Below are 57671 nucleotides of genomic sequence, written 5' to 3'. Positions count from 1 at the left end.
CAAGGCTAGTTTTTTCTCATTCAAGGCTTGGACATTTACTTCTTCCTTAGCAGCAGCCTCTTCTAGCTCAGTCAAAATGGTCGGACTAACCTGACTCATTTGCAGGTCATACTGGGCTGATAGCTGAGCCAGTCTATTTTCTGCCTGTTCCTGATGAATCCTTGCGCTCTGCTGGTTCAATCTAGCTTCTTCCCCCTCCGCCTTAATCGTTTCCAAGGCTTCTCTGGTCTGGTCTAAGCTAGTTTTCTTAGCTGCAACCAAGCTTTCTTGCTCCTGCAACTGGCTAGACAGCTCTGCTATTTCTCCTAAAAGAGCATCTAGTTCTGGTTTGATAAAGGTCGTGCTGTTATTTCGATTGCTACCACCAGCAAAGGCTCCACCAGGACGGATTTCCGCTCCATCCATGGTCACCATACGCACTTGAAACTTGGTTGCCCGCGCCGCCTGATTGGCATGGTCAATGGTATCAAAAATCGCGATAGTGCCTAGCAAATTTTGGAAAATCGCATCTAAATTTGGCTGATAAGTCACCAAATCACTCGCTAAACCCAAAAATCCATCGGAAGATTCTAGCAAAGAGATTTGCTGTCCAGAAAGCTGACGTGGCTTGATAGTTGTTAGAGGTAAGAAGGTTGCCCGTCCTTGCCGTTTTTCTTTCAAAAATGCGATAGCTCGTTTAGCAGTCGCTTCATCTTCAACGATGACGTTTTGACTAGCACCGCCAAGAGCAATTTCCAAAGCCGTTTGGTAACGAGTATCAAAGGTCAATTGTTCACTGACTGCTCCAATAATTCCTCCTAAGCTTGGTGCCGCCTGTAAGACAGCCTTAACCCCCGCGTAGAAATTGGAATGATTTTTTAAAATAGCTTCTAAACTAGACTGGCGAGCCTGCTTGCCTTTCAACTGATCCAGCAAATCAAACAAGTGACCTTGCTCAGCCTGATAAGCAGTCTGGACTTGATCCAATTCTGTTTTTTTGATCTGATAGCTCTCAAGCAACTGGCGTAACACGTGATCAGCTTCTTCTAAACTTTTCCGACTCTTATCAAGTACTTCTTGAGCTGTTTGTTTTTCCGTCTGCAAGCGTGCCAAGTCTTCAGATTTACTCTCAGAAAGACTGATTTGATTGGCAATATCCTGCTGAATCTTGGTCAGACGGTTTGAAGCTTCTGCCTCTTCCTGCATCAGAGCAACATACTGTTCACGCAGATGATCTAAAACCTGATCAGGATCTTCTGAAAAGTAGGAAATTTCTTTGTCTACCGCAGCAATATCGTCTTTCAAGCTAGATAAGGAACTATCTAATTGCGTAAGCATTTCTTGCTTTTGCTCAATCTGTTCTGCCAACTGCTCTCGTCTAGTCAACAAGTTTTCCAAACGCGCCAGCGCTTCTTGACGACTTGATTCGTTTTGACTAGATTCCAGTTTATGAACCTCAATTTTTCGCTCCAAATCACTGATTAACTTGGTCAAATCCAACAGAACTGCCTGTTCACGCTCCAATTGTTCTGAAAGGCGGTGGCGCTTCTCTTTCAAGTTCTGATTTTCTTGCTCCAGCTCAGAACGCTGTTTGTAGTAGCTAGTCAATTCCGTTTTGACAGACTCTAGTTCGGCTTCTTTTTCCGATAACTTTTCCTTACCAAGCGACAACTGAGCCACCAAAACATCTAAGTATAATTCCTTACGTTGACCATCTAATTCTAGAAATTTCTTAGCAGTTTGTGCCTGTTTCTCCAATGGTTTGACCTGATTATCCAATTCATAGATAATATCATCCAAGCGGTCCAAGTTGCCTTGAGCCTGAGCCAGCTTACTTTCTGTTTCTTTTTTACGCGTCTTGTATTTTAAGACCCCTGCCGCCTCTTCAAAAATAGCACGGCGTTCCTCAGGCTTGGAATTGAAAATTGCTTCAACCCGCCCTTGTGAAATGATAGAGAAAGAATCACGTCCCAAGCCCGTATCCATGAAAAGATCATGAATATCCCGTAGACGAACCTTTTGCCCATCAATCAAGTACTCACTATCACCAGATCGATAAATGTGGCGTTCTACCTTGATTTCTTTCTGTTTATTGGCGATAAAACCTGTGCTATTATCCAAGGTCACGACAACCGAGGCATAGTTAAGAGCCTTACGGCTTTCTGTTCCCGCAAAGATGACGTCTGGCATCTTGCCTCCACGTAGGCTCTTGGCAGAAGATTCCCCCAAGGCCCAACGTAGACTTTCTGTAATATTGGACTTGCCAGAACCATTCGGCCCTACAACGGCTGTCACTCCACGATCAAAGACTACCTTAGTCTTATCCGCAAAGGACTTGAAGCCCTGCATTTCAATCGATTTAAGATACATACCTATCCTCTAGCCTCCACAGCATTTTTGGCGGCGGCTTGTTCAGCTAATTTCTTAGAGCGACCACGACCACGACCAATCACACGCTGATCAGCAGATACCTCCACTTCAAAGGTCTTATCATGGGCAGGTCCAGACTCAGCTATTACTTGATACGAAATAGCAATCTCACCATTGACCTGCAAAATTTCCTGCAAAGCAGTCTTATAGTCGGTCACGCGCTCAAAATTCCCTTTTTCTAAACGAGGAATCATGACCTTATGGATAAATTCCTCCACGGTCTTTTCCCCCTTGTCCAATAGCAGAGCTCCTAAGAACGCCTCGAAAGCATCTCCTAAAATAGTATCGCGATTTCGCCCTCCAGACTTCTCTTCCCCCTTACCAAGACGAAGAAACCGATCAAAACCACAAGCACGTGAAAAACCAGCCAAAGACTCCTCACGTACAAAGGTCGAACGCAACTTGGACATCTCACCTTCCGGTCTATCAGGATATTTTTTATAGAGGTACTTGGAAATCATCAATTGGAGAACAGCGTCTCCTAAAAATTCCAAGCGTTCATTATGTGAAATTTTTAGAAGGCGATGCTCATTGGCATAAGAAGTATGGGTAAAAGCCGTTTCTAATAAATTCAAATCCGAAAAATCAATCCCAAAATCAGCCAATAATTTTGCACGTAAATCTTTCATCTATATGCTCCTTTCTAACTTAAACGAAATAGATGGTTTACATTTACTCCGTCCTAACATTATACCATATTTTCCACTGGACTTCTCTTGTCAACTAAGTTTCAGCCAGCACCTCTCCACATCTTTTTGCAAACATTTACATATTCATCAGATTTCGATAAAATAGAAGAAAAAAAGAAAAACGTTAGCATGCAAAATAAGACAAAACCACTCAATACATCACTACTCTCCCTCATCCAGTTCATCGGAGCCATTCTCGTTATCGCCCTCCATTGCCGCAGGTTATTTGAAGCAGACCAGCTCCACTTCATCCAAAAATCAATCTTTAGCCGCATGGTCGTCCCCTACTTCATGGTCACCGCCAGCTTCTTCCTCCGACATAACTACTCTAGTCTCTCCAAACAATACCTCATCCGCTACAGCAAACAATACTTGACCTGGTCCGCCCTCTACCTGCCCTTCTACCTCATCTACCTAACACTCCAAGAAATCCCCTTCCCCTACTATCCCCTCGCACTCCTAGTCGGCCTGACCTACACCGGCACCAGCTACCAACTCTGGTACATGCCCGCCTTCTTGCTAGGACTTGTCCTCGTCCATTTTTCCTTGGAGAAATGGGGCTGGCGCATCACAGCTTGTCTAGCCTGCCTTCTCTATCTCCTAGGCTCAGTCGAAACCTACTCCTCCTACCTGGCAGAATCGATTTTCCTGACCGCATTTGACAGCTACAAAACCTTCTTTTTCACCAGCCGCAACGGCCTCTTCTACGCACCGATTTTTGTCCTGACAGGCTTTTATCTAGCCGACAAACTCAATCACCCCATTTTCCAATACCGACAAAAAAACAAACTACTTGTCTGCTCAGCCCTTTTAGCTTTTGAAGCCACTGTCATCTATCTCAAACAGGGCTACGACAAGAACTTTCTATTTAGCCTGATTCCATTCACAGCCTATCTAGTCGCCTGGACCCTAACCACAGATCTCTTCCGCCAGAAAAAATTCCAATTTCTCAAAGGATACGCCAGCTATTATTATTTTATCCATGTTATCCCAGTGGAAATCAGCTTTTTCTTCCTAGAAACTAGTTCCCTGACCAAAATACAGCAAGGTTGGCTGGTTTTCTTTATCACCATCATCACTTGCCAACTGCTCAGCTGGTTAATCATTAATACTCAAAGAAAATCAAAAACAGACTAGCTCCAACAGTCTGGGAATAGACTGTTGGAGGTCGGAAATTAGACGAACTTGGTTCGTGACCGTAAGATGCGGATAGAACACTGTTCCTTATTATATTTCAAGGGAACAGGCTGAAAAGATCCACTGGACCTTTTCACTCATCAAATCAAGTCAACAACGTCTGATTTTGATTTTCGAAGAGTATAAGCACAAAAGAACCTTGTAAGACTTAACTTACAAGGCTTTTTTACAAATCAAAATCTTCTTTCAACTTATCAATCACCTGTTGGAGTAAATCCCGATTGACACTGTATTTGACATTCTTGTCTTTAGCATTAAAGAGAAGCAGGTCGCCGTTAATCAGCTTTTGGGTGTGGAAGGATACAGCTGCTCCTGTGATATTGAGTCGCTCTGCGATGTCCTTGCTCTTGGCATGAGGCTTGGTCAGTTCCACCAAGACCTGATAGCGCGTGCTATCGCTGATGACTTTAAGAGCCGTTGTCAAATCATCCAGATCCAGCTCGTCATTTGACAGCATAATCTGATCAATTCGACAGGACGCTAAAAGAGCGACTTTCATATAGTCAAATTGTTCATTGCCATAATAAGCAAACCAATAATTCCACGGACTGAGAACGAAGAATTGAGCATTTTCAACACTCAAAGCATCCAAGCTAGTCATGGATAACCGCTTGGACTCTTGATAGAGTTTTTCAATGTCAAATTCACGAGCAAAGGTTTCCCTCTCTGTCCTTGCCTGCTCAAAATAGGGCTGATAGATTGGCAGCATCTTATCCAAGAGATGGACAGACCGCTGAACTGTTTCCAGGGGATTGCGAATAGCCAGTGACCAGTACCACTTATCTGTCGGCTTTTTATCCGTTTTTTCCAAAAGTTCCATGAGGCTAAGGGTCTTCTCACGATGTCCGTCATTTTCAGACGCCAACATGGTTCGCATGGCATCTTCTACTTCTTCTTGAGACAGCTTTAAAATCAATTGACAAGCTTCCTCGACTGTCTTAGGATCCTGTCCTTGATCCAAGAGGTAGAAATACAAGGTGTGCAGGATTGTAAAGATATGTCCCCAGACAAAGACTTGATTGACTTCCTGACGAAAATCTGCCAACTTTTCTTCCATCTCATCACGAATGTCCAAGGCATCTTTGAGAATGTCTTTTTCTTTCTGTGAAAAATCCGCCTCAATCGGTTCCTCACGTTCCGTAACAATTAAAGGAATAAAAAATTTTTCGACAATTTCGCTTCTATAATCTCGGTAATCTAATTTCATACGCATACTTTCTAAGCTTTAACAACTACTTCATTTTTAGGCCTACGCCCCACAAGAATAGTATAGCTTACTAGTCCCACAGAAAGCAAGAGGAAGATGAGGGAAATACTTGTAACAGATAAGATTGTTATCATAAGGGCGACCAAGGCTTGGCCTGCAAGCATCCCAATATTAAATATAGTCCCCATTCCTGCATTGATAGTCGCCAATTTATCTTCGGGTAGTTCATTCATTATCAGGGCATACAATTTTGGATTGATAATGCCAGTCGTCATGGTAGTGACTAAGATAGTCGCCATCACAATATAAATATTATGAAGGTAGAAGCCAACAAACAGGATGACCGACAAAACTGTACAACACTTGAGCAGGTTAGACAAGCTGATATGTTTGAAGAAAGCCATACCTAGACTAGAGCCAAGGATGTAACCAACAGAAAATAGATTGAATACCAAGGCAAGAGTTATACCAGAATTGACAATCACGAAGTCTGAAAATTCCTTCATAGACAGGATAACCATGGGAGATACGGCACTAACAACCGTATTGATACCCGAAATGGTCAGAATAGAAGCTTTTAGTACAGGGATGTTTTGAATGGCTTGATAAGATTCTTTAAGGCTCTGACCAATTCCCTTGACAAGTCCTGCTTCTGTTTCAGTTTGTTCAACCTCTTGGATAGGATTTTCTTTCAACAACTTGGCAAAAGCTGGACGCAGACCTACCATAATCGCAAGGCTGACCAAGAAGGTCCCAGCATTGAAAAAGGCAAGATTCTGGTAAGACATGAAACCGATGAGAATGGCACCGCTGGATCGAAAGACAATCATCAAGATGCCGCCCACGGTATTCTTAAAAGCCATGGCTGTTTCACGGTCTTCTGCCTCCAAGACCCGCAGGCTAAGTGGCATATAAAGCCCGTTTTCATACTGACCAGCCAAGTCAGATAGGAAATTGACCACACAAACTACCGCTACAATCCACAGGGCTGGTGTAAATCCCATCAGTAAGCCAACGAGGGCATAAAGAACAAAACGAATCACCAGAGTAGCCAAAATCGTATCCAATTTATTTTTTGTCCGATCAGCCCAGATTCCCATAAAAAGTCCCGACAAGATTGGCAGAGTTTCAGAAACCGTAATCATGGCCAAGGCAAACTTGGTATCTGGTAAAAACAAGACATAGTTCATCAAAGCCAGATAGTAAAGCGTATCGCCAAAGTTGGAAATCACATCTGCTAGGTAGCTTGATAAGAACAATTTATTGTTGAGTATCTTTTTCAAAGTAATTTTCCTTCTAGTAGTCAAATTTTTCTATCTATGCACTAGCTACAATCTTTTCAGTATTTTTTCCTGTAAAAATGCTATAACCCAAGAGTCCCACAGAAAGCAAGAGGAAGATGAGAGAAATACTTGTCGCAGAAAGCACCGTCACCATAAGAGCAACCAAGGCTTGACCAGCTACCATACCAATCTGGCAGAAAGCATCAATCCCACCACCGACAGTTGCCAATTTATCCTCTGGCAGTTCATTCATAACCAGAGCACTCATTTTCGGGTTGAAAATTCCCAGTGTCACTGCCGTTACGAAGATCACTGCCAATACTACATAGATGTTGTGAAGAAAGAAACCTGAGAAAAGTAAAACAGGCATAAGAGTAGAGAACTTGAGGAGGTTGACCAAGCTAACATTTTTGAACAAAGCCATACCGATACTTGACCCCAAGATACTACCAACTGAGAAGAGAATGGAAATCAGAGCCACCGTTGTCCCCGCATTGACAATCACAAAGTCTGAAAACTCCTTCATATTAAGAATTGCTAATGGTGAGAGGGCAGTAAAAATCGCATTCAAGCTTGCAATGGTAATGATTGACGCTTTAAGAACAGGAATATTCTGCACGGCTTGGTAGGAATCTTTGATACTCTGACCAATCCCCTTGATAATGCCTGCTTCTGTTTCTGTTTGCTCAGCTTCTTGGATAGGATTCTCTTTCAACAACTTGGCAAAAGCTGGACGCAAACCTGCCATAATCGCAAGGCTGACCAAGAAGGTCCCAGCGTTGAAGAAGGCTAGGTTTTGATAAGACATAAATCCGATCAGGATGGCACCACTGGCTTGAAAGGCGATCTGCAAGAGATTTTTAACAGTCATTTTAAAAGCCATAGCTGTTTCACGGTCTTCAGCAGCCACAACCCGCAAGCTGACTGGCATATAGAGACCGTTTTCGTATTGACCAGCAAGGTCAGACAGGAAATTGATGACACATACGACTGCTACAATCCACAGGGCTGGGGAAAATCCCATCAAGAAGCCAACCAAGGTATACAAACCAACACGAACCAGTAGGGTCGCTAGGATGGTATCCAATTTGTTTTTGGTCTTGTCTGCCCAAATCCCGATAAAGAGACCAGCCAAAATCGGCAAGGTTTCAGATGCGGTAATCATGGCCAGAGCAAATTTGGTATCTGGTAGAAGCAATACATAGTTCATCAGGGCCAGATAGTAAAGCGTATCTCCAAAGTTAGAAATCAAGTCTGCTACAAAGCTGGACAGGAACAATTTATTGTTGACTAATTTTTTCATAAGAAACTCCTTTTAATAAAATTAAATATTTGTTTAATATAATTTTACACTTTATTTTGATAAAGTCAATACTTAATTTTATAAAAATTAAATATTTTTTAAACACTTGTTTAATTTTTCTTCTATCTGACTTTTTCTTGACAAGATTAGCACAGTTTGTTATAGTATTGTTCGGGCACCTCTTTTGAGAGGTCGGAGAAAAGGCTCCCTAGTTTTAGGGAGCTATTTTTTGTTTTCCCAGAGAATAATACACATTTGGAGGACATATTTATGAAAAAAATCGCATTTGATTCAACTAAATATTTGAATTTGCAACGTGACCATATTTTAGAACGAATTGCTCAGTTTGAAGGCAAGCTCTATATGGAATTTGGCGGAAAAATGCTGGAAGATTTCCACGCAGCCCGTGTTTTACCTGGCTATGAACCAGATAATAAAATCAAACTCCTCCAAGAATTAAAAGACCAAGTAGAAATTGTCATCACCATCAATGCCAGCAATATCGAGCATTCTAAGGCACGCGGCGACCTAGGCATTTCTTACGACCAAGAAGTCTTCCGCTTGATTGATACATTTAATGATATTGATATTTATGTTGGTTCTGTGGTCATTACCCAGTACCGCAATCAACCAGCCGCAGACGCCTTCCGCAAACAGTTGGAAAAACACGGTATCAAGTCCTATCTCCACTACCCAATCAAGGGCTATCCTTCTGATATTGACCACATCATCTCACCAGAAGGTATGGGCAAAAATGACTACATTGAAACTAGTCGCAATCTCGTAGTTGTCACCGCACCTGGACCTGGTTCAGGTAAATTGGCGACCTGTATCTCCCAACTTTACCACGACCAACTGCATGGCGTAACATCAGGCTATGCCAAGTTTGAAACCTTCCCAGTTTGGAACTTACCACTCCACCATCCCGTTAACTTGGCCTATGAAGCAGCAACTGCCGACCTAGACGACCTCAACATGATCGACCCCTTCCACCTGCAAACTTACGGCAAAACTGCGGTCAACTACAACCGTGACATCGAGGTCTTCCCTGTCCTCAACCGTACCTTTGAACGTATTTTGAACAAATCACCTTACGCCTCACCGACAGATATGGGCGTTAACATGGTGGGCTACTCCATCGTTGATGAAGAAGCTGCTATTGAGGCTTCCAAGCAAGAAATCATCCGCCGCTACTACCAGACCTTGGTTGATTTCAAAGCAGAGCGGGTGAGCGAGCAAGCAGTTAAAAAGATTGAACTCCTCATGAATGAAGTCGGCGTGACACCAGCAGATCGTAAGGTTGTTATCGCTGCGCGCGAAAAAGCAGAGCTGACAACTAGCCCTGCCCTTGCTATTCAGTTACCAACTGGAGAGATTGTAACAGGTAAGACATCCGACCTCCTTAAACCAACTGCAACTGTCCTCCTGAATGCTATCAAGCAAATTGCTAACATCGATGATGAAACACTTCTCATCGAACCAAACTACATCCGTCCAATTCAAGAATTGAAGGCAGATTATCTGGATAAGACCAATACACGACTCGATGCAAGTGAGATTCTTAACGCCCTTGCCATTACTGCACAAGACAGCCCTCTTGCTGCACGTGCCATGAAAGAATTAGGCCAATTAAATGGTAGCGAAGCTCATTCGACTGTTATCCTATCTGATGAAGACAAGAGTGTCCTTCGTAAATTAGGCATCAATCTTACCTTTGACCCTATCTACCAACACAATAAGTTTTATCAAGCTAAATAACCAAATCCTGTTCTAATCTCATTTTGAGGTTAGAACTTTTTTTCGTGAATGAATGGTTGCCAGTACGTAAGTAAAAGAGGCTGGGACAAAAGTCCTGGCCTCCTTAGTTTTTTTCAATAGTTAAACTTGACGCAGTGGTTGAGTGGGCTCTAATTAGGGAGTGGGAAAGAACTCGACCAGTTTAAAAAGAGTTCGTCAACAAGTCTTTATTTCTAGTTGTTGAGCTGAAACAGTCTATTCCCAGACTGTTTCACTCCCACCCCCACACAGCTCAAACTGTCTGGGAGACAGTTTGAGGTTGGAGATGAAGCGAACTCTGTTCGCATCAGTCGTATAGGTCAGATTTGGAGTGTGAAACACGAACAAATCTGCCAATCAACCACTGCGCTGAGATGTTGACACGAACTCTGAGAAGCGAGGCTGGACTTTCTGCCCAGCCTCTTTACAGCCCTACTCAACTGTGCGGGGGTGGGCTAACGACTCATCGAACCCTGCGGGTTACCAATTTTTGTCCCACTCCCTTATTATTTTATTGAACGTCAAATACCACTGACTTCACTTTCGTCATCGCTTCGATACTATAACGGATACCTTGAACACCTGCTCCTGAACCCTTGACACCCAAGAACGGGAAGTTATCTGGACCACGTTGGGTCTTGGCATTGATATGAACCGTACCAACTTCTAATTTAGAAGCAAAATCAAAAGCAAATGGATAGTTGCTTGTAAAGATAGAAGATTGAAGACCATACTCAGATTGGTTACACAATTCCAACATTTCATCCAATGATGAAACACGAATAATTGGAAGAACTGGTCCAAACGGTTCTTCCCAAGCAATTTCCATATCTGGTGTAACATGGTCAAGAAGGGTTGGCCAAATCAAGTTTTTCTCACGTTTGTATGGTGTCAATTCAGTTGCACCTTTTGCCTGAGCATCTCTAACCAGACCTTCAATAAATTCTGCTGATTGTTCGTCAATAACTGGCGTAATGTCCTTGTTCTCAAATGGATCACCGACAGTCAATTTCTCAACTTCTGCTTTCAACTTCGCAGCCAATTCATCAGCTACAGAATCCATAACAAGGACACGCTTAATAGCCGTACAACGTTGACCTGAATAGCTGTAGGCACCACTTACAATTTCTTTTGCAGTGTGGTCCAAATCCGCATCTTCCATAACAACTGCTGCATCCTTACCACCCAATTCAAGCATAATTGGACGAATGCCTGCTAATTTACCGACTTTTTGACCAATTGGCGTTGAACCCGTAAAGTTAATGAAGTTTACTTCTGGATGTTCAATGATGTAGTCACCAATTTCTGAACCGCGACCAGTAATGGTATTAAAGACACCCGCTGGGATACCAGCATCTGCAAAAGCTTCCGCCAACAATAGACCAGAAATTGAACCCTGTGTAGGTGGTTTAAACATAACTACGTTGCCACCGATTAAGGCAGGAGCAATTTTTGAAGCAGACAAATTGACAGGATAGTTATAAGGCGCAATCGCCAATACGATACCTACCGGTTCACGACGAACCAAGGAAACCTTTGACTTAGCAGTTGGTTCGTAGGTTCCACCCTCTAAAGATGAACCATAAACACGCAAACCTTCTTCTGCAGCAAAACGAATGAGGTGGGCAGAACGATCCACTTCTCCGATGGAAGCCTTGATCCCTTTCGAAACTTCTTTAGCTAAAATTTCACCGATTGCATCCTTACGCTCTTCCAAAATATTTGCTGCCTTATGCAAATATTGAGCACGTTCAAATGCTGAAAGGGCACGCCAAGCGGGCAATGCCTTTCTAGCGGCATCCATCGCCTTATCAACTTCTTCTTTTGACATAGCAGGTACTGTACCAAGTTTTTCTTGATTAATCGGTGAGTGAATCGCGATTGATTTTTCTGAACCAACCCAAGAACCGTTAATATAATTATTATACGCCTTCATTTTTTCCTCCTTTGAGTATAATGTGATTATTGTAACATAACAAATCTTATTTTGCAACAATTTTTAGAAAATTTCAAATTTTCTTTCAAGTTAATTTCAATCTTCAAAGTATTTTAAGCCGTATATCTCAAAAAATATATAGTACTCAATGCTGGAGCATACAAAAAAAGTTTGAAGTAGTTTATCTACTCCAAACTTTAAATTTCTTATTAATCGAAATCAACATACTCTTTTTGAAGTTCAAGAACTTCTTCTGCCGTTGCACATTCTGTCAAGGCACGGTGAGCATATTCTTCCATCTTAGCTGTATCAAGTTTCTTCATAAGGCTACGTGTACGAAGTACAGATGTTGCACTCATAGAGAACTCATCCAAGCCCATACCTACAAGAAGTGGAACAGCTTGTTGATCACCAGCCATCTCACCACACATACCAGCCCATTTGCCTTCTGCGTGCGCTGCCTTGATAACATTGTTGATCAAGCGAAGGATTGATGGGTTATATGGTTGGTAGAGGTATGACACTTGTTCGTTCATACGGTCAGCAGCCATTGTGTACTGGATAAGGTCGTTTGTACCAATTGAGAAGAAGTCAACTTCTTTAGCAAATTGGTCTGCAAGCATTGCTGCTGCAGGGATTTCAATCATGATACCAACTTGGATATCATCCGCGACTGCAACACCTTCTGCCAACAAGTTTGTTTTTTCTTCTTCAAGGATTGCTTTTGCTGCACGGAATTCTGTCAACAAGGCAACCATTGGGAACATGATACGAAGTTTACCATGTACTGATGAGCGAAGAAGGGCACGCAACTGCGTACGGAACATTTGGTTACCAGTCTCAGAGATAGAGATACGAAGGGCACGGAAACCAAGGAATGGGTTCATTTCGTGTGGAAGGTCGAAGTAAGGAAGTTCCTTATCACCACCAATATCCATTGTACGAACCACAACAGGCTTGCCGTTCATACCTTCAAGAACAGCCTTGTAAGCTTCGTATTGCTCGTCTTCTGTTGGGAAGTCTTGTGAGTCCATGTACAAGAATTCTGTACGGTAAAGACCAACAGCTTCTGCACCGTTATCATTTACACCTTCAACGTCTTTTGGTGTACCGATATTTGCTGCCAATTCAAAGTGTTTTCCGTCAGCTGTTACTGTTTGAGCATCTTTCAAAAGTGCCCACTCAGCTTTTTGTTTTGCATAAGCTTCACCAGCCGCTTTAAATTCTGCAATCACTTCTTCAGAAGGGTTGATAACCACTTCACCTGTGATACCGTTAACAGCGAGTACATCGCCATCTTTAACGATTTCAGTAATGTTATTTGTCCCCAAAACAGCAGCAATTTCAAGTGTACGAGCCATGATAGCTGAGTGGCTTGTACGACCACCGATGTTTGTTACAAAGGCTTTTACAAACTGTTTGTTCAATTGTGCTGTATCTGAAGGTGTCAAGTCATGTGCAATAACGATTGACTCTTCATCAATTGTCGCAGGGTTTGGCAAACGAACGCCAAGCAAGTGAGCTAGGACACGTTTTGCAACGTCGCGGATATCTGCTGCACGCTCTTGCATGTATGGGTTATCTTCCATACCTTCAAAAATAGCGATGAACATATCCGTTACTTCTTTCAAACCAGTCTCAGCGTTTGTTTTCTTAGCACGAATAGTTTCCTTAATTTGACCAATCATTTCTGGGTCAGCAAGAACCATCAAGTGTGCATCAAATACGGCTGCGGCCTCTTCACCTAGGCTAGCTACTGCGTTCTCACGAATAAGAGAAAGCTCGTTTTGAGATGCTGCAAGAGCTGCATCCAAACGAGCTTCTTCTGCATTTGTATCTTCAACTGTAACAGTTTCGAAGGACAAATCTGGCTGAACGAGTAGATATGCCTTAGCAACGGCAACACCATCAGATGCTGCGATTCCTTTAAGCATTTCTGTCATATTCTTATGCCAATCCTTCTTTTTCCATTGTTTCAGTGATAGCTGCGATTGCGTCGTCAGCATCAGCACCTTCAGCAGAGATTGTTACGTCAGCACCTTGACCAACACCAAGACTCATAACACCCATGATAGATTTAAGGTTAACTGATTTATCTTTGTAGTTCAAAGTGATGTCTGAAGCGAATTTGCTAGCAGTTTGAACAAGCAAAGTTGCTGGACGAGCGTGGATACCTGTTTCTGCCACAATGTGGAAGTCTTTTGAAGCCATATTTGGATTCTCCTTTATTTTTACAAAATTGTGAGTTATTTGTGATAACCCTTACAAAAGACATTATACCACTTTTTGAAATCATTTTCAAGATTTTTTTACCTTTCTTTCATGTTTCCGTCATAAAAAGAGAGGTTCAGTTTACTTTTTCTTCATTAAATAGAATCTATTAGAACTTCTGAAAATTGACTAGTAGATTGATGAGCAACGTCCAAAATTTTAGCAAAATCAAGCGTAACATTTTTATTTATAAAAGCATCTTCCAAGGCCTGAATAATTAAAGCAGCTGCTTCTTTCCAGCCTATATATTCCAACATCATACAAGCAGAAAGCAAGAGGGAACATGGATTAGCCAAATCCTTTCCTGCAATATCGGGAGCAGTTCCATGCGTTGCTTCAAAGATAGCATGACCTGTCTGGTAGTTAATGTTGGCACCCGGTGAGATGCCTATTCCTCCGACCTGAGCCGCAAGAGCATCTGATGCATAATCTCCATTTAGATTTGTAAGAGCAACCACCTGGAAGTTTTCCGGCGCCAATAAAATCTGCTGCAGAAAGTTATCCGCAATAATGTCATTTACTACCAAAATCCCCTCTGCAAGTTCTGTAGCAAATTCTTCTTTCGCCAATTCATAACCCCACTTGCGGAAACCGCCTTCTGTAAACTTTTGAATATTTCCCTTATGAACTAAGGTCACCTTCTTCAATTGATGTTCTAGGGCATATTCTATTGCAGAGCGAATGAGGCGTTTACTCCCTTCTTCCGAAATCGGTTTGATACCAATACTTGAAGATTCTGGAAAACGGATATTTACCACTCCCATTTCTTCTTGTAAAAAGGAAATGACTTTGGCAACTTCATCTGAACCAGCCTCCCATTCAATACCTGCATAAATATCTTCTGTATTTTCACGAAAAATAGTAATATCCGTCTTTTCAGGCTCTTTCAGCGGACTTGGCACTCCCTTAAAATAGCGAATCGGACGCACACAGGCATACAAATCTAATTCTTGACGAAGTGCAACATTAAGAGAACGATGACCTTTCCCAATCGGCGTCCCCAAGGGACCTTTGATTGCAACTAAATGCTCACGGATTATTTCCAGTGTCTCATTCGGCAAAGAAGTTCCTATTGATTCATAAGCCTTTTCTCCTGCCAAAACCTCCCTCCACTGAATAGAACGTTGACCTGCATAGGCTTTTTTCACTGCAGCATCAATAACTTTTTGACTGACTGACCAAATATCCCTGCCAATACCATCTCCTTCAATATAGGGAATAACGGGACAATCTGGGACAATTAACCGCCCCTCTCTCATCAGGATTTTTTCTGCCATATTTACCTCTTTCCAATCGGGATGTAAACCAAATTCCTACCACCTAAGTAGGAAGAGCGCGGACGAATCAATTTATTATTTTTCCGTTGTTCCTGGACATGTGCAATCCACCCCGCCATACGGCTCATTGCAAAAATCAATGTAAAAATATCACTATCAATACCTAGCACATGGTAAACTGTCGCCGAATAAAAATCTACGTTTGGAATTAAACCTTTTTTGTTTTTAATAAAACTCTCTACTTCCTCTGACAATCTATAAAACGCTTCATCGTCTGTTCCGAATGTCAAATCACGCGCCATCTCCTTCAAGTACTCTTGACGAGGATCAACCGTTTTATAGACTCGATGGCCGAATCCCATAATTTTTTCCTTCGAATCCAGCTTCTTCTGCAAATATCTCTCGGTATCACCACTCTCACGAATAGCCAGCAACATGTCAAACACTCGTTCATTTGCACCACCATGCAATGAGCCTTTCAGAGTCCCAATTGCCGTGGTGACACAAGAATATAAATCCGTTAACGTTGATGCCGTGACACGCGCAGCAAAAGTAGATGCATTCAATTCATGATCAGCATGAAGCACCAAAGCTTTGTTAAACGCTTTGATTTGCAAATCACTCGGCTCCTCACCGTTCAGCATATAAAGAAAATTCGCCGCAAAACCCAGATCAGCCCGCGGTTCGATTGGAACCAATCCACGTCTCAAACGAGCAAATGTTGCAATAATCGTCGGAACCTTGGCCATAATCTGAATAGATTGTTCATACAATGCTTCTAACGAATTCTCTTCAGCGTGTACATTATATACTCCAAGGAGAGATACAGTCGAACGCAACACGCTCATAGGATGCAAATGTCGCCGTGATTGAATCAGAATACATTGCTCTACCGCATCTGAAATCGCATATTCTTTTCGCAGACTTTTCTCAAAATAATTTAATTCAATCTGAGTTGGCAAATGCAGGTTCCACAGAAGATAGATGACTTCCTCAAAAGAAGCGTTATTCTCCATCAATTCAGCAATGTCATACCCTGCATAGGACAAACGGTCATTTTCAATTGCACTGATTCGCGTATCACAGGCAATCGCATCTTTTAACCCATTCGTTTCTGTCATACCTTTCCTCCTAATTTCTTTCTTACTACCATAGGTAAAATACCTCCGTGGCGATAATAACGAATATCCGCTTCTGCATCAAACCGCACCAGAGCTTGAAACTCCTTTTTAACCTCGTCTGTTTGCGCATGGACTGTTACAATTTGACCAACACCGACATCTTCTGGCAAATCAATTGTATAGCTTTCATGTCCAGTCAAGCCAAGACTTTCTGCCGACTGACCTTCTAAAAATTGTAAAGGAAGAACACCCATCATCACTAAATTTGAACGGTGAATCCGCTCAAATGACTCAGCAAGAACAGCCTTCACACCAAGTAAACTTGAACCTTTGGCTGCCCAATCACGGCTTGACCCCATCCCATAGTCTTTACCAGCAATAACAATACTACCGACACCAGCTTCCTTATATCTCATAGCCGCATCATAGATTGAAAGAATCTCGTCGCCAACTCTTGTCCAACCACCAATTTTTCCAGCTGCCAGCTCATTCTTTATACGAATATTTGCAAAAGTCCCACGCATCATGACTTCGTGATTTCCACGACGACTTCCATAAGAATTAAAATCCTTATAAACAATGCCATTCTCTTCGAGATAACGAGCGGCTGGACTCAATCGTGCAATATTCCCTGCCGGGGAAATATGATCTGTCGTTACGGTATCGCCAAATTTAGCCAAAACAGATAAATTTTCCAGTGGTTTTATGGATAAATCTGCCTGCATATTGTCAAAATAGGGAGGATTTTGAATATAGGTTGAAGATGAATTCCAATTGTAATTCTTATCCGTTTTTGTTTCAATCGCATTCCAAGCCTGACTATCTGTAAATACCTGTTGGTATTCTTCCTTATAAAGGTCACGAGTCACATAACGCTCAATGTAGTCATCTACCTCCTCACGACTTGGCATAATGTCCGCAAGGTAGACAGCTTGTTGCTTCTCATCATACCCCAGCGGATCCCTTGTTAAATCTACATTCATATTTCCTGCAATAGCATAGGCAACAACAAGCGGTGGGCTCGCTAAGAAATTAGCTTTAACCAATGGATTAATCCGTCCTTCAAAGTTACGATTTCCAGATAATACCGCAGAGACCAATAAATCTTCTTCCTTAATCGCCTCCGCTACTTCAGGACGCAGATCACCTGAGTTACCGATACAAGTTGTACAACCATAACCAACCAAATTGAACCCTAAGGTATCTAGATAGGTCTGCAAACCTGATTTTTTCAAGTAGCCAGTCACTACTTTTGAGCCTGGTGCCAATGACGTCTTGACCGCCTTAGAAACTGCCAGACCTTTTTCTACCGCATTTTTTGCCAGTAATCCTGCCGCCAAAAGGACATACGGATTGGATGTATTTGTACATGAGGTAATCGCTGCGATGGCAACATGTCCTGTTTGGATAATCTCCTCCCCATCTGCATAATTGACCCTTACTTGTTTTTCAAGCTCTGCTATTTCCAAACCAAAGCCACGAACGCCAACTTCTCGTGTCACACTTGCTTGAAATTCAGCTTTAGCCTCTGTCAATTCGATCAAATCTTGAGGCCGTTTGGGTCCAGATATAGATGGTACAACCGTTGATAAATCTACTTCCAATATTTTTGTATAAGTAGGAATTTGTTCTGGGTCATAGAAAAGATGATTGGCTTTGGCATATGCCTCAGTCAAGGCAATGTGTTCTTCGGAACGATTGGTCAATTTCATATAGTGCAAGGTTTCGGCATCAATCGGAAAATAGCCACATGTAGCACCATACTCCGGTGCCATATTGGCAACAGTTGCCCGATCAGCCAAAGCGAGATTGGGTAAACCAGGTCCAAAAAACTCGACAAACTTACCAACAACATTTTCTTGTCGTAGAAGTTGCGTCACTTTCAGAGCCAAGTCAGTTGCGGTTGCCACCTTAGGAAGTTGACCAGTTAGACGAACGCCAATCACTTCTGGAATTGGGAAATATGAAGCCTCACCCAGCATTGCTGCTTCCGCCTCTATTCCACCAACTCCCCAGCCAAGTACGCCGATACCATTGATCATAGTCGTATGACTGTCCGTCCCAAACATGGAATCAGGATAGAGCAAGCCGTCATGATTAATGATGACATCACTAAGAAATTCAATATTGACCTGATGGATAATCCCTGTTGCGGGTGGTACAGCACGGTAATTTTCAAATGAATTCTCAGCCCACTTTAAAAACTCATACCGTTCATTGTTTCGTTCAAATTCCAAAGCTACATTCTTTTCTAGGGCATTTTCTGTACCGAAAACATCTACTTGAATTGAGTGGTCAATGACAAGGTCCACCGGAATCTCAGGATTTATCAACTCAGGTCGTCCTCCTGCTTTCACTACAGCATCTCGCATTGAAGCTAAGTCTACTACGACAGGAACACCTGTAAAATCTTGTAGAATGACACGACTGGGCTTAAACGGAACCTCTCCTTTTGGTGAAGTAGCTTGATAAGATAACAAATCCTTTATGTTATTTTTAGTAACATCTACACCATCTTCTTTCCTCAAAAGACTTTCCAACAAGATACGAATTGTATAAGGAAGCGAATGGATATCAACCTTATATTCGTTTGCAACCGCATCCAATGAATAATAAGTATAATTTTTCTCTCGGTGTAGTAAGCGTTTTACATACTTTTTTTCCATGACTTGTTACCTCTTTCAACATTATGTAATAGTATAATACAAATCATAATATTTATTCAATATACAGTTTACTTGATATGTTACATTTTATGACATGTTAAGTAATCTACAGAAGAAATTTCTTGAGTTGCCGTCCTCAAAAACCACTTTTCAATTCAATTTAACTTTGATTATTTCATTTACCTTTACCATTAACGCCAATCTCCACAGCTGCTAAGATAGCTATAGAAGCTATCTACAGCACTTTTATACAAAAAAGATACGGTTAGATTTGTTCAGATATGTACAATATATGGTGTTTATTCATTTTTTAATACACTATATTTTGTGATATAAATAAACTTCCTTCTTGACTTTGACCCCAAAATCTAGTATTCTAGATTGGTGATTTTAATCAAAAAAGGAGAAAAAGAATGGTTACTATCTATTCAAAAAATGATTGTGTACAATGCAAAATGAGCAAGAAATTTCTTGACCAGCACAATGTAGCCTATACAGAAATCAACCTAGACGAGCAACCTGAATATATCGAGCATGTGAAAGGATTAGGCTTTTCTTCAGCTCCAGTTATTGAAACTGAGAATGAAGTCTTCTCTGGCTTCCAACCAGCAAAATTAAAGGCACTAGTTTAAGAACTACTTCCCTTGATTATTTATATAGAAAGAGATTGCGATTATGAGTTTGAAAGAATTAGGCGATGTGTCCTACTTCCGTTTAAATAACGAAATCAACCGTCCTGTTAATGGGCAAATCCCACTCCACAAGGACCAAGAAGCGGTTAAGGCCTTCTTTAAAGAAAACGTCCTCCCAAATACCAAGCAATTTGATAGTATTTTAGACAAGATTGCTTATCTATTAGAAGAAAATTACCTTGAAAAAGAGTTTTTGGACCAATACAGTCCAGAATTTATCATCAAAATTGACCAATTCTTGAAAGACCAAAACTTCCGCTTCAAGTCTTTCATGGCTGCTTACAAGTTCTACAATCAGTACGCCCTCAAAACAAACGACGGTGCCTACTATTTGGAGAGCATGGAAGACCGTGTTCTCTTCAACGCCTTGTATTTTGCAGAGGGAAATGAAGAGTTGGCACTCAACTTGGCTAACGAAATGATTCATCTTCGTTACCAGCCAGCTACTCCTTCTTTCCTCAACGCAGGTCGTGCCCGTCGTGGTGAGTTGGTATCTTGCTTCCTCATCCAAGTCACAGACGATATGAACTCCATCGGACGTTCTATCAACTCTGCTCTGCAATTGTCTCGTATCGGTGGTGGGGTTGGTATTTCCCTTAGCAACTTGCGTGAGGCAGGTGCTCCAATCAAGGGCTATGAGGGGGCGGCTTCTGGGGTTGTTCCTGTTATGAAACTCTTCGAAGACAGCTTCTCCTATTCTAACCAGCTTGGGCAACGCCAAGGGGCTGGGGTTGTTTACCTAGATGTTTTCCACCCAGATATTATTTCCTTCCTTTCGACTAAGAAAGAAAATGCCGATGAGAAAGTTCGTGTGAAGACCTTATCACTCGGTATCACCGTTCCTGATAAATTCTACGAATTGGCACGTAAAAACGAAGATATGTACCTCTTCAGCCCATACTCAGTTGAGTTGGAATACGGTGTCCCTTATAGCTACCTTGACATCACAGAAAAATACGACGAGTTGGTAGCAAACCCTCGCATTCGTAAGACAAAAATCAAGGCACGTGACTTGGAAACAGAAATTTCCAAACTACAACAAGAATCTGGCTATCCATACGTTATCAACATCGATACAGCTAACCGTAGCAACCCTGTTGACGGCAAGATTATCATGTCAAACCTCTGTTCAGAAATCCTTCAAGTTCAAACACCGAGTGTTATCAACGACAAGCAAGAATTTTTAACAATGGGTACAGATGTGTCATGTAACTTGGGTTCGACCAACATTGTCAACCTGATGAAATCGCCTGACTTTGGACTTTCCGTCCGCACCATGACACGCGCTCTTACTTACGTTACTGACCACTCACACATTTCTGCGGTGCCGTCTATCGAGGCTGGAAATGAACGTGCGCATTCTATCGGGCTCGGTGCTATGGGACTTCACTCCTACCTGGCTCAAAACTTGATCGATTACGGTTCAAAAACAGCCGTAGAATTTACCAACATCTACTTCATGCTCCTCAACTACTGGACTTTAGTAGAATCAAATAACATTGCCCGCGAACGCAAAGCTACTTTCCATAATTTTGACAAATCAAAATACGCAGACGGCACTTATTTCGACAAGTATGTGACTGGGGATTACCAACCACAATCTTACCGTGTCAAAGAGCTTTTTGAAGGAATTTTCATTCCAAGCGGACAAGATTGGGCTGACCTCCGTGAGAAAGTCATGGCTGATGGTCTTTATCACCAAAACCGCCTAGCTGTTGCTCCAAACGGTTCCATCAGCTACATCAACGACGTGTCTGCTTCTATCCACCCAATCACACAACGGATTGAAGAACGCCAAGAGAAGAAAATCGGTAAAATTTACTATCCAGCAGCTGGCTTGGCAACAGAAACCATTCCATTCTACAAATCTGCCTACGATATGGATATGCGTAAGGTCATTGATGTCTACGCTGCTGCAACAGAACACGTCGACCAAGGTTTATCACTCACTCTTTTCCTTCGCAGCGAGCTTCCAAAAGAACTCTATGAATGGAAAAAAGAGAACAAACAAACCACACGTGACCTCTCTATCCTTCGTAACTACGCCTTCAACAAAGGTATCAAGTCTATCTACTACATCCGTACCTTTACCGATGACGGCGAAGAAGTCGGCGCAAACCAATGTGAAAGTTGTGTGATCTAACGTAGCAAGATTAGCTGTTGATAAATCAACTGGCTAATCTACGCTAACCGCTATCGGCGGATTAGCTAGCTACCTTACTAACTCCGAAACTGAAGAAATATCGTCTTCAGTTTCTACGTGTCGTAAGACACTAATGCTAAAGCATCTATTAAATGAACGGTACTGACTATTTGGTCAGTACCTAAGTGGCTTACTACCTCGAAAAGTCGTTAAGTTCGAACGACTTTTCTCAGGTCGTAACTTTCACAAGTTTAGCTGTTGACAAGCCAACTAGCTAATCTACGCCAACCGCTATCGGCGGATTAGCTAGCTACCTTACTAACTTCGAAACTGAAGAAATATCGTCTTCAGTTTCTACGTGTCGTAAGATGTGAGGGCGTTTCAACAGTCTGGGGGACTGTTGAAAGTTGGAAATGAGAAAATAGGAAATACCGCAGAGATGCCTTGCATCTCAAAGGGGTTTATCTTTTTTACCAAGTCCTTAGCCCGAACTCGATTTTGACGTAGCAAGCTTAGCTGTTGGCAAGCCAACTAGCTAAGCTACGCCAACCGCTATATGCGGATTGGCTAGCTACCTTACTAACTTCGAAACTGAAGAAATATCGTCTTCAGTTTCTACGTGTCGCAATACACTAATACCAAAGCATCTAATGAATGAACGGTACTGACTATTTGGTCAATACCTAAGTGGCTTACTACCTCGAAAAGTCGTTATTATCGAACGACTTTTCTCAGGTCGTAACTTTCACAAGTCTAGCTGTTGGCAAGCCAACTAGCTAAGCTACGCCAACCGCTATGAGCGGATTAGCTAGCTACCTTACAACACGTGAAGCAACTAATAAGCAATCGATTAAAATCCCTTTTAGGGGATTTTTTTACAGGCTACTATCTATTTGTGATATAATATTTGAAGTATAAGAAAAAGAAAGAGAATATGATGGAAACCTACTACAAAGCCATAAACTGGAACGCCATTGAGGATGTGATTGACAAGTCAACTTGGGAAAAGTTGACCGAGCAATTCTGGCTCGATACACGTATCCCATTATCAAACGACTTGGATGACTGGCGTAAACTTACTGCTGAAGAAAAAGACCTAGTTGGTAAGGTCTTTGGTGGATTAACTCTCTTGGATACTCTACAATCTGAAACAGGTGTCCAAGCCCTCCGCAACGATATTCGTACACCGCACGAAGAAGCTGTTTACAACAACATCCAATTCATGGAGTCAGTCCATGCCAAGTCTTACTCTTCTATCTTCTCAACCTTGAATACCAAGTCTGAGATTGAAGACATCTTTGAATGGACCAACAGCAACAAATACTTGCAACGCAAAGCAAAGATTATCAATGAAATCTACGAAACAGGTACACCACTTGAGAAGAAAGTTGCCAGCGTATTCCTAGAAACCTTCCTCTTCTACTCTGGTTTCTTCACGCCACTCTACTACCTTGGTAACAACAAGCTGGCCAACGTTGCAGAAATCATCAAGCTGATCATCCGTGACGAGTCTGTGCATGGTACCTACATCGGTTACAAGTTCCAGCTTGGTTTCAATGAATTGTCCGAGGAAGAACAAGATAAACTCCGTGACTGGATGTACGACCTGCTCTACCAACTTTACGAAAATGAAGAAGGCTACACACGCTCCCTCTATGACGCAGTCGGCTGGACTGAGGAAGTCTTGACTTTCCTTCGTTACAATGCCAACAAGGCCCTCATGAACTTGGGTCAGGATCCACTCTTCCCAGATTCAGCAGATGATGTCAACCCAATCATCATGAACGGTATCTCAACCGGTACATCTAACCACGACTTCTTCTCTCAAGTCGGTAACGGCTATCTTCTTGGTGAAGTGGAAGCTATGCAGGACGATGATTATCTTTACGGTTTATAATCAAAAAAAGCAGTTCAATCTGAGCTGCTTATTTTTTATACTAAAAATACAATCATCAAATAAGAAATACCGTTGTTGAGCATATGTAGCGCAATCGGATAACGAATATCACGTTTGATCAGATAGAGCCAACCTAGATTGAGTCCCATCGTGAAATAAATCAAAAATTGGGGAAGCGTTGCTGGCATATGGACCAGACTAAATAAAGACCCCGTTACAAGTAGATAGATTCCAACAGCCTTCATATCTGCCATTTTAGGGAAGAAATAGGTCGCAAAAAATCCACGGAAAATCAATTCTTCCAAAATTGGAGCAAAAACCACTACTGAGCTAAATGCAATCAAGGGATAAGCTGATACGAATTCGATCACAAGCTTTTGGTTTTCACTTTCTGGGACTGGTACAATAAATTGGAAGATAAAAAATGCAATATAGAGCAATATCGGCCATTGAATCTTATGGAACCATGAAGCTGTCACACGATAGTCAACAGAATGACGTGGATAGATATACTTCCATAACAGAATAATGAGCGCAATGGAGAGAACAAGACCAATTATCGCACAAATCCAAATTGTACTGTCAATCAACTGGGCAGGTATATCTGGTATGCTTTGTAAAGTTGGTCCTACCATGAGAAAACCTGAAGCAATTTGATAGGCAACAAAGTATAGAAATAGTAATGCGACGTGTTTGATAAATTTTAACATAATCCCTCCCTAAAAGCTCAAGTCAACAATATTATCGACTCGTACCAACTTGGTTTCAAGCTCCCCATTCGCTAATTCACGAGAAATTTTAACCCATTCCTCATCAACTGCCAAAATGGTGTATTCATAAGCAATAGAAAATTCCTCATCAAAGCGGATTTTAGCTTTACTTCCGACCAATTCTTTCAATAAAACGGACATCTGATTTTCTCCTTTTGTAGTTTTCTGCAACTTTTTTACCCTAGCTTGCAACTGCTTCACTTTTTTCCTATCTGATAGAGAATTGAAAAATAGAAAACCTACTATAATCCATAAAAATAGTTCCATATTTTTCTCCTATATCAAGCCTAAACTCTGCATCAGTAGCATCAACAAAAATCCGATAAGATTATTCAGACTGTGTAGAATAAGTGCATTGGTATATTTGCCAGAAATACGATAGGCGAGTCCCAGGACCAGGCCCATACCTCCATAGACAACCCAAGATCCGATATTGATTGGATTGTGAATAAGTCCAAACAGAAAACTTGATAGCAATAATCCCACAATCGAATCCTTACCAAAGACTTTCCCCATAAGAATCCCTCTGAAAAGCAGTTCCTCCAAAACTGGAGCAAAGAAAACCGTAAAGAGAAACAAAACTAAGGTTGGTAAGCCTGAATTATTGATAATTTCCTGATTGGCAGTCGTCTGACCGTATCCCTCTTCCATCATAATCAATTGCCCACCGATTATTTTCAGACCAAACATAACGATAAAGGCGAGGACTATAAAACCAACATTCGCACCCATCCCCCACTTCTGCTCACCTTTCCACAGACCTAATTTACCAGTCAAGATAAGACCAAGCAATACAGCAAGCAATATGAGCGCTGCAGCAATCAGTAGGTTAGTCCTATCAAAATTTGGTAGGGTAAACACAGCCATCTGGGTCAATACATTCAGTGCAACGACAACCAGTCCCACTAAGAGAAACTTCCAATTTTTAACCACATTCCAATCTTTGACACTTCCAAGTCTATTCATAGCAATCTCCTTCACATACACTAAGTCAGTTTTCATTACTTTCTTTTTCGATCAATAGCAGAGCAGGCAAGCCCAAAACCATCGGCAAGAGGATATTCAGGGTTGACACATCAATTTGACCAGTAGCCAGCCACTCTCCGAAAATATAGCCAACTGCGTAGAGACCAAGACCGATTAATAGGACAAGATAAATTTTCATAAAGACTTTCATGAGTTGACCTCCATCTAAACTAAATAAGTTTGATTTTCTTACGGTTAACAATATAGAAACTAAGGAATCCAACAAGAGTCAGCAGGACAACTGTCATGGGCGTGACAAACTGAAAATACTCCGCTGCAGAGGTACCACTTTCTTGTGGGATATGAAACTGCCAAAGGCCAATACTAACTAGCAGACTGTAGACAGCAATCTGTAGGGTTTGATACAGAGTTCGTTTCATCATTTTCTTCCGAGCCATTTTTACATCATCCTTGGCAACAAACAATTTATCCAGACCCAACTTTTTGATAATGGCGTCCTGTTTGAATTGAGAATAAACCAATGTCAAGAAGAGGCTGATTCCCTTGACATCCTCTCCCAGCGCAAAGCTAACTAGGAAGCTGACCAGTGTCACTGTCATAAAGAGCATATACATATTGTTGCCGAAATTCGTCAAGGTCGCATAAGATATCTCGTCTAACTCGCCAACAATATCATAGAAATAACGAATTGCTCGAATGTGTAGATTTTCCTTTTTCATAGCTATCACCTAAAACTCTTTCAAAAATTCTTATTTAAAATAACGACGAACCATACGAACCTGCATGACATTGATGTAAATGTGAAGAAAGGCAACAACTAGAAAGGCTGTAATTTGTCGTTCCTGCAATAGCATGCTAAGTACAAATAGGAAAAGATACAAACCTGGCAAAACAATTTGATTCAGAGTGAAAACGATTTGAAAACTCATTTCGTAGTTAGCTTGTTTTTCTCCCTCATCCATAGCCTCCATAAAATCCTTCACCTCTTTTACCGTAGCAAATACAGACAACTTATATTCACGAATTTTCTGAGTTAATTTCATGATAAAAATCTGAGAAATGTGAAGAATGACATAGAAAACTGCATCAAATATTGACCCGTACATGAGTGCCCCCTTTTCTAAGAAGGTAACTCCAAAACCTAATCCTAAATTTAAAAGAGTCAATGACGCAGCAACATTGAAAGATATGTTCGCGTATTCTAGGTTACGAAACATTTTCATATATGTCTCATCAACACGTTCTTCATCCTCATCTGAAATAGAATGGTAAAGTTTATGAGTTTGATTAGCCTTAAGAATAAAATATACGGTTCCAGCGAAAATGACAAAAGTAATGATACGCAAACAAAATAGAAAGTTATCTAGATTGACAAAAGACGGTAATCCAAACTTAGAAATCAATACTCCAAAAAAGCCATAAAATGCACCGAAAATTGCTCCTAAAAATAAATAGGTAAGATTCCTCATCCATCTTTGTTTTGTCGTTAATTGTTTCCCCTGTTTCATTCTTCTACCTCCACTAATTGAAAAACATTTTCCACATTTTCGTTAAAAATTTGAGCAATTCGCATGGCAATGACCACCGAGGGCGTATATTCCCCCCGCTCAATCAAGCTAATGGTCTGCCGTGATACTTCTGCTAACTTTGCCAACTCAGTCTGGTTGAGGCTATCCCGTGCCCGCAACTCCTTGAGCCGATTTTTTAAGACATATTCCATAAATTTTCCTTTCTAGGCTTGGTAGATAATCAAGCTCTTTTCTGTTACAGCTACTTCTACCGCCACCTCTTTGAATTTTGCCATCAGTAAGTAGGTATAATAGAAATCCCCAATACAAGCTGCTGAATGCATGGTTGCTAGAATCTGATAAGCCCCTTTATCAAGCCAACCAAACATTGCAGATGCTGTCAACCCCAAACTAATAAGAACGAAGGGGGCAAGGGCAATTACAACTGTTTGGAAACGATTATAAAGGGAGTTGAGACTGATTGCATAAGCCATCCCTGTTTTCCATTTAATTCCATATTTGACTGGATTTTTGGGACAAAAAATTTTAAAAAACAGTCCATGAATCCATTCATGCATGATAATAAGCAATAGAAAAATAAATAGTGCTTCTATAAATTGCAACTCATTCATGACTTTTTGAAACTCAACTTTAGAAGCTATGAATCCAAATAGCCAAAAGAACGGAAACACTAATAAAATTGTAGTTACATACAACCTTGCTGCCAACTTTTTATCGCTTCTAACATCTACTTCGTATAATTTCTTTTTATTTTCCATTTTTCTTCTCCTTCTATTTCACCTAGCTCAAACTCAATAAACCTAGAGCAACTCCAATCAATAATCCGACAATACAGGCTCCTGCAATCATAATCGCTGCCATATCTGCTGAAATGTATCGTTTCATGGTCTATCTCCTTCTACTTATTTCCTTTTTTCTCCATCTGTAAACTTGCTTCGATACAAGCAATTGAAGCAATTAGAGTAGTCATTAGAGCTGTATCCATATCGCTCCATCCCAGCAAATCAGAAAGGAGAATGTAAGCCAATAATAGAATGGACACTATTTCGACTGCACGCGCAACGGTTGTTCCTGTAATCATAAAGGGTTGTTTCATTTGGTGACTCCTTATCTGTTCATCGTATTAGATGAACCCTTTTGATTTTTATCTTGATATCATTGTAACACTTCTTTTTCTTTTTGACAAGTATCTTTGTCAAAAAAATAATAATTTTTGTCAAAAAGTTTATGAATGTTGTCAAATTGACTAGAATGCCATACAAAAAACTCTTCTACCCAAAGGATAAAAGAGTTCATTTATTATTCCAAGTGATCTGTACCAGCTTGCATTCTTTCTTCACCCCACCAGCAAGGCATGAGTTCGCCTAATGTGATGGTTTCTCGTTTGTCAAAATCAACCATGATTTCTGTCTGTGCATTATCAGCCGACAGTTGCATCAAAAATTCACGGCAAGCTCCGCAAGGCATTCCCGAACCCTCTCCAGAGGGCGCTTGATCTCGAAAGGCAATAATGCGTTTTATCGCTGTCTGACCACTATCCTGAAACATATTAAAGGCAGCGGCTCTCTCTGCACAAAGATGAAATACACCTGCTGTTGCCTCAAAGCAATAACCGGTGTAAATTTGTCCATCTTCTGCCTCAATTGCAGCAACAACATGGTTTGAATAAATGAAAGGCGAAACATAATGCGGAGCATAGTGGACTTTTGCCTGATCATACAACTCTTGCCAAATATCTTTGATGTGTTCCATACGTACTCCTCATTTTAGAATAGAAAGATATCCCCTTGCTAGTTGCTTTAACAAAGGGATATACACTGACTATATTATAAGTTTTTCGCTACGCTGTTCAAGAGGTTTTGGATAGCAGACGCATCGCTACCACCTGCCATGGCCATGTCTGGCTTACCACCACCGCGACCTGCTACGATTGGCGCAAGGACTTTGATGAGGTTTCCTGCATGAACATCGCTTGACTTACTTGCCACAAGGACATTGACCTTGTCGCCGATAGCCGCAACCAACACCAAGACATCAGAGTAGTCTTTCTGCTTCCAGTTGTCAGCGAAGGTACGGAGAGCACCTGCATCTGAAACTTGGACCTGGCTAGCAATGTAGCGAATGCCATTAGCATCTTTGACCTCTTTGAAGACATCACCAGCAGCTGCTGCCGCTGCTTTTTCTTTCAGAGCTGCATTTTCTTTTTGCAGGTCACGAACTTGTTGTGCAAGACTTTCAACCTTGTTTGGCACTTCCTTGATCTGCGGTGACTTGATAGTTGCCGCTACTTCTTTGAGGGCATCTTCTTGGTCACGATAGGCAAGGAAGGCTTCACGGCCTGTTACCGCAATGATACGGCGAGTACCTGAACCGATACCTTCTTCTTTCAAAATCTTGAAGATACCGATTTCAGCGGTGTTGCTAACATGGGTACCACCACAGAGCTCCACAGAATAGTCACCGATAGTAACAACGCGGACTTCTTTACCGTATTTTTCACCAAAGAGAGCCATTGCCCCCATTTCCTTGGCTGTGTCAATATCTGTCTCAACTGTCACAACTGGGATAGCATTCCAAATTTGCTCATTGACTTCTTCTTCAATACGACGAAGTTCTTCCGCAGTAACTGCCTCAAAATGCGTAAAGTCAAAGCGGAGGAAGTCTTGCTCGTTCAAGGAACCAGCCTGTGTTGCATGCTCGCCGATAATATTGTGAAGAGCTGCATGGAGCAAGTGAGTTGCTGTGTGGTTCTTCTCAACACCCTTACGGCGTTTTGTTTCGATTTCAAGTGTGTAGGTTTGACCAACTGAAATGCTTGCGGACAGTTCAACTGTGTGCAATGGTTGACCATTTGGTGCTTTCTGCACATCGATGACAGTCGCAACAATGTCTCCAGCAGCATTTTTCACAAAACCATGGTCTGCAACCTGACCACCCATTTCTGCATAGAATGGTGTTTGGTCAAAGACAAGGAGGGCTTGACCTTCTGAGACTGCTTCTGTACGCGCATTATCAGCCACAATGACAGATAAGCTTGCTTCAAGAGCTGTTTGGCCGTAAACAAAGGTCGACTCTTCTGTGATAGCAGCCAGGGTTTCATTTTGCATACCCATTGAACCACCTTTGACAACTGAGGCACGTGCACGGTCTTGTTGCTCTTTCATAGCCGCTTCAAAACCAGCAATATCAAGGGTCATTCCACGGTGCTCAGCCAATTCTTCTGTCAATTCTACTTGGAAACCATAGGTATCGTAGAGTTTGAAAATGTCACGACCATCAATCTCAGACTTACCTTCTGCTGCTAATTTATCCATCAATTGCTCAGCAAATTGTGAACCTGTATGGATAGTACGAGCAAATGACTCTTCTTCACTCTTAACAATCTTCTCAATGAAGGCACGTTTTTCAAGTATTTCTGGATAGTAGCTTTCCATGATATTGCCAACTGTCTCCACCAATTTGTACAAGAATGGCTCTGTAATGCCCAAACGTTGACCATGCATAGAAGCACGACGTAGAAGACGACGAAGGACATAACCACGACCTTCATTTCCAGGAAGGGCACCGTCACCAATAGCAAAAGAAAGGGCACGGATGTGGTCTGCAATAACCTTGAAGCTCATGTTGTCGCCATCTGGATCGTAGGTCTTACCTGAAATCTTTTCTACTTCACGAATGATTGGCAAGAAGAGATCCGTTTCAAAGTTGGTCTTAGCCCCTTGGAAAATAGCTGCCAAACGCTCCAAACCTGCACCCGTATCAATGTTTTTGCTTGGCAATTCCTTGTACTCAGAACGCGGAACAGCTGGGTCTGCGTTGAACTGGGACAATACGATATTCCAAATCTCGATGTAACGATCATTTTCAATATCTTTTTCCAAGAGACGAATACCAATGTTTTCAGGGTCAAAGTCAGTACCACGGTCGAAGAAAATCTCCGTATCTGGACCAGAAGGACCTGCACCAATTTCCCAGAAGTTATCTTCAAGCGGAATCAAGTGGCTTGGCTCAACACCAAGGGCAATCCAACGATTGTATGAATCCACATCATCAGGATAGTAAGTCATGTAGAGCTTGTCTTTTGGCAAAGCAAACCATTCTGGGCTTGTCAAGAGCTCAAAGCCCCATTCAATCGCTTCATCACGGAAGTAATCTCCGATAGAGAAGTTACCAAGCATTTCAAACATGGTATGGTGGCGGGCTGTCTTACCAACGTTCTCGATATCGTTGGTACGGATTGATTTTTGGGCATTTGTAATCCGTGGGTTATCTGGAATAACAGAGCCATCGAAGTATTTTTTTAGAGTTGCCACACCAGAATTGATCCACAAAAGAGTTGGATCGTTAACAGGGACTAGATTTGCTGAAGGCTCAACAGAGTGACCCTTTGATTTCCAGAAATCCAACCACATTTGACGAATTTGAGCAGAAGATAAATTTTTCATAAACTAAGATACCAAGCCCGATTAGAAGGCAACTGAAAAATAGGAAACTGACAGGAAATCCTGATTTCCTAGGCAGTTTATCTTTTTTCCGAGCCTTCCGGGCGGGTTCAATTTAACGAAACAGTTAAATTAAACATTTCCTTTCATATTTGATAATTTAGGGGAAAGTCCGTAGCCCGAGTTCAACTAAGATACTAAGGGCGTTAAGCGGACACCGTCAAAATAGGAAACCTGATGAAGACGCTTGCGTCTAAGAAGTGTTTCTCTTTTTGACAAAGTCCGTAGCCCGAGTTCATTTCAGAATAAACTCGATGCCCTTTCCTTTCGTTTAGATATTTTGAAAAATTATTAGAAAGAAGCGAGCCTTCCGGGCCGGTTCAATTCAGAAAATTATCTAAATTGAACATTTCCTTTCATAAGTGATAGTTAGGCGGGTTCAATTTAACGGACCAGTTAAACTGAATGATTATTTCACGATTAATTCGATGCATCTTCCATCATTTCGATGTAGTCAATTGCGACCACCAAGGAAATGACCAAATCTGCATAGGAGTCCTCCAATACAGTAACGGAGTAATGAGAAGTTAAATGAAAGAGTTCTTTGGAGATTTCAGCTACGAGCATACCATCTGGCCTTTTCAAGCGAAAATCCAAATCCCAGATATTTCCGTCTAGGATTAAACCTAGATTTTCCACAGTATAGCGATCCTTAAAAAAAGTAAATTCCTTTTGCAAGTAGAAAGAATGACCATCTGCCATATCAATGGTAAACTGGGGCAGGAAGGTCAAAAACTTCTTAGTAATCTGACAAACTTCCCCACCTCTAGAATTGGTCACGATAAATCGTTTTGGAATTTCGAGAAAAGAGCCCTCCACTTGATAAGCAAGATCCCCAAAACTATCACGAATATCAAATTTTTCACCACCAAAGGTAAAGCGCTGTTTCACTTGAAATTGCTTCATGATAACCTCCAAAAAAATAACAAGAAATCAAACGAAGGGCGAAAAACCGCGGTACCACCTTCATTCAATGACTTGTCATTCTCATTTCATAACCTATGTTTACAAGTGAAGCACTCGTATATAAGAGATAGCATTTCGCTAATCAAAGCAGTTTTTAAGGTAATACGACTGTATTTTGAAAAAAACTAACGATGAGTAGCTGAAAAACTAGACTTAGATAGAAGTACTAAACTGCGAATACAGGTTCTCATATTCAATTGTTCTATTAAGTAGCAAGATACTTGGCCTAGATGGCTCGCAACAACCGCCAATTTTCTGAACTAAGTAATCAAGTATCTATTCTTAATAAGTAAAACGTCAATTATTGACCTGAAGAACTAGAAGATTCTGTTGTAGAAGAAGAGCTTTCAGTCGACGAAGAACTACTTTCCGTTGATGAAGAACTGCTTTCTTCTGTTGTCACATATTGTGAAAGAAGATTTTGGAAAGCACTGTCTTTAACCTTAACGTTTGCTTTTTGGAGCGCTTCTTTTAGCACAGTAGCAACAAATGTTGAATCACTTTGCTTTTGCGCCAGAATAATCTCTTTCAACTTATCTTTGTAGTCTTCCCAGTTGGCAGATTTTTCTGACTTCGCTTCCAATTTTACAACATAGTAGCTAGTTGTATAAGTTGTCATATCTACTACTGAAATAACGGAGGCCCCTACTTGACCTGCATCCAAAGCAAAGACCGCTTTTTGAACTTCTGTAGGAACAGTTGTTGAAGTTGAATCGAATTTTACTTCGCCTCCATTGTCTTTTGTAGCAGTATCCGTAGAATTGTCTTTTGCCAATTGAGCAAAATCTGCACCTTCAGCTTGTGCTGCAGCTAAAACTTCTTTTGCCTTAGCTTCGTCTGTCAATTTGATGACACGTGCTGTTACTTCTGGGGTATAGGCATCATAAGCTGCCTTGTAGTTCTCATCAGTCAATTCCTTCTCAGCGGCCTGTTTTACAGCATACTCAACTAATTTATTAGTACGGATTTGTTCTTTGTAAGTTTCTTGAGTCAAGCCAGCTGAAGAAAGAGCTGTTGCAAATGAATCACCATATTGCTCTGCCATTTTGTCATAAGCCTCATCGACTTCTTTTGCAGTCACTTTGTCACCATACTGGTCTTCAAATACATTACTAATAATCATTGACAATAGAACTTGTTGAGCTTGAGAGTTTGTTTTTACCTTCTCATAAAACTCAGACACAGTAATCGTATTCCCTTTCATCGTAATGATATCTTTATCAGCTGCATTGGAACAAGCAGCGAGTGTTACTGCAGCAAAGAGTGTTACTGCACCTGCAAGAATTTTTTTAGTTTGTTTCATTAGAAACTCTCTCCTTTTTTTCGTTAACCCTTTCATTATAACACAAAAGCTTAAAAACTTCTTAAATTTCTGTATGTTTTAAGTCAACATTTTCCCTATTTTTCCTCAACATAAGGAGACCGTCACTCATGGAAATAAGACTAGCAGTCACATCTGGATTATCCAAAGTCGCATCGAATAAACGTTGCAATCCCTTATAAATAGTGCGCTGCCCTCTTCTGACATCCTTGATGTCTTTGGCAACATCTCCTCCTTGGAAGATGTCATCCAAAATGATTAGACCGCCTACTTTGACCTTTTTCAAGACTTCTGGTAAAAATACAATATATTTTGATTTAGCAGAATCCATGAAAACAAAATCATATGCGTCATCTGGTAAAGTCGGAAGAATGTCCATGGCTTCCCCTTCCAGCAATTCAATCTGCTGGCGCTGATCATATTTGGCAAAATTTTCCTTTGCAAAGCTAATCATTTCTTCATTTCGATCAATCGTTGTAATCTTCGAATTCGGACTATTTTCAGCCATCAGTAACGCAGAAAAGCCAATAGCAGTTCCAATTTCTAAAATACGTTTAGGTTGGAGTGTCTGCATCAGCAAGCGGAAATAAGCTACCGTTTCGTGAGGGATAACTGGAATATTTTCTTGACGAGCAAACTCTTCCAGTTCTTTCAAAAAACCTGTATTTTGCGCCTGACGTGTTCGCATAAAATCCACAATTTCTTCCTTGACAACCGGACGGCGCATATTGTGATTTGCGTTTTTACTATATGATTCGACCATAGAGTCCATTATATCATAAGCCGACAAGATTTTCTTCCTCAACACGCTAAAAGGTAGGTTTCCCCACCTTTTCTTTACATATTTTTAGCGTAATCAATTCGATACCCTAAATTTCCAGCTAGTTCTTGAAGTCGGACAAAAGTCTCTTGCTTACTGAAAAAGAGATAGTAACTATCCGTGTCCATATCTACTGCCCCTAGACAAAAGTTTTCATCAAGATATTTGCTATCAACAACTCTTGCCCATTCTGAAATAGAGGCAGCTGGATTTAATCCAACTGAATCCAATTTGAGAGAAATCCCTGCATTGCGGACTTGATGAAGACGGTCAAAAAAGTAGATAAACTCTTCAAGATTATCCTTATAATCACGCACACAAATATAATTAAAATGCTCTAGTAATTTTATCAAGATTAACCAAAGATTTTCCTTTTCAGACTCCCCAACACGGTCCAAGAAATCATCGAATGAATCTGGTTCTAAGATGCGTTCAATAGAGTCTAGAATCTGATTCGGATCACTAGCAAAAACCACATCCCTAAGTTGAAGAAATAGCTCCCTGTCACCATTTGACATGAGGTCTGCCAGTTCAAAAATGTCCTGTAGTTGTTCTTCCGTTAACATAATACCTCCATTATGAATTTGAAAAATCCCATCTTATATGCGGTGCTACTTGCTCTACAAAATGGTAAATATCATTAAAATCTGCACCATCAAGCTTATTCAAATTGACGACTGCAAGTAGCGCTCCCTTATTTCCTACGATTCGCAAACGTTTCGACTGATAGCCACGATAGACAGGAGAAACCATGTATCGAATCTCCGCAATCTCTTCTAACGAATGGCGCTGGCGTTCACTCCAAAAGTGTTCTTGAAATTCTAGGTGCTGTTTCGTCAAGATAAAAACAGCCTTTTGTTTTCTCAATATATATAAATAAACCAGCAAAGGTTGTAAAAATATCAAATAGACGACACTTCCCACAGAAGGTTCAGGTCTAGTCAAACCACCAAGACCCAGCAAGATTAAAACAAGGCTAATCACACTGGGAATGACAATCGAACGTTTATAGGAAATCATATTAGAGGTGCACACCTTTCTCAACTAGAGCTTCTAATTCTTCCAAACGAGCCTCAAATACCTTGAAGGCATCATTGAGGTAATCTTCCTTGGTCATGTCTACGCCAGCCTTAGCGATGACATTGAGGGAGTAATCTGAGCTACCAGCCTTTAAGTAGTTGAGATAGTTTTCTTTGTCTTCTGGGCTACCATTGACAATCTTGTTTGCTAGAGCTGATGCTGCCGCAAAACCTGTCGCATACTGATAGACATAGAAATTGTAATAGAAATGTGGAATACGAGCCCACTCAAACTGGATTTCTGGATTTTCTTCGGCAGAAAGTCCGTAGTATTTCTCGTTTGTCTGACCGTACAATTCATTGAGGAAATCAGCCGTCAAGACTTGACCTTCCTGGTCTGCCTTGTAGATAGCTTGCTCAAACTCGGCAAATTGGGTCTGGCGGAAGACTGTACCACGGAAACCATCTAGGTAATGGTTAAGAATAGCAAAGCGTTCCTTATCATCTTCTACTTCTGCCAAGAGTTTTTCTGTTAGGAGATTTTCATTGGTTGTTGAAGCAATTTCTGCCAAGAAAAGTGAATAATGACCATAGACATAGGGTTGAGTCTTACGAGTCAACATAGAGTGAAGAGAATGCCCTGTTTCATGGATAAGGGTGTACATATTATCCAAATTATCCTGCCAATTGAGAAGCATGAAGGCGTTGGTGTCGTAGGCACCTCCTGAATATGCACCTGAACGTTTTCCTTCATTAACATGAACATCAATCCAGCGATTTTCAAAAGCTTCTTTAACGATAGCCGAATAATCCTCACCAAAGATTTCCAAGGTTTCTTGGCATTTTTTAAGAGCATCTTCATAAGAAATCTTGGTACTAAAATCTGACAATGGTGTGTACATATCGTACATCTTCAAGTCCTCAATACCCAAGAGTTTCTTACGCAAATTGATATAACGGTGCAAGAGCGGAAGGTGCTTGTTGACTGCCGCCACTAATGTATCGTAAACGGATTCTGGAATGAAATTAGCTGCAAGTGATGCGTGACGGGCTGAATCGTACTTCCGTAAACGAGCTTTCAGGTTATTGACCTTGACATTAGACTGAAGGGTCTTAGCGTATGTATGCTGGAACTGCTCGTAGGTACCGTACATAGCTTCATAGGCTTCTTGGCGGACATCACGGTTTTTAGACTCCATAAAGTGGATGTAGTTTCCGTGTGAAAGTGGCACCAAGTGACCGTCTTCATCTGCGATTTCTGGGAAACGCAGACTGGCATTGTCCAAGACTGAGAAGGTTTCAGCAGGTGATTCGAAAATCTCGCTGGTCGCCGCAAGGACTTCTTCTACCTCTTGTGACAGGACATGGTCCTTAGCCGCTAAAAGTTTTTCAAATTGGTGGCTGTATTGAACAAGAGTAGGCTCTTCTGCCTTAAAGGCTTCCAACTGCTCTTCAGTAATGGCCATAAATTCAGGCTCATAGAAGGCAAAAGCCTGTGAAAAGGCAGCATACAAGCCCATGGCCTTAGCTTGAAATTCCTGATATTTGCCTTCACGAGTATCTTGGTCGTTCTTCATAGACGCATAGACATAGAGTTTTTCAATGCGACGCATAAGACCAAGCTGCGTTTCGCTAATTTCTAAGAGACTTTTAGCTGAGTCCAGCAAATGACCTGCAAATTCTTTTGTTTTTTCAGTTTCAGCTTGTAAATCTGCAAGTTCTGCCTCCCAGGCATCATCGGTTGGGAAAATGGTGGTCAAGTCCCACTGGTATTTTTCTTCAATTTCGTAACGTTGTTTAGACATAATTAATCCTCCGTAAAAAATATTCTAACATAAAAATGCCCCACTTTCCAACGGAAAGTGAGGGCTTACAAGTTACTCATCAGCAGTAAAGTAGGTCTTGGCATCTGCTACTGCTTCTTTGACAAAACTGTCATAAAAGGCAAGGTTAGGGATGCCATATTTGTTTAACAAACCGTCAACGTAACTGCTTCCTTCAGCCTCTTTGATACTTCCTCTTTTCTCCTGATTATTAGCCTGATGAACAAAGTTTCCTTGTAGGTCAACCGTTAAATGTCCATCATTTGCAAAAGAAATAGAGTAGCCACTAGCCACAAAATACTGTCCAATCTGTCCCGTAGCCTCACTTGCCTTCTCCTCACCTTCGTATTTGTCAGTCGCTACAGTATAATCACCACTTTCGTCAAAATAGGTCACCTTACAACCACTTGGATAGGAAAGCATATAATATTCATCAGTGAAAAGGTATTCCGTACCATCTTCAAAGACTATGAGTGTCCCTCCACCCTCTGCTACTTCTTTAGAGGCTACTGTCTGACTATGCTGGGAGGTAAACTTCTGTGCTTCTTCCTCATTGATTGTTTGCACTTGCTGACTGGAGGCTGTGGTGGTTTGCCCCTCCTCATGACTTACAGCACAGGCCGATAAGCTAAACAATAGTAGCAAAGAAGCACTTACTAAGGTAAAACGACTAAATTTCATAACAAGACCTCCTTGTAAACCTTTTCTTTTATTATATCATTATTTACACAAGTTGTCTATAAATTATAGGTGGATACAAGATTTGTTTTCTCTTATCTTTTGCTTTGTCGTAAAACAGATCAAATGCTTGGTAAATCGGTGTCAGGTCTTGTTTGATTTGGGCAAAGCCAATAGCAGAGCTGGGCAGACGGATTTGGGGATAGAAGTCATCCAAGGACTGACTGAGCAAGTTTTTCCCTTGCTGGTAGGCCTCCGCCTGCAAGTTCATCCACTTGGGAACTCGGTAATAGAGTTGCTTGGCAACATAGTCCAGCAAATCCTGATCAACCGAACAAGTAAAATAGGACAAGGCTTGCTTGGCAAAGGGAAGCCGTAAAATATCTAGTAAATTCCCTTGACCAAAGGGAAAGGCCTTGGTCAGACAGTGGACCTTACCTCGTAAGTCTTCATGAATAAGGTAACGAAGACGCAATTCTTTTTTCTCGTCATCCAATTCCCAGAGGTGAAAACCCATGTTCATACTAAAAGAGAGGAATTGCTTGTGGAGATTGGTCAGCCGTTCTCCAAGCCAGAGATCCTTTCCCAGAAGCCACAGAACAGCTATACCTGCTTGTTGGTAGGCCATAGTCCGTTCCTGCAAGCGTGAAATGGGTAGACTGGAACATTGGACTTCCAAGGCAAGTTGCTGATTGACCAAGAGATCTGCCACCTGCTTGGTTGCAGGAAGATAGGCCTCTAACTCTACTTCTTCCTGACCCTGTAACCACTTATACAGACTGGACTTGAGGGACAGATGCTGGGCTGACTCATTCTCGGAAAAGTATGTGCAATCCCGTAGGGTGACATGGGCAAAATGCGAACGCAGAACTTTTCCGGATTTGTATCGGACCAGGCCTCCACAACCTGGACAGGAATAGCGACCTTGTGGCGCAGGATTTTCCAAAAGATTAAAAATTTGTCGGTCTTCATCAAGTGCAACTAACATAGAACCTCCTTTCTATATTAGTTCGCAACTTGTGGTAAAATGTAAAATGTTGGAAAGGAGAGTAAAAATGACCAAAAAAATTGCCAAATGGGAAAAGGACGGCTTTGTCTTGCAGTCCTTCCAAGCGGGCTTTGCGGAGAAGTATTATGAGGACTGTTTTACCAAGCCTTCTGCTGAAATTTATCGCCTGACGGGGAGTTCGGGAACTTATAGAAAAGAAGATGTAGTCAGCTACTACAATCGAATTGTCAACGACTCTGAACGGTTTGATTTTATGCTGATGGCACCTGACGGGACCTTCATCGGCGAATCGGTTATCAATGAACTGGATAGGGAAAACAGCTCTGCTAACTTCCGTATCGTTATCTTTGACGAGGGTTATCTGGGACAAGGATTGGGCTCTTGGGCAGTTGAAAAGACCAGAGACTTTGCTTTTGAGCAGGTTGGCTTACATCGCTTGGAACTGGAAGTTTTTTCCTTCAATCCACGCGCCAAACGTGCCTATGAAAAAGCTGGCTTTCGTTTGGAAGGTATCAAACGGGACAGCCAAAAGACAGCAGATGGCTACACCGATACACTCATTATGTCCATTCTAGAAGAGGAATGGAAAGCACTCAAAAAACCAGCTGATTAGGCTGGTTTTTGTGTCTTTTCTAAGCAATTTTACCCAATCTGACTGCCGTTTGGCACAGATGGATCGACTGTTAAGAGTGTCAAATTGCCGTCGTGTTCGGCTGAGAGGATCATACCCTGGCTGAGCAAGCCCATCATCTTACGCGGCTTGAGGTTGGCAACGATTTGAACTTTCTTGCCGACCAACTCTTGCTCATTCGGATAGTACTTGGCGATACCAGACAGGATTTGGCGGTCTTGTCCATCACCAGCGTCCAGACGGAACTTGAGCAGCTTGTCAGATCCCTCCACCTTGGCCACTTCCTTGACTTCGGCCACGCGGATTTCAACCGCATCAAAGTCCTCGAACTTGATCGCAGCTTTCTCGTTTTTGAGTTCCACGTCAGCTGGGTCCCATTCTTTTTCTTCCTCTTGGGAAATGGCAGAGCTACCACCCATTTGGGTTTGGATATAGGCGATTTCCTCTTCCATATCCAGACGTGGGAAGATAGGCGTGCCTTTTGCGACCACTGTCAAACCAGCTGGAAGACCTGCAAAGTCAAGGTTTTCAAGGTCAAATGCAGTACCCAAACCAAGCTGTTCCATAATAGCATTAGACGTCGTCATCATAAATGGTTGAATCAAATGAGCCACCACACGAAGACCTGCTGTCAGGTGAGCCATCACCGCTGCCAACTTGTCACGGTCAGCTTCTTCTTTAGCCAAGACCCAAGGTGCAGTTTCGTCGATGTACTTGTTGGTACGGGAAATGATATTCCAAACAGCTTCCAAAGCGCGTGGATAATCCACAGCTTCCATGTAGGTGTGGTAGCTTGCCAAGTTGTCAGCTACTACTGCCGCCAAGTCCGCATCAAAATCAGTCACATTGGCAACAAAGGTTGGGACCTGACCGCCGAAATACTTGTTAATCATAGCAACCGTTCGGTTGAGCAAGTTTCCAAGGTCGTTGGCTAGCTCGTAGTTGATACGACCAACATAATCTTCTGGTGTGAAGGTCCCGTCAGAGCCGACTGGCAGACTACGCATGAGGTAGTAACGCAGCGGATCCAAGCCGAAACGCTCGACCAACATTTCTGGATAGACCACATTGCCCTTAGACTTAGACATCTTGCCATCTTTCATGACAAACCAACCATGAGCAACCAAGCGGTCTGGCAACTTCATGTCCAACATCATGAGCATGATTGGCCAATAAATAGAGTGAAAACGAAGAATGTCCTTACCAACCATGTGGTAAACTGTTCCATTCCAGAACTTGTCGTAGTTGGCTGTTTCTTCCTGACCATAACCCAAGGCCGTCGCATAGTTGAGTAGGGCATCAATCCAAACATAGACAACGTGTTTAGGATTGGACGGTACAGGCACGCCCCAAGTAAATGATGTCCGAGATACTGCCAAATCTTCCAAGCCTGGCTCGATGAAGTTTTTCATAATTTCATTGAGGCGGCCGTCTGGCTGGATAAAGTCCGGGTGAGCATTGAAGAACTCGACCAACTTATCCTGATACTTGCTGAGGCGAAGGAAGTAGGATTCTTCTGAAACCCAGGCAACCTCGTGACCGCTGGGAGCGATACCGCCTGTTACCTTGCCGTTTTTATCTCGGAAGACCTCTTCTAATTGGCTCTCGGTGAAAAATTCCTCGTCTGATACGGAGTACCATCCAGAATACTCTCCCAAGTAAATGTCGTCCTGCGCCAGCAATTTTTCAAAAACAGCCGCCACTACTTCCTCGTGGTAATCGTCGGTCGTGCGGATGAACTTGTCGTAAGAGATGTCTAGCAAGTTCCAGAGCTCTTTAACGCCAACCGCCATGCCGTCAACATAGGCTTGAGGTGTCAAACCAGCCTCTTTTGCCTTCTCCTCAATCTTCTGCCCGTGCTCATCAAGCCCTGTCAGGTAGAAAACCTCGTGCCCCATGAGACGCTTGTAGCGAGCCAAGACATCGCAGGCAATAGTTGTGTAGGCCGAGCCAATATGGAGCTTGCCAGACGGATAATAAATCGGTGTGGTGATATAAAACGGTGTTTTTGTCATATTTTTTCCTTTCAAATTCAGGGCAAATGAAACCCTGTTATTGACAACATCCTATTTTATCATATTTTCAGCTAAATCACAAAGCGGTTCTAAATACAAGCCGAGTAGAAAGCTAATGTCTATCTTCTCTATAAAATTATAGTTCTGTTCTTGTCAATTGACGAAGAGCGAAAAACCGGAACCAGTTTGGAACTGTTTCCGGTGTTCTTATACAATATGGAGCTGTTCAAATACATTTTCCAAATCAGCTATCATTTCTCGATGAAAATCTAAATAATAGGTTTTCTGGTCAGAATCTGGTAATTTTTCAATATCAGCTAAGATTGCTTGATAACGATGGAGAATTTTCTTACCAGCTTCTTTATCTATCTCGTCAATTTTACCAATACCTGCTGCTATTTCATCCAAACTGTCATATTTTGCAAGTACATCCTCTGTCCACTGGCACTTGTCTTTGTTAAGTGTGACAATCTTTTCTGTCAGCCAGTCTTCATAACTTTCCTCTTCTGTCACTATTGACTGGCTCGCAGTAGACTTAGGCAATTGGGCAATTCTACTTGAACGAAGGTAATTCCGATAAAACCAAACGGCAAAAAGAATGGCTAAAATGATATTGACTGGAAAAACAAAGCTAAGGGTGAACAGTACGGTCAGCCACAAGATCAACTTGATATTTCTTGCCGCTTTCTCTGCATGTCTGTTCTTCTCCTCCCACTCGTCCAATATAGCCTGGGCTTGTGCAGCATAGGTTTCAACCAATTTTGCCAGTCGTACCTTTTTCTCTGGGTCGTCTTCCAGTTCCATTGCCAGATAGGCTTGGTTCATGCGGGCCTTGGCCGCCTCATAAGTCTGGACAGTCGCTAAGTATTCCGCATTGCTATTCATCTGATTCATCAAGCGATCCGTCTGCCCTTTGATAAAGGTCCGATCGCTTGATGTTAATTTACGGTAAGGCATAACAAGCCCCTCCTGAATATCTGAAATATACTACCATTTTACGATAGGTTCCATTCTTTTGCAATGCTTCAATATCATTATTTCCTTCTGCCAAACAATAGGCTTAAAATGACAAAACCACCTGCCAATGCGACAATAATTACAGGTGAGGCCCAAAGCAAGATTAAAAACCAAATCAAGAGTTTCATAAAGAGTTCTTCCATTTGTCTTTCCTCCTACTTCCTACGTCTGAGACCAATCGTTATAGCGATAATGCCTACCAGATAACAAATCGCAAATGTAAAAAATAGAAATGCACCCATATACTTCTCCTTTGGTTTAGCTGATAATCTGTCATAGATTTAGTTGTTTAAAAAGCTCATTTATTTTTTTTCAATTTGTTCTAATTCTACCACAAACCATTCAGTAACGGAAACTTTTTTTCCGGTTGGAGAAATAGTCTCCAGTTGAACGCGTTTATCGTAGAAGGCATCCTGCTTTACAGCATTAAGTGTGCCCATCTTCTAATTCAAGCAATCCCTTTTTAAACCACAAAACTCTATATTTTAGGTATGATAGAATGATTATCTACTCCATCCTTCGAAATATCCCATCTGGCTACATTAATTTTTTTTATTCGTTTTCCACTCCCATAATCAAGCAAATCTTCTCTTTTTAAATTGATTAAAACTTTTTGTAGGCTCCCTAACCCATCAGATGATAATAAATATGCTTCTTCGGGATTACAAAGTTTACAATATATCAATAATTGTCCTAAATTTTGAAGAGTTAACGCTGCCTTTTTCGCTTCAACAAAATAGATTTCAGCTCTATCTTTCCATCTTACAATCCCCAAAACATCAATTTCAATTTTCAATCCAACAACTTGTGGAAAATATTGTATTACATCATATTTATTTAAAATTGAATCTAAATATACGGAGTGACAATCTAATACAAATACTTCACACCTCTTGTTTTTAAACTTTTCCCTAAGGTATGTATCTAACCATTTGACCATACCTGGGTATAACTCAAATTCACTTCTTACCTTATTCGCCATATCCTAACTCTTTTGCTAATTGAGTCCATGAATCAAAATGCTTTCCTCTTATTTTTTCGGGTAAACTATCATCATTTTCCATTGGGTGAATCGGCTTGCTTCTTAACCTAACAGCTTTCTCCCAATAGAATTGATGGGTTTTATTTTCATCTAAATAATCAAGTAATTCTTCTGCATATCGTTCTAATGCCCTTTGCTTGTGAACAACATTAAATCCTATAGGTAGAAACTCATTTGCCCATATTTTAACTTGGTGTTCCTTTTTCCAATATTTCGTTTTTCCTTGCTTATATTTTTTTAAATTAGAATCTCTGAAGTTAGGATGACCAAAATCTATTGTTTGAACGGGTATATCTAATGTTTTCAACATATTAGCTATATCTATAACAAATTGCCAGTTACCTGGAATCTCAATGTACACTCTATGACATCCATCTTGACCAAAAGCCAGATTACTTTTCCTAATGTAGCCAGTCACGTCTGCTACCCCTCTGAGCAATTCCTTCTTCTCATCAATAGTCATATTAAATAATTCACCATTCATTACCATAGTTGAATGGTGAACACCATTTCCAATAAATCTGAGAATCTCTCTCATAGTATAATCTTCATTAGACTTTGTAAAAGACACCCTTGTTACATTCTTTGTTTGTGAAATAGGCAGTGAATGTCCTAACAGCGGCTCAATAATACTTCTAATATCAGCTAAACTACTTTTTACATATACTGAAACTTCTAACCCTTCATCATCTCGTAAATTTTTATGGGGTATCTCTATCGTAACTGTGGTGTAATTGGTATCCCTTTGTACTTCTCCATTTCCTAATATCATACCTACTAAATAAGCCATTTGATTATTCATTTTCAATTACCTCACCCTCATTATTGACAAAATTTTCATAAATCTGATCAGCAATAGCCTTCGCCATAAGCGGTGGCACTGCATTACCAATTTGTGTTCTAATATCAACCTTACTACCATAGAAAATAAATCTATCATCAAACGACTGAATTCGTGCGGCCTCTCTCGGTGTAATAGAACGATGTAAAAATGGATGATTGTTTGTACCATTTGATGCTGCATCAAATCTTGTATCTATAGTAGGGGATGGCTCATCCCACTTCAATCTACCCCACGTTGATTTATATTTTTGTTTTCCTAAAAGTTTTTTTGGAAGATATTCCTTACCTTTTTCTGGTGGAATCATGCTAAGTTTATGAATTGCAATTTCAGAATGATTGGAGGCTCTATGGTTATATAGTTTCACACTATCTTTCCTCATAAGCTTTTGATATTCTGTTCTTACTTCTGTGATATAACTCTGTTCAAAATCACCCTCATTTGAATTCAAATACGCTAAATCCTCAATAGCATCTCGAACTGTTGTTAAGCTTTTGACTGTTGGCTCTGGTAACGAAATTGCATTTTTTTTACTACATAAGAAAATGACCCTCTCTCTATTTTGTGGAACACCGTAATCACTTGCTCTAAGTATGCCTACACTAACTTCATAACCTAGTTTCTTTATCTCATTTATAATTTGTTCTTTAAACCAACCGTTTGATGTCGACATCAAATTTTTTACATTTTCTATTACAAAAACTAATGGTTGCAACACCTTAACTAAATGAAGAAATTCTATAAATAAAAAATTCCTAGGGTCCTCTAACCCTAACTTCTTACCTTTTAACGAGAATCCTTGACATGGTGGTCCACCAATAATCATATTTACTTTATTTTTTTTCGAAAGATCTATTATTTTTTTCTTTATCTCTTTGTCCTTTATATCTCCTATAATCAATTCTGAGCCTGGGATATTTTTTCTGAACGTCTGTGCGACCTTTTCGTTAACATCTAATGCAACTTTTGTTACAAAATGAGGATTTTTATGCATTCCATACGACATACCTCCTGCACCACAAAATAAATCAAGTATTCTAAATTCCATTTCTTTATCACTCTCTCGTCTTTTTATCAATATTCGCTTAAACATTTCTTTACCATTTATTTTTGGTTTAAAAAGATCATACTCATTATCAGAACCATGATTTGCCTCTCCAACAATTTCAAATATTTCATCATTATGGTATTTCAAATATGTAAGTGGCACACCCATTATTCCATAATAATCCATTGGTATTTCTGAAACTCTGTAAACGTGAATTGCATCAAAATTATCATACTTCGGATAATTACCTTCTATGAATTTGTGAGTCAAAACAAGCTTCTTTTTGCTATTAGTGGGAACCTCTAAATTTGTAAGCCACATTGCATTTCCTAAACTTCTCCATTTTTGACCAAATTCGTCCACCCAAAACCTTGTTTTTCTTGGTTCAGTACTATCTGGAACCTTAAATGACATATCTCCAAAATGGTAGCCTACACGAGCTTCATTCTTCTTTATATAAGGAAAAATTTCTTTGTATGTTATTGCATTTTGGTTGCTAATCAAGAGATATTTCTTATGATACTTAGTTAGCAATGAGAATAATTCTGAAAATTTAGAAAAAGGTGGATTTGTCACTACAATATCAGAATCGATTAAATACTTTATAGATTCTGGGCTTCTAAAATCTCCGTCACCAGTTAGTTTTCGAAGCTTTCTATCATTTACGAGCATGTCAAAGAGCTTGTTTTCATCTAAACAATCAATGATAGCAGGTGACATTTCGTCAATCTCCAGAATAAGACCCCTGCCATCTTCACTTGAATGAATCTCCGAGTTTGCATATGAAATACATACCAGTTTTTTTAAGTTGAATCGATTGAAATTTTTCAGAAAATATTTTGCAAAAGCGGAATCATATGGGTTGTCACAATTACAAAGTACTTTTTTTCCAATGAATTGAGATTCATAATGTTGTACTTCACTTTCTACGGTTTTATAATCTGTATACCATTCATCTGTATTATTCCCACTGTATTTTGCTTTATTTAATATTGAGTTTCCCACTATTAAAACCTCTTGCTATCCTTTTCTGCCTATTCATATTACGTATTTTCAACCTCACACACTTTATAATTTATGAAATATCTTATTCTAAGTTGGGACTTTTTATCCTTAATTACCACTTCAATCTCAGCAACACCTGCCACAACCGACTTATCAGTAGGAACCGTCTTGTAATACAATTTGTTCTTAATTTCTCCACTTTTATCTTTACGGATGCGAGTGATTGTCGCTTTTGGAATATCATAAAAAGACAAGAATTCATAGATAAAAGAAGCTTGGTCAAAGCCAACTTCCAATAACTGCTGAATCTTGTCTTCGATTGTAATAATATCAAACTTTGCCATAAGATCTCCTAGCTTTTCCTAACACATTTGTATTAGTACAAAAGGAGTGTTGGCTGAAAAAATAACCCACGTTATTATACTAAACACACCATTCAGTTTCCTAATCTTATTTTGTGATAGGACTGTTGTTGTTAGGGTTTGACTGAAAGTCAAACCCATGGTATACGTAGTATATCATGGGCATTTTTATATTAGTTTTTAAAATCCATCCTCCTCTCCATCTCCTCCATATCATAGTCAAAAAGCAGGTCATGGCAGTCCGTAAAAAGCTGACGACGCTTGTCGTCATCCACCACCGCGACATCCACTCCCCTATCATCATAGCAATGATACAGAACCTTTTCCTTGCTAGATAGAAAGATAAGAGAAGCAGAAAGGTAGTGAAAACCACCATGGTCGGCTTTGATAATCTCCTTCAACAGAGCATTCAAATCTTGGTCAGCGACCGGAAAGAGATAGCGCTCAAAGACTAGCACATCTCCCGTCCAATCCTCCACTTCTATCAACTCAGGCTCAGGGACCTTGTCGAAGTTAAATTTCGATGAAAAATGCCAGAGGTAAGTGTCGATGGCCCTATCTTCCTGGCGAAGCAGTGAAAGAACCACATAGTCGTATGCTGAACTAGCACGCTCCAAAAGCTCAACCGCACGCGCATAAGCCCTATCCAGATACACTTTTCTAGGTAGCTCTTCAGCCTCCTCTGCAGGCCCAATTTCAAATTTCAAAGCGAGCGGGGTTGCATAGAAAAATGGACCTACCAATTGGTGTTCTCCAAATTGAAAATCTCTTAGCCAATCCATTAGTTTCATAGATATTCTCCTTTTATACTTTTGTATCATTATATCACGCTTATCAAAATTCTGTCTAGTTTTCCATAGGAAAATATGATAGACTGGTACTAAACACAAACTAGGAGAAAAATATGAAAACAGCATTCATTTCAGAGAAAGCCAAATCACGCTTTAATCTCAATTTTATCCTATCGCCTATCACAGCACTGGTCTTGATGGCAGTAGCTGAAACAGTTGGTTACTTTGCCTTTATGCCCTTATTTTTCATTTTCATAGATAATGCCTTTGTGACACTCAGTCTTGAATTATTGGCCTTTGCCTTCATCAGTCTTGCCATCATACTCTGGGCAAGATTTGTAGAAAAAAGTCCTTGGCTTGGGCTTGGAATACGAAAAAAAGGAGCTTTGAAAGACTTCTTACTTGGTTGGGGGATAGGTGCTGCTATGTTAACCACCTGTGTCTTGCTTATGTGGGGATTTGGGGCTATTCAAGTGACTAGTTTTCAATTCTCAGCGAATTTAGTAGGAGAATTTCTTATCCTTGTACTTGCTTGGTCCATTCAAGGCACAACAGAGGAATTATTGACTAGAGGCTGGATGTTTTCATCCCTAGCTGCCAAGCACAATATCCCTGTCGGTATCCTTGTTTCCTCCCTCTTTTTTACCTTTCTCCATCTTGGTAACGACGGGATTTCCCTCATTCCCCTTCTCGACCTAACACTCTTTGCCATTTTAGCCTGCTTAGTCATGTTAAAAACCGGTAATCTTTGGGTAATAGGTGGTCTACATGCTGCCTGGAATTGTTTCCAAGGAAATGTCTTTGCCTTTCCAGTGAGCGGAACACAGGCTGGCCAGGCCTTTATCGCAGTAGAAACCTCTGGTCCAGACTGGTTGTCAGGTGGTGCATTTGGTGTGGAAGGCTCAGTTATCAGCCTCCTTATCCAAGCTGGTATGATCACTTGGTTGGTATATGAACTCTATTTCACATCACCATCAAAACAACTTGAACTTTAGCAATGATGATAAAAAATACAGACAGAATCTTGCTGATCGCTAAATCCAGCAGAAACTGTCTGTATTTTTATTTCAATGTAGCTGTATAAAATCTATGCTTATCCTAGTTCCGAAGACCAAATGGAATCTACCCTCGAAAGTAACAAAGGATTTTTGGCAATCAAATCCTCATAAAACAGGGCTTGGCAGGTCCAATAATAAGGATAAACATACAAGGCCAACAAACCAAAAGTCAGTAAAATACCGATGAACCAACCAATAAATGACAAGTCAAGCATGAATCGACGCCACTTATTACCTTTCATCAATTGCCAACTCTGTTTGAATAATTTAAACGGAGAAGAATAAATATTATTTTCCAAATGATCATAAAGAAGAAATTGAACCTGACTGAGACCATAATCTACTAATAGACCACAAACCAAGCCAATCACGACTAAGATTACTCCTATTTGAAAATAGGAGGAGCTAAAAAATCCTGAGAAATCAGGCTGATAGCCAACCGGAGCCCCAACAATGAAAACTGTACTGAAAAATGAAATACTAAGTAAAGCCATCCCAATGACAGCTGGGAAACCAGCTATATAAATAACGAGCATTTTCAAAAAGGTCGTGACCAGAATAGGTAAAAAATTCTTCCCATCCAGTAGACTAAAACACTCTGAAAAGCTGACCTTGTCTCGCTGCTTTCTTACGACTCTTATGAGTTGAAAACACGCCGTCACAATCAAACATTGTGCAATAAAATCAAATATGATTGACGGGTCAAGCGATATATAATTGTGACTCCATGTTACCCCATCTTTTACAATGGTACTTCCCCAAAAGACGATACCCGTTCGTCCCCAGATTTGTTTCAAGCCATAGTTAAGCATGCCTGACAGAAATGAAATCAAGACGGGAGCCATAAATAAGGCTAACATTCCCTCTGTATTCTCCCGAATAAGAGTAGCCCTTGCACGAATATCACTATTAGTCATAAGAAAACTCCTTTCTCTTTTGTTACATATATTATACTACTTTATTTAAAAATGCACCACAAATATATAAAATTGTAGAGAAAATCCCTTCAAATTACGAAGGGAGGCAACCTATTTCACTTCCGAATGACGATAACCATAACAGAAGTAAATCAAAATTCCAATGACCAAGGATACTCCAAAGGCAAGCCAAGTATCTAGACTGTACTGGAACATAAAGGACAGACAGATAATGATGGAAAGGATTGGCAAAACCGGTACAAATGGCGTTTTAAATTGTCCTGCTTTTGGCAAGCCCTCAACCTGACGCAGACGAATAATACCCAACGCCAGCATGATCAAATAAGCTAAGGTACAGATATTGAGGAAAGAAGCAATACTTGCTAGTGGGAAAATACCTGCACAAATGGCTGCAAAAATCCCCACAAGAATGGTCGCATTTTTAGGAACCTTGCTTGTTTGTGTCAATCGGCTCAATGATTTCGGTAGCAAACCATCACGACTGATGGAATAGACCATTCTCGACAAGGCGTAGGTCATGGAAATACATACTGTAATCAATGTTAGGATTGCAACAATAGAAATATAACTCGCTGCCCAATCCAATCCAACTTCTCGAAGTGCAAAGGCTACCGCATCTGCCACATTCAACTTAGTATAGTGAACCATACCAGTCAATACTAATGTCACTACAATATAAAGAATTGTTACAATGGATAAAGACAACACGATTCCCTTTGGTACATTCTTCTCAGGTTTTTTCACCTCATCAATTGCTAATGAAATAGACTCAAATCCCAGGAATGCAAAGAACATGAGAGACGCTCCTGCCATAATTCCTGCCTGTCCACCATAAATGGCACCAAAACCAAAAGGAGAGAAGTTCGACCAGTTTTCTGGTTTGATAAAGAATAATCCTACTAAAATAAATAAAGCCAACGCTGAAAATTTCAAAACTACCAAGGCTGAATTGAAACGAAGAGCTGCCTTAGAATTAAGCAAGACCACTCCTACCACAAAAATCAAGACGAGAACTGGTAAGAGGTCTACATAGGTGCCTGCAGTGGGGTTAAAAGTTCCATTCAGAGCTGTCGGCATAGCGATACCAAAATTAGCCAGCAGTCCTTTCAAATAAGCTCCCCAACCAGATGCAACACTCGATACAGCAGTCAAGAATTCCATGATTGTCAGCCAGCCAGCAATCCAGGCAGGAAATTCACCAAAAACCGAGTAGAGATAACCATAGGCACCACCGTTAGTCGGTATACGCGAGGCAAATTCTGCGTAAAACAAAGCTGTTAGTCCAACTGAAATTGCTGCAATAACAATTGAGATGATCAGAGCTGGCCCTGCATACTGGGCTGCTGCCAAACCAGTTACCGTAAAGATACCTGTTCCAACCATCGAACCGATACCTAAAAATATCAAATCAACTAAGCCTAAATGCCGACGCATTTGACTATGGCGACTGACTGCTTGTTTTTTTCTAAATATATTCACAAAATTCTCCTTCAGAATAAGAATATGGATACTCGACAGAATAATCTACGGATTCCTATCAAAGAACCATAACGCCCCATTATACCATAAGTTGAAATATCTCGCATGGGTGATGACAAGCAAAAGAGCAAGGCTTTTCTACCTCACTCTTTCTTCTTATTATTCTGGATTAACCTTAAAGTTTTTAAGATAATTTTTCTTATCTAACTGACCGCTAAAGTGATCTCCTACTTTGATAAATGGCAACTTGTCTGTACTATCTTCCGTTGCTTTGACTTTGTAAATCTTTCCCTCAGACTCAATATAGTAGATTGTCGCACCGCCAATTATTTGACTCGCTAAAGCTTCTACTTTTCCACTGATAACCTCAGTCTGTTCACCAACTTCTCCATTTTCAGTCACCGTCAATCCTGAAAGGCTAGAAGCATCCGTTCCTGTGACTTGAGAAATTAAGAGCGCAATATCGTTGTTAACAGTAACCTGTTGATAATCTTCGGCATCAACAAGAGCGTATGATTTGACCAAGCCGGCATCATCTTTCAAGGATACTAAATAGTAGGCTGTATCTGCCAACTTAACCAGGCTTGGAGCAGTGGCTTTATAGCCTTTTTCCTGCACTTCACCTTCTGCGGACTCTTGCGCTGCTGTTTCAGTCGCCGAAGCCAATTTGTAGTTGGTAATTTCACGAGTTCTCATATTGACAAGAATGAATCCAAGGTTGGATGAATCAGCAGTTGCTGAGGTGATACCTGTGTAGAGATAAATATCTGAGCCGATAGAAATATAATTATAGCTGTCTGTTGTATTTTTCACACCAGTTTGACTGAAAATGGTATTCCAGAAACCATTTTGATAAGTATAGTGGTCATCTACACGGCTGATAACATTGTTTGCCGAATAAACACGGTCTACCCACTCTGGAATATCTTCCAGACTATACTTCTTACTTTCCCCTGTTACTGCATCCAATACAATAGCACCAATCGGATCATTTGATGAAAGTCCAAATTTTGGCTCGTAAATCGTTGCAATATAACATGGATTTCCTTGGTCATCCACTTCGAAGGATGGTTTCCCAAAAATAGTTGTCGGGTATTGCAGGCGAAGATGACGTAAGGTATCATTCAGCAAAAATTCGGAATCTGAATAGTGCATGGCTTTGCTCAGCTTGGCAAGCTCTGCTTTCCCTGTTGTCTGATTAACCTTCACGTAGTAACCAATCCCATCTTGATGGTTGCTCAGCCATTTCCAAAAATTCTTATATTCCAAAGGCGATACGCGAAACGGCTGCTGACCGATAGTAATCTGGCGATAATCATCCGAAATGCCAAACTGGGAGACCTTGTCAATGGTACCTAGATAAGTATCACCGATTTTTTCGGCTGAGGCGCGATCTAGGAGGGCCAATTTGGATATGTCTGTTTCAGGAAAATCTGCTTTAAAATCCGCATCCTTGACGCTTATGACAGCAGCGTAATCCTTAGCACGAAATACACGTGAGTTGATAAGCCCCAGCCCCAACAAACCCAGGACAACCAATACCCAAATTCGTCCCAACCATTTTAAGTAAGCTGGTAGTTGTGAGGTTTTAATCTGATAAGTATCTACTTGTCTCTGGCGACCGGAAATCTTGGTCACCTTTTGAAAAGCACCTTTGGAGCTGAACATGGAAAGTATGAGCCAAACCAATCCGACAGATTGAAGGAAAAATATCCAGAAGTCCACACTCAAAATATTTAAAGCAGGCAACTGGTACCAGTAGTAGATTAGCATTTCCAAAACTAGGGCTAACCAGGCAAAAACAAATAATTTTCTTTTCATAATAACCTCCTTGACACAGATTTATTAGTTCTATTGTATCACAATTTTAATGTTATAATACAAGAATTATAAAAATTTTTTCAAGTTCCCTTGTTCGCCTACAAGTTTGATTTTTGGTATAATGTAAAACAGTAACAGACTAGAAAAGGAAAATTATGAAACTCATTTCTTGGAACATTGATTCTCTTAACGCTGCATTGACTGCAGAGTCTCCTCGCGCCCTATTATCACGCGCAGTCATCGATACACTTGTGACAGAAGACGCTGATATTATCGCCATTCAGGAAACAAAATTGTCAGATAAGGGACCGACTAAAAAGCATCTAGAAATTTTGGAAAGCTACTTCCCTGGATATGCCAATACCTGGCGTTCATCCGTTGAGCCTGCACGCAAAGGCTATGCTGGTACACTCTTCCTCTACAAAAACCATCTAACTCCAACCATAACCTTCCCTGAGATTGGTGCTCCAACAACCATGGATTCTGAAGGGCGTATCATCACGCTAGAATTTGATGACTTCTATGTCACACAAGTTTATACGCCAAATGCTGGCGATGGCTTGAAACGGCTTGCTGACCGTCAAATCTGGGACGTTCAGTATGCTGAATACCTATCACAGCTTGACAGCCAAAAGCCTGTCTTAGCCACAGGTGACTACAACGTTGCTCACAAAGAAATCGACCTTGCCAACCCAGCCAGCAACCGCCAGTCACCAGGGTTTACAGACGAGGAGCGTGAAGGATTTACAAACTTGCTAGCCAAGGGTTTCACTGATACCTTCCGCCACTTACATGGGGATGTCCTCAACGCCTATACTTGGTGGGCACAACGTAGCCGCACCAGTAAAATCAACAACACAGGCTGGAGAATTGATTACTGGCTTGTCAGCGACCGTATCGCTGATAAGGTAACCAAGTCAGATATGATTGACTCCGGTGCTCGTCAGGACCATACACCGATTGTGATGGAAATTAAGCTATAATAATACAGTCCGCCAAACAAAAAGACTTAGAACAGCCATCAGAAACGGTGGTTCTCTAAGTCTTTTTCCTTTTATTCCTGTTACACTATACCTATCGTACTTTAGTAACTCGACACACTCTCACAAACTTGAGCAACTTGTAGGCAAGATAGACAAACAAGAACCAGCCAAAAAGGGTCAGATAGGCGATGAAGCTTACACCTTTCTTGCGATAAGATTCCAGCACTACTTGACTAGACTGTCTTTTTTCTTCTGAAGCTGATACTGCCTGCTCGCTACTATCATGATGGCGATAGGCATTGACCAAAAGACGATAATCAAAGGGAGGAACCAGTGGATCACAGGTCAACAGGGTCAGGACATCTTGTTTTTCAATCGGAAGCAATTTTTGCCAATCGGTTGCCTTGATGATTTCTGTATTTTTGACCCGATAGATGACTACTTTTTCACCAATTTCAACAAAAATCTCATCGCCCTCACGCATTTCATTTAATCGGAAAAAGCGCAAATCACTATACCAACTTCTGTGGCCAGCCAGCACACTACGACGATCCCGACCTCCGAAAGGCAAATCCGTTCCTGATACCACCGCTACCCCCTGATCAAGATGGGAATCACTGGCTCCCACCCGAATAGGTTGGCGGATTTCAAGACTAGGAATACTTACATAGCCGATGATGGTATCTCCAAAATCAGATACGGACTGCTCATCTTTCCTAGTCTCAGCAAAGGGATCAACCGTTGCCAGTTGACCACTCCGCACTACTTCCTGATAGTGTTCGATGACCTCTTCCTCTTTCTGGGAAAATCCTGACTCCGACTTTTTATAACTCTGGTAAGCAAAAAATTCCCGCACCTCATGAACTGTCATATTGCTGAACAATAATAAGGGCAACAATAATCCCACTATCATCAATAGATAGCCAACAATTTTCAACTTCATGACCGTCTCCTCCTAGTCGCTTTTCTTCTTCGGAATAGGAGGTAGCCTGCCAATAAGAGAATAAGGAGAAGAGCAGCTACCAGATAGGATAAAAGCATCCTATCGACAAAGAAACCTGGTTCTTCTTCCTCATGCACCTCTGGAACATAGGGAATCCGATGCCCCCTGACCAACAAGCGATGGCTATTGACCATATAAGGAGTACAGGTTAAAAGAGTGGCATAATCCTTTTCTTCTACCACCAACACAGGCTCAAAATCACTAGGTTCAACAACTAAAATCTGATCTACTTCATAGGCCAAAATCTCAGCAATATTATGAATATAAAAGCGATCTCCTAGCTTGAGTTGATCCAAATTGGTAAAAAGAGAGGCCGTGGGAAGACCTCGATGAGCTGTCAAGACCGTATGGCTATTGGCACCACCGACAGGCAAGGAAGAACCTTCCAAGTGACCAACTCCCTTTTGTAAGACTTCCTCAGATGTTCCTGCATAGACAGGGATTTTTTCATTTAGTTTCGGAATCTCGACATAGCCGATTTTCTCCTTGACCTCCAACATCCGAGCATACTCTGCTAGACCAGCCTTTTCCTCCTCGGAATAGGGATCCTGCAATTTTCTTGGATTTAAAGTTTTATTGTAGGCCCTAGCCAATTCGAGACGATTTAACACATCTTGAGTCGGCAGGTCTTTGGCTAGTTGATAAAACTCCTGCACTTCCTGATCTGCCTCGTAGCGATAGTATAGATGAGAACATAAAGGATAGAGCGTTATGAGCAGTCCCAACACAAAAATCAAACGCAGGACCAACTTCTTTTGAAGAAAGCGATTAGATTCCAGCAGGTTCTTCATCATTTCTTCCTCCTCTTCCTTTTAGTCAAGACAAAAATCAAGCCAATGGCAACAAGCATGCCTAAAGCATATAAAAGATAGCGTATCAAAATTCGTTTCTCTGCCTGATTCGACGCCTTGCGATGTTCCTCCTCTACATAAGGAATGCGGTGCCCTCGCACCAAAAGTCGATGTGTATTCACCATATAAGGCGTACAAGTCAATAAGGTTACATAATCTTGGTTTGGAACGACCAATAATTGAGAAAAATCACTCGGCTCAACCACCAAGATTTGATCCACTTCATAAGCCAATTCGTCTCCTATATTGTGAATATAAAATTCATCTCCTAGCTTTAAACGATGCAAATCCGTAAACAAGCGTGCCTTGGGAAGACCAGAATGAGCCGTCAATACACTATGGGTATCCTGACCGCCAACAGGTAGGGAAGTCCCCTCTAAATGCCCAATCCCTTTCTGCAAGACCTCCTCTGAAGTCCCAGCATACATGGGAATATCCACTTCAATCTTAGGAATTTCTACATGTCCTATCCGTTCATGGATTTCCAACATCCGTGCATATTCCGCTCGACCGGCCTCGTGACGAGAACGACTATAGGGATCTTCCGCAAGAACATTGTGTAAACTTTCGTTAAAGGCATAAGCCAAATCCAATCGTTGCTTGATTTCAGCTGAGGCTAAGCCTGACTTGGCTTGGTCAAAATCCGTTACAATGTGCGTCGCCTCATAACGATAGTAAAAATTTGAGATATGGGGATAGAGTAAAATTCCCAATCCGATTATAAAAATCAAGTAGAAAAAGATATTATTCTTCTTTTTCCCTTTTCTCATTTACCACCACCTCCATGTGCTACAACGTGATACATTGATGAAGAATTGTCACGCACTAAATCATTCCAAGCTAACAAAAACTGCAACTAAAATAACGCAATTCCTGATTCCTATCGTTTGAAACAACACGGATGACCATAGAAAATTCTTTAATTCGTCCGTCTCACTCAGTTGCTCTTTGGATGCTCAACATTCAATTCTAGAAATCAGCTTTTGTCTCATCCAATCCTCCAGTCTTCAAACCATCCAAATCTTCCTGACTTAGTCCTGTCAGTTCCTTTATCAGCTCATCCGTGAAATTCTTCACCAACATCTGACGAGCAACCTTGAGCTGACCATCCAGCATACCTTCTGCTCGACCTTTTTGAATGCCTTTTTGAATACCTTTTTGAAGTCCTTGAGCCATCCCCTCTTCCTGACCACGCTTTCTACCTAGTATGAAAGAAGTCTCCAATTCACCAAAATGATTGGCGGCACTATAGGCTAGTTGATCAATCATCTTCCTTTCCTCCTCTGTCCATGTATTTCTATCCAGCAGGTGTTCGGCCCTGCTGATAGCGTCTGTTTGTTGCTGGCTAAATTCACGATTGGCAAAAAATTCCATCCACAAGCGTTGGTTCTTAGCCAATTTCCCCTCACTCAGCTTGTTCAATTCAATAATGAGGCTGGGCAAAAAGTCCAAAGCCACTTCTCAGAGTTCGTGTCAACATCTCAGCGCAGTGGTT

General features: G+C 41.0%; 54 protein-coding genes (1 of these 54 running past the window's edge). 8 read left to right on the top strand and 46 right to left on the bottom strand.

Going from position 1 to position 57671, the window contains the following annotated elements; genetic code table 11:
- Positions 1-2349: the 5' portion of a chromosome segregation protein SMC gene (gene smc / locus F9856_RS03965; RefSeq protein WP_202105819.1), read on the bottom strand. 1185 nt of this gene lie to the left of the window's left edge; 2349 of the gene's 3534 nt are visible here — the first part of the coding sequence; the start codon lies at positions 2347-2349; its stop codon lies off the left edge, out of view.
- Between the two features lie 2 nt (positions 2350-2351).
- Positions 2352-3038 (bottom strand): ribonuclease III, encoded by a 687-nt coding sequence (gene rnc / locus F9856_RS03960; protein WP_029173456.1) that lies wholly within the window; start codon positions 3036-3038, stop codon positions 2352-2354.
- Between the two features lie 189 nt (positions 3039-3227).
- Between rnc and F9856_RS03955 the strand changes: the two genes are divergently transcribed.
- Positions 3228-4235: an acyltransferase family protein gene (locus F9856_RS03955; protein WP_202105818.1), complete on the top strand. Its 1008-nt coding sequence runs from the start codon at positions 3228-3230 to the stop codon at positions 4233-4235.
- A gap of 226 nt (positions 4236-4461) precedes the next feature.
- Here F9856_RS03955 and F9856_RS03950 read toward each other — a convergent pair whose 3' ends face one another.
- The 3 genes from F9856_RS03950 to F9856_RS03940 are packed head-to-tail and all read right to left on the bottom strand — an operon-like array spanning position 4462 to position 8088.
- Positions 4462-5502, bottom strand: coding sequence for an ArsR/SmtB family transcription factor (locus F9856_RS03950; RefSeq protein ID WP_202105826.1), 1041 nt, complete (start codon positions 5500-5502; stop codon positions 4462-4464).
- 11 nt (positions 5503-5513) lie between these two features.
- On the bottom strand, positions 5514-6785 hold the full coding sequence (locus F9856_RS03945; protein ID WP_202105817.1) for an MFS transporter: 1272 nt from the start codon (positions 6783-6785) through the stop codon (positions 5514-5516).
- Between the two features lie 34 nt (positions 6786-6819).
- Positions 6820-8088, bottom strand: coding sequence for an MFS transporter (locus F9856_RS03940; RefSeq protein WP_202105816.1), 1269 nt, complete (start codon positions 8086-8088; stop codon positions 6820-6822).
- Positions 8089-8358: 270 nt separating this feature from the next.
- On the opposite strand from F9856_RS03940, the gene F9856_RS03935 reads away from it, so the two are divergent.
- On the top strand, positions 8359-9846 hold the full coding sequence (locus tag F9856_RS03935; protein ID WP_202105815.1) for a DUF1846 domain-containing protein: 1488 nt from the start codon (positions 8359-8361) through the stop codon (positions 9844-9846).
- Positions 9847-10375: 529 nt separating this feature from the next.
- Here the strand turns inward: F9856_RS03935 and F9856_RS03930 are convergent.
- The 6 genes from F9856_RS03930 to acnA form a co-directional block, all read right to left on the bottom strand.
- Positions 10376-11800: an NADP-dependent glyceraldehyde-3-phosphate dehydrogenase gene (locus F9856_RS03930; RefSeq protein ID WP_004299088.1), complete on the bottom strand. Its 1425-nt coding sequence runs from the start codon at positions 11798-11800 to the stop codon at positions 10376-10378.
- A gap of 209 nt (positions 11801-12009) precedes the next feature.
- Entirely contained in the window at positions 12010-13743 is a 1734-nt protein-coding gene (ptsP, locus tag F9856_RS03925) for a phosphoenolpyruvate--protein phosphotransferase (RefSeq protein WP_202105814.1), read from the bottom strand.
- 4 nt (positions 13744-13747) lie between these two features.
- On the bottom strand, positions 13748-14011 hold the full coding sequence (locus F9856_RS03920) for a phosphocarrier protein HPr (RefSeq protein ID WP_024378446.1): 264 nt from the start codon (positions 14009-14011) through the stop codon (positions 13748-13750).
- Between the two features lie 155 nt (positions 14012-14166).
- Positions 14167-15348, bottom strand: coding sequence for an NADP-dependent isocitrate dehydrogenase (icd, locus tag F9856_RS03915; RefSeq protein WP_202105813.1), 1182 nt, complete (start codon positions 15346-15348; stop codon positions 14167-14169).
- Positions 15349-15350: 2 nt separating this feature from the next.
- A complete protein-coding gene (locus F9856_RS03910) occupies positions 15351-16469 on the bottom strand; it encodes a citrate synthase (RefSeq protein WP_029171369.1) in 1119 nt (372 codons plus the stop codon).
- Positions 16466-19135, bottom strand: a complete 2670-nt coding sequence (acnA, locus tag F9856_RS03905) for an aconitate hydratase AcnA (protein ID WP_202105812.1) — start codon at positions 19133-19135, stop codon at positions 16466-16468. Before acnA ends, F9856_RS03910 begins: the two co-directional genes overlap by 4 nt.
- A 413-nt stretch (positions 19136-19548) precedes the next feature.
- On the opposite strand from acnA, the gene nrdH reads away from it, so the two are divergent.
- From nrdH to nrdF, 3 genes are all read left to right on the top strand, one after another.
- Entirely contained in the window at positions 19549-19767 is a 219-nt protein-coding gene (nrdH, locus tag F9856_RS03900; protein WP_105107537.1) for a glutaredoxin-like protein NrdH, read from the top strand.
- 43 nt (positions 19768-19810) lie between these two features.
- A complete protein-coding gene (nrdE, locus tag F9856_RS03895; protein WP_202105811.1) occupies positions 19811-21970 on the top strand; it encodes a class 1b ribonucleoside-diphosphate reductase subunit alpha in 2160 nt (719 codons plus the stop codon).
- 937 nt (positions 21971-22907) lie between these two features.
- The gene (gene nrdF, locus F9856_RS03890; RefSeq protein ID WP_099832654.1) at positions 22908-23867 is read left to right on the top strand and encodes a class 1b ribonucleoside-diphosphate reductase subunit beta; all 960 of its coding nucleotides are present in this window, start codon (positions 22908-22910) and stop codon (positions 23865-23867) included.
- Positions 23868-23902: 35 nt separating this feature from the next.
- Here the strand turns inward: nrdF and F9856_RS03885 are convergent, their stop codons facing one another.
- From F9856_RS03885 to F9856_RS03795, 19 genes are all read right to left on the bottom strand, one after another.
- A complete protein-coding gene (locus F9856_RS03885) occupies positions 23903-24577 on the bottom strand; it encodes a CPBP family intramembrane glutamic endopeptidase (protein WP_202105810.1) in 675 nt (224 codons plus the stop codon).
- Positions 24578-24586: 9 nt separating this feature from the next.
- Positions 24587-24904, bottom strand: a complete 318-nt coding sequence (locus tag F9856_RS03880; protein ID WP_202105809.1) for a hypothetical protein — start codon at positions 24902-24904, stop codon at positions 24587-24589.
- Between the two features lie 9 nt (positions 24905-24913).
- On the bottom strand, positions 24914-25603 hold the full coding sequence (locus tag F9856_RS03875) for a CPBP family intramembrane glutamic endopeptidase (protein ID WP_202105808.1): 690 nt from the start codon (positions 25601-25603) through the stop codon (positions 24914-24916).
- Between the two features lie 25 nt (positions 25604-25628).
- Positions 25629-25814, bottom strand: a complete 186-nt coding sequence (locus F9856_RS03870) for a hypothetical protein (protein ID WP_024409815.1) — start codon at positions 25812-25814, stop codon at positions 25629-25631.
- Positions 25815-25833: 19 nt separating this feature from the next.
- Positions 25834-26343 carry a DUF3278 domain-containing protein gene (locus tag F9856_RS03865; RefSeq protein WP_202105807.1) on the bottom strand — a complete coding sequence of 170 codons (510 nt, stop codon included), beginning with the start codon at positions 26341-26343 and terminating at the stop codon, positions 25834-25836.
- Between the two features lie 30 nt (positions 26344-26373).
- Positions 26374-27132 (bottom strand): DUF3169 family protein, encoded by a 759-nt coding sequence (locus tag F9856_RS03860; RefSeq protein ID WP_202105806.1) that lies wholly within the window; start codon positions 27130-27132, stop codon positions 26374-26376.
- Positions 27129-27344 carry a helix-turn-helix transcriptional regulator gene (locus F9856_RS03855; RefSeq protein ID WP_004299042.1) on the bottom strand — a complete coding sequence of 72 codons (216 nt, stop codon included), beginning with the start codon at positions 27342-27344 and terminating at the stop codon, positions 27129-27131. Before F9856_RS03855 ends, F9856_RS03860 begins: the two co-directional genes overlap by 4 nt.
- Positions 27345-27356: 12 nt before the next feature.
- Positions 27357-27911 carry a DUF3267 domain-containing protein gene (locus tag F9856_RS03850; protein WP_202105805.1) on the bottom strand — a complete coding sequence of 185 codons (555 nt, stop codon included), beginning with the start codon at positions 27909-27911 and terminating at the stop codon, positions 27357-27359.
- A gap of 140 nt (positions 27912-28051) precedes the next feature.
- Positions 28052-28249 carry a hypothetical protein gene (locus F9856_RS03845; protein WP_202105804.1) on the bottom strand — a complete coding sequence of 66 codons (198 nt, stop codon included), beginning with the start codon at positions 28247-28249 and terminating at the stop codon, positions 28052-28054.
- Between the two features lie 203 nt (positions 28250-28452).
- Entirely contained in the window at positions 28453-28905 is a 453-nt protein-coding gene (locus F9856_RS03840; protein WP_202105803.1) for a cytidine deaminase family protein, read from the bottom strand.
- A 74-nt stretch (positions 28906-28979) separates the two neighbouring features.
- On the bottom strand, positions 28980-31598 hold the full coding sequence (gene alaS, locus F9856_RS03835; RefSeq protein WP_202105802.1) for an alanine--tRNA ligase: 2619 nt from the start codon (positions 31596-31598) through the stop codon (positions 28980-28982).
- A 477-nt stretch (positions 31599-32075) separates the two neighbouring features.
- Positions 32076-32561 carry an LURP-one-related/scramblase family protein gene (locus F9856_RS03830; protein ID WP_004299022.1) on the bottom strand — a complete coding sequence of 162 codons (486 nt, stop codon included), beginning with the start codon at positions 32559-32561 and terminating at the stop codon, positions 32076-32078.
- Positions 32562-32922: 361 nt separating this feature from the next.
- Complete coding sequence (gene prsA / locus F9856_RS03825; protein WP_202105801.1) at positions 32923-33924, bottom strand: peptidylprolyl isomerase PrsA; 1002 nt, start codon at positions 33922-33924, stop codon at positions 32923-32925.
- Between the two features lie 61 nt (positions 33925-33985).
- Entirely contained in the window at positions 33986-34705 is a 720-nt protein-coding gene (locus tag F9856_RS03820; protein WP_202105800.1) for an O-methyltransferase, read from the bottom strand.
- Positions 34706-34779: 74 nt separating this feature from the next.
- Entirely contained in the window at positions 34780-35328 is a 549-nt protein-coding gene (locus F9856_RS03815) for a DUF6630 family protein (RefSeq protein WP_202105799.1), read from the bottom strand.
- 10 nt (positions 35329-35338) lie between these two features.
- Positions 35339-35782, bottom strand: a complete 444-nt coding sequence (locus F9856_RS03810) for a hypothetical protein (protein ID WP_044773717.1) — start codon at positions 35780-35782, stop codon at positions 35339-35341.
- A 1-nt stretch (position 35783) separates the two neighbouring features.
- The gene (gene pepF, locus F9856_RS03805) at positions 35784-37586 is read right to left on the bottom strand and encodes an oligoendopeptidase F (protein WP_202105798.1); all 1803 of its coding nucleotides are present in this window, start codon (positions 37584-37586) and stop codon (positions 35784-35786) included.
- A gap of 72 nt (positions 37587-37658) precedes the next feature.
- Complete coding sequence (locus tag F9856_RS03800; RefSeq protein ID WP_202105797.1) at positions 37659-38285, bottom strand: hypothetical protein; 627 nt, start codon at positions 38283-38285, stop codon at positions 37659-37661.
- A 43-nt stretch (positions 38286-38328) separates the two neighbouring features.
- Complete coding sequence (locus F9856_RS03795) at positions 38329-39270, bottom strand: competence protein CoiA (protein ID WP_202105796.1); 942 nt, start codon at positions 39268-39270, stop codon at positions 38329-38331.
- Positions 39271-39337: 67 nt separating this feature from the next.
- On the opposite strand from F9856_RS03795, the gene F9856_RS03790 reads away from it, so the two are divergent.
- Positions 39338-39904 (top strand): GNAT family N-acetyltransferase, encoded by a 567-nt coding sequence (locus F9856_RS03790; protein ID WP_024391871.1) that lies wholly within the window; start codon positions 39338-39340, stop codon positions 39902-39904.
- Between the two features lie 29 nt (positions 39905-39933).
- On the opposite strand, the gene metG is transcribed toward F9856_RS03790, so the two are convergent.
- From metG to F9856_RS03750, 9 genes are all read right to left on the bottom strand, one after another.
- Entirely contained in the window at positions 39934-41937 is a 2004-nt protein-coding gene (metG, locus tag F9856_RS03785; protein ID WP_202105795.1) for a methionine--tRNA ligase, read from the bottom strand.
- Positions 41938-42144: 207 nt separating this feature from the next.
- On the bottom strand, positions 42145-42894 hold the full coding sequence (locus F9856_RS03780; protein WP_202105794.1) for a hypothetical protein: 750 nt from the start codon (positions 42892-42894) through the stop codon (positions 42145-42147).
- A gap of 77 nt (positions 42895-42971) precedes the next feature.
- Positions 42972-43097: a hypothetical protein gene (locus tag F9856_RS12280; protein WP_256769054.1), complete on the bottom strand. Its 126-nt coding sequence runs from the start codon at positions 43095-43097 to the stop codon at positions 42972-42974.
- 159 nt (positions 43098-43256) lie between these two features.
- Positions 43257-43394, bottom strand: a complete 138-nt coding sequence (locus F9856_RS03775; protein ID WP_202105793.1) for a hypothetical protein — start codon at positions 43392-43394, stop codon at positions 43257-43259.
- Between the two features lie 38 nt (positions 43395-43432).
- Positions 43433-43936, bottom strand: coding sequence for a hypothetical protein (locus F9856_RS03770; protein ID WP_172004183.1), 504 nt, complete (start codon positions 43934-43936; stop codon positions 43433-43435).
- Complete coding sequence (locus F9856_RS03765) at positions 43926-44798, bottom strand: hypothetical protein (RefSeq protein WP_172004182.1); 873 nt, start codon at positions 44796-44798, stop codon at positions 43926-43928. Before F9856_RS03765 ends, F9856_RS03770 begins: the two co-directional genes overlap by 11 nt.
- Entirely contained in the window at positions 44791-46890 is a 2100-nt protein-coding gene (gene dcm, locus F9856_RS12360; RefSeq protein WP_172004181.1) for a DNA (cytosine-5-)-methyltransferase, read from the bottom strand. The genes F9856_RS03765 and dcm overlap by 8 nt, the downstream gene beginning before the upstream one ends.
- 38 nt (positions 46891-46928) lie before the next feature.
- Complete coding sequence (locus F9856_RS03755) at positions 46929-47234, bottom strand: hypothetical protein (RefSeq protein ID WP_202105792.1); 306 nt, start codon at positions 47232-47234, stop codon at positions 46929-46931.
- 191 nt (positions 47235-47425) lie between these two features.
- On the bottom strand, positions 47426-48043 hold the full coding sequence (locus tag F9856_RS03750; RefSeq protein ID WP_202105791.1) for a DUF3885 domain-containing protein: 618 nt from the start codon (positions 48041-48043) through the stop codon (positions 47426-47428).
- 113 nt (positions 48044-48156) lie between these two features.
- Between F9856_RS03750 and F9856_RS03745 the strand changes: the two genes are divergently transcribed.
- Positions 48157-49038, top strand: a complete 882-nt coding sequence (locus F9856_RS03745) for a CPBP family intramembrane glutamic endopeptidase (RefSeq protein ID WP_202105790.1) — start codon at positions 48157-48159, stop codon at positions 49036-49038.
- A gap of 98 nt (positions 49039-49136) precedes the next feature.
- On the opposite strand, the gene F9856_RS03740 is transcribed toward F9856_RS03745, so the two are convergent.
- From F9856_RS03740 to F9856_RS03730, 3 genes are all read right to left on the bottom strand, one after another.
- The gene (locus F9856_RS03740; RefSeq protein WP_099810103.1) at positions 49137-50018 is read right to left on the bottom strand and encodes a DUF975 family protein; all 882 of its coding nucleotides are present in this window, start codon (positions 50016-50018) and stop codon (positions 49137-49139) included.
- Positions 50019-50129: 111 nt separating this feature from the next.
- Entirely contained in the window at positions 50130-51518 is a 1389-nt protein-coding gene (locus F9856_RS03735) for an amino acid permease (RefSeq protein WP_202105789.1), read from the bottom strand.
- Between the two features lie 159 nt (positions 51519-51677).
- Entirely contained in the window at positions 51678-53339 is a 1662-nt protein-coding gene (locus tag F9856_RS03730; protein ID WP_202105788.1) for a hypothetical protein, read from the bottom strand.
- Between the two features lie 155 nt (positions 53340-53494).
- Here F9856_RS03730 and F9856_RS03725 point away from each other — a divergent pair, with 155 nt between their 5' ends.
- Positions 53495-54322: an exodeoxyribonuclease III gene (locus F9856_RS03725; protein ID WP_202105787.1), complete on the top strand. Its 828-nt coding sequence runs from the start codon at positions 53495-53497 to the stop codon at positions 54320-54322.
- A gap of 91 nt (positions 54323-54413) precedes the next feature.
- On the opposite strand, the gene F9856_RS03720 is transcribed toward F9856_RS03725, so the two are convergent.
- The 4 genes from F9856_RS03720 to F9856_RS03705 form a co-directional block, all read right to left on the bottom strand.
- Complete coding sequence (locus tag F9856_RS03720) at positions 54414-55265, bottom strand: class C sortase (RefSeq protein ID WP_202105786.1); 852 nt, start codon at positions 55263-55265, stop codon at positions 54414-54416.
- Positions 55262-56119 carry a class C sortase gene (locus F9856_RS03715; protein ID WP_044766177.1) on the bottom strand — a complete coding sequence of 286 codons (858 nt, stop codon included), beginning with the start codon at positions 56117-56119 and terminating at the stop codon, positions 55262-55264. The genes F9856_RS03720 and F9856_RS03715 overlap by 4 nt, the downstream gene beginning before the upstream one ends.
- Positions 56116-56946 (bottom strand): class C sortase, encoded by an 831-nt coding sequence (locus F9856_RS03710; protein WP_202105785.1) that lies wholly within the window; start codon positions 56944-56946, stop codon positions 56116-56118. Before F9856_RS03710 ends, F9856_RS03715 begins: the two co-directional genes overlap by 4 nt.
- Positions 56947-57145: 199 nt before the next feature.
- On the bottom strand, positions 57146-57574 hold the full coding sequence (locus F9856_RS03705) for a hypothetical protein (RefSeq protein WP_202105784.1): 429 nt from the start codon (positions 57572-57574) through the stop codon (positions 57146-57148).
- Between the last annotated feature and the right edge of the window lie 97 nt (positions 57575-57671).

The sequence above is a fragment of the Streptococcus suis genome, assembly GCF_016743335.1.
GTDB classification, from domain to species: Bacteria; Bacillota; Bacilli; order Lactobacillales; family Streptococcaceae; genus Streptococcus; species Streptococcus suis_Y.
Note: the sequence above shows the minus strand (reverse complement) of the source record. Positions and strands in the feature narration are given on the sequence as shown.

Excerpts from the sequence above, each read along its gene's own strand:
- F9856_RS03860 (WP_202105806.1), bottom strand. The coding sequence starts at position 27,132 with ATGAAACAGGGGAAACAATTAACGACAAAACAAAGATGGATGAGGAAT.
- F9856_RS03870 (WP_024409815.1), bottom strand. The coding sequence starts at position 25,814 with ATGAAAGTCTTTATGAAAATTTATCTTGTCCTATTAATCGGTCTTGGT.
- F9856_RS12280 (WP_256769054.1), bottom strand. The coding sequence starts at position 43,097 with ATGGAAGAACTCTTTATGAAACTCTTGATTTGGTTTTTAATCTTGCTT.
- F9856_RS03810 (WP_044773717.1), bottom strand. The coding sequence starts at position 35,782 with ATGATTTCCTATAAACGTTCGATTGTCATTCCCAGTGTGATTAGCCTT.
- F9856_RS03750 (WP_202105791.1), bottom strand. The coding sequence starts at position 48,043 with ATGAAACTAATGGATTGGCTAAGAGATTTTCAATTTGGAGAACACCAA.
- F9856_RS03780 (WP_202105794.1), bottom strand. The coding sequence starts at position 42,894 with ATGCCTTACCGTAAATTAACATCAAGCGATCGGACCTTTATCAAAGGG.
- F9856_RS03930 (WP_004299088.1), bottom strand. The coding sequence starts at position 11,800 with ATGAAGGCGTATAATAATTATATTAACGGTTCTTGGGTTGGTTCAGAA.
- F9856_RS03790 (WP_024391871.1), top strand. The coding sequence starts at position 39,338 with ATGACCAAAAAAATTGCCAAATGGGAAAAGGACGGCTTTGTCTTGCAG.
- F9856_RS03815 (WP_202105799.1), bottom strand. The coding sequence starts at position 35,328 with ATGTTAACGGAAGAACAACTACAGGACATTTTTGAACTGGCAGACCTC.
- acnA (WP_202105812.1), bottom strand. The coding sequence starts at position 19,135 with ATGGAAAAAAAGTATGTAAAACGCTTACTACACCGAGAGAAAAATTAT.
- F9856_RS03800 (WP_202105797.1), bottom strand. The coding sequence starts at position 38,285 with ATGAAATTTAGTCGTTTTACCTTAGTAAGTGCTTCTTTGCTACTATTG.
- F9856_RS03845 (WP_202105804.1), bottom strand. The coding sequence starts at position 28,249 with ATGAAACAACCCTTTATGATTACAGGAACAACCGTTGCGCGTGCAGTC.
- F9856_RS03725 (WP_202105787.1), top strand. The coding sequence starts at position 53,495 with ATGAAACTCATTTCTTGGAACATTGATTCTCTTAACGCTGCATTGACT.
- F9856_RS03855 (WP_004299042.1), bottom strand. The coding sequence starts at position 27,344 with ATGGAATATGTCTTAAAAAATCGGCTCAAGGAGTTGCGGGCACGGGAT.
- F9856_RS03880 (WP_202105809.1), bottom strand. The coding sequence starts at position 24,904 with ATGGAACTATTTTTATGGATTATAGTAGGTTTTCTATTTTTCAATTCT.
- F9856_RS03740 (WP_099810103.1), bottom strand. The coding sequence starts at position 50,018 with ATGACTAATAGTGATATTCGTGCAAGGGCTACTCTTATTCGGGAGAAT.
- metG (WP_202105795.1), bottom strand. The coding sequence starts at position 41,937 with ATGACAAAAACACCGTTTTATATCACCACACCGATTTATTATCCGTCT.
- F9856_RS03865 (WP_202105807.1), bottom strand. The coding sequence starts at position 26,343 with ATGAAAAAGGAAAATCTACACATTCGAGCAATTCGTTATTTCTATGAT.
- F9856_RS03910 (WP_029171369.1), bottom strand. The coding sequence starts at position 16,469 with ATGACAGAAACGAATGGGTTAAAAGATGCGATTGCCTGTGATACGCGA.
- F9856_RS03955 (WP_202105818.1), top strand. The coding sequence starts at position 3,228 with ATGCAAAATAAGACAAAACCACTCAATACATCACTACTCTCCCTCATC.
- rnc (WP_029173456.1), bottom strand. The coding sequence starts at position 3,038 with ATGAAAGATTTACGTGCAAAATTATTGGCTGATTTTGGGATTGATTTT.
- F9856_RS03770 (WP_172004183.1), bottom strand. The coding sequence starts at position 43,936 with ATGGCGAATAAGGTAAGAAGTGAATTTGAGTTATACCCAGGTATGGTC.
- F9856_RS03710 (WP_202105785.1), bottom strand. The coding sequence starts at position 56,946 with ATGAGAAAAGGGAAAAAGAAGAATAATATCTTTTTCTACTTGATTTTT.
- alaS (WP_202105802.1), bottom strand. The coding sequence starts at position 31,598 with ATGAAAAATTTATCTTCTGCTCAAATTCGTCAAATGTGGTTGGATTTC.
- prsA (WP_202105801.1), bottom strand. The coding sequence starts at position 33,924 with ATGAAACAAACTAAAAAAATTCTTGCAGGTGCAGTAACACTCTTTGCT.
- nrdE (WP_202105811.1), top strand. The coding sequence starts at position 19,811 with ATGAGTTTGAAAGAATTAGGCGATGTGTCCTACTTCCGTTTAAATAAC.
- F9856_RS03745 (WP_202105790.1), top strand. The coding sequence starts at position 48,157 with ATGAAAACAGCATTCATTTCAGAGAAAGCCAAATCACGCTTTAATCTC.
- F9856_RS03775 (WP_202105793.1), bottom strand. The coding sequence starts at position 43,394 with ATGGGCACACTTAATGCTGTAAAGCAGGATGCCTTCTACGATAAACGC.
- nrdF (WP_099832654.1), top strand. The coding sequence starts at position 22,908 with ATGGAAACCTACTACAAAGCCATAAACTGGAACGCCATTGAGGATGTG.
- nrdH (WP_105107537.1), top strand. The coding sequence starts at position 19,549 with ATGGTTACTATCTATTCAAAAAATGATTGTGTACAATGCAAAATGAGC.
- F9856_RS03875 (WP_202105808.1), bottom strand. The coding sequence starts at position 25,603 with ATGAATAGACTTGGAAGTGTCAAAGATTGGAATGTGGTTAAAAATTGG.
- F9856_RS03830 (WP_004299022.1), bottom strand. The coding sequence starts at position 32,561 with ATGAAGCAATTTCAAGTGAAACAGCGCTTTACCTTTGGTGGTGAAAAA.
- pepF (WP_202105798.1), bottom strand. The coding sequence starts at position 37,586 with ATGTCTAAACAACGTTACGAAATTGAAGAAAAATACCAGTGGGACTTG.
- F9856_RS03820 (WP_202105800.1), bottom strand. The coding sequence starts at position 34,705 with ATGGTCGAATCATATAGTAAAAACGCAAATCACAATATGCGCCGTCCG.
- ptsP (WP_202105814.1), bottom strand. The coding sequence starts at position 13,743 with ATGACAGAAATGCTTAAAGGAATCGCAGCATCTGATGGTGTTGCCGTT.
- F9856_RS03840 (WP_202105803.1), bottom strand. The coding sequence starts at position 28,905 with ATGGAACACATCAAAGATATTTGGCAAGAGTTGTATGATCAGGCAAAA.
- F9856_RS03755 (WP_202105792.1), bottom strand. The coding sequence starts at position 47,234 with ATGGCAAAGTTTGATATTATTACAATCGAAGACAAGATTCAGCAGTTA.
- F9856_RS03935 (WP_202105815.1), top strand. The coding sequence starts at position 8,359 with ATGAAAAAAATCGCATTTGATTCAACTAAATATTTGAATTTGCAACGT.
- F9856_RS03885 (WP_202105810.1), bottom strand. The coding sequence starts at position 24,577 with ATGTTAAAATTTATCAAACACGTCGCATTACTATTTCTATACTTTGTT.
- F9856_RS03730 (WP_202105788.1), bottom strand. The coding sequence starts at position 53,339 with ATGAAAAGAAAATTATTTGTTTTTGCCTGGTTAGCCCTAGTTTTGGAA.
- F9856_RS03715 (WP_044766177.1), bottom strand. The coding sequence starts at position 56,119 with ATGATGAAGAACCTGCTGGAATCTAATCGCTTTCTTCAAAAGAAGTTG.
- F9856_RS03720 (WP_202105786.1), bottom strand. The coding sequence starts at position 55,265 with ATGAAGTTGAAAATTGTTGGCTATCTATTGATGATAGTGGGATTATTG.
- F9856_RS03940 (WP_202105816.1), bottom strand. The coding sequence starts at position 8,088 with ATGAAAAAATTAGTCAACAATAAATTGTTCCTGTCCAGCTTTGTAGCA.
- icd (WP_202105813.1), bottom strand. The coding sequence starts at position 15,348 with ATGGCAGAAAAAATCCTGATGAGAGAGGGGCGGTTAATTGTCCCAGAT.
- F9856_RS03920 (WP_024378446.1), bottom strand. The coding sequence starts at position 14,011 with ATGGCTTCAAAAGACTTCCACATTGTGGCAGAAACAGGTATCCACGCT.
- F9856_RS03795 (WP_202105796.1), bottom strand. The coding sequence starts at position 39,270 with ATGTTAGTTGCACTTGATGAAGACCGACAAATTTTTAATCTTTTGGAA.
- F9856_RS03765 (WP_172004182.1), bottom strand. The coding sequence starts at position 44,798 with ATGAATAATCAAATGGCTTATTTAGTAGGTATGATATTAGGAAATGGA.
- F9856_RS03950 (WP_202105826.1), bottom strand. The coding sequence starts at position 5,502 with ATGAAATTAGATTACCGAGATTATAGAAGCGAAATTGTCGAAAAATTT.
- F9856_RS03850 (WP_202105805.1), bottom strand. The coding sequence starts at position 27,911 with ATGGAAAATAAAAAGAAATTATACGAAGTAGATGTTAGAAGCGATAAA.